The sequence below is a fragment of the Aeromicrobium panaciterrae genome (assembly GCF_031457275.1).
GTDB lineage: Bacteria > Actinomycetota > Actinomycetes > Propionibacteriales > Nocardioidaceae > Aeromicrobium > Aeromicrobium panaciterrae_A.
This window is the reverse complement of the sequence record NZ_JAVDWH010000001.1, coordinates 2653721-2709706: the sequence shown is the minus strand read 5'-3', so window position 1 is coordinate 2709706 and position 55986 is coordinate 2653721. Positions and strand designations below refer to the sequence as shown.

55 protein-coding genes and 1 tRNA gene (1 of these 56 running past the window's edge) are annotated in these 55986 nt (G+C 64.7%); 43 read left to right on the top strand and 13 right to left on the bottom strand.

What is annotated here, in order from left to right; translation table 11 throughout:
• Positions 1–10 precede the first annotated feature (10 nt).
• Positions 11–277: a DUF4229 domain-containing protein gene (locus J2X11_RS13875; protein WP_309972047.1), complete on the top strand. Its 267-nt coding sequence runs from the start codon at positions 11–13 to the stop codon at positions 275–277.
• The gene (gene cds1, locus J2X11_RS13870; RefSeq protein WP_309972044.1) at positions 258–1340 is read left to right on the top strand and encodes an L-cysteine desulfhydrase Cds1; all 1083 of its coding nucleotides are present in this window, start codon (positions 258–260) and stop codon (positions 1338–1340) included. The genes J2X11_RS13875 and cds1 overlap by 20 nt, the downstream gene beginning before the upstream one ends.
• On the opposite strand, the gene J2X11_RS13865 is transcribed toward cds1, so the two are convergent.
• Complete coding sequence (locus J2X11_RS13865) at positions 1337–2218, bottom strand: 1,4-dihydroxy-2-naphthoate polyprenyltransferase (protein WP_309972042.1); 882 nt, start codon at positions 2216–2218, stop codon at positions 1337–1339. The two genes, cds1 and J2X11_RS13865, sit on opposite strands and share 4 nt — an antisense overlap.
• 93 nt (positions 2219–2311) lie before the next feature.
• Here J2X11_RS13865 and J2X11_RS13860 point away from each other — a divergent pair, with 93 nt between their 5' ends.
• Together J2X11_RS13860 and J2X11_RS13855 are read left to right on the top strand one after the other, a co-directional pair.
• On the top strand, positions 2312–2887 hold the full coding sequence (locus J2X11_RS13860; protein ID WP_309972040.1) for a hypothetical protein: 576 nt from the start codon (positions 2312–2314) through the stop codon (positions 2885–2887).
• Positions 2884–3906 (top strand): AMP-binding protein, encoded by a 1023-nt coding sequence (locus J2X11_RS13855; RefSeq protein ID WP_309972038.1) that lies wholly within the window; start codon positions 2884–2886, stop codon positions 3904–3906. The genes J2X11_RS13860 and J2X11_RS13855 overlap by 4 nt, the downstream gene beginning before the upstream one ends.
• On the opposite strand, the gene J2X11_RS13850 is transcribed toward J2X11_RS13855, so the two are convergent.
• A complete protein-coding gene (locus J2X11_RS13850; RefSeq protein ID WP_309972036.1) occupies positions 3903–5507 on the bottom strand; it encodes a hypothetical protein in 1605 nt (534 codons plus the stop codon). The genes J2X11_RS13855 and J2X11_RS13850 overlap by 4 nt on opposite strands.
• Before the next feature lie 57 nt (positions 5508–5564).
• Between J2X11_RS13850 and J2X11_RS13845 the strand changes: the two genes are divergently transcribed.
• The 4 genes from J2X11_RS13845 (at position 5565) to J2X11_RS13830 (ending at position 11228) form a co-directional block, all read left to right on the top strand.
• Positions 5565–6509 carry an o-succinylbenzoate synthase gene (locus tag J2X11_RS13845; protein ID WP_309972034.1) on the top strand — a complete coding sequence of 315 codons (945 nt, stop codon included), beginning with the start codon at positions 5565–5567 and terminating at the stop codon, positions 6507–6509.
• Positions 6506–8068 (top strand): 2-succinyl-5-enolpyruvyl-6-hydroxy-3-cyclohexene-1-carboxylic-acid synthase, encoded by a 1563-nt coding sequence (gene menD / locus J2X11_RS13840; RefSeq protein ID WP_309972032.1) that lies wholly within the window; start codon positions 6506–6508, stop codon positions 8066–8068. Before J2X11_RS13845 ends, menD begins: the two co-directional genes overlap by 4 nt.
• A 71-nt stretch (positions 8069–8139) precedes the next feature.
• On the top strand, positions 8140–9723 hold the full coding sequence (locus J2X11_RS13835) for a GMC family oxidoreductase (RefSeq protein ID WP_309972030.1): 1584 nt from the start codon (positions 8140–8142) through the stop codon (positions 9721–9723).
• Positions 9720–11228, top strand: coding sequence for an aldehyde dehydrogenase family protein (locus J2X11_RS13830; protein ID WP_309972028.1), 1509 nt, complete (start codon positions 9720–9722; stop codon positions 11226–11228). The genes J2X11_RS13835 and J2X11_RS13830 overlap by 4 nt, the downstream gene beginning before the upstream one ends.
• Before the next feature lie 59 nt (positions 11229–11287).
• Here J2X11_RS13830 and J2X11_RS13825 read toward each other — a convergent pair whose 3' ends face one another.
• Positions 11288–11446: a hypothetical protein gene (locus tag J2X11_RS13825; RefSeq protein ID WP_309972026.1), complete on the bottom strand. Its 159-nt coding sequence runs from the start codon at positions 11444–11446 to the stop codon at positions 11288–11290.
• Between the two features lie 65 nt (positions 11447–11511).
• Here J2X11_RS13825 and J2X11_RS13820 point away from each other — a divergent pair, with 65 nt between their 5' ends.
• The 3 genes from J2X11_RS13820 to J2X11_RS13810 are packed head-to-tail and all read left to right on the top strand — an operon-like array spanning position 11512 to position 15659.
• Positions 11512–14400 (top strand): helix-turn-helix transcriptional regulator, encoded by a 2889-nt coding sequence (locus tag J2X11_RS13820; RefSeq protein ID WP_309972025.1) that lies wholly within the window; start codon positions 11512–11514, stop codon positions 14398–14400.
• 41 nt (positions 14401–14441) lie between these two features.
• Entirely contained in the window at positions 14442–15224 is a 783-nt protein-coding gene (locus J2X11_RS13815; RefSeq protein WP_309972023.1) for an SGNH/GDSL hydrolase family protein, read from the top strand.
• Between the two features lie 6 nt (positions 15225–15230).
• Positions 15231–15659, top strand: a complete 429-nt coding sequence (locus J2X11_RS13810) for a hypothetical protein (protein WP_309972021.1) — start codon at positions 15231–15233, stop codon at positions 15657–15659.
• Positions 15660–15696: 37 nt separating this feature from the next.
• Here the strand turns inward: J2X11_RS13810 and J2X11_RS13805 are convergent, their stop codons facing one another.
• Positions 15697–16107, bottom strand: coding sequence for a hypothetical protein (locus J2X11_RS13805; RefSeq protein ID WP_309972019.1), 411 nt, complete (start codon positions 16105–16107; stop codon positions 15697–15699).
• A gap of 87 nt (positions 16108–16194) precedes the next feature.
• On the opposite strand from J2X11_RS13805, the gene J2X11_RS13800 reads away from it, so the two are divergent.
• Entirely contained in the window at positions 16195–16962 is a 768-nt protein-coding gene (locus J2X11_RS13800) for a helix-turn-helix domain-containing protein (RefSeq protein WP_309972016.1), read from the top strand.
• Here J2X11_RS13800 and J2X11_RS13795 read toward each other — a convergent pair.
• The gene (locus J2X11_RS13795; protein ID WP_309972014.1) at positions 16959–18212 is read right to left on the bottom strand and encodes an isochorismate synthase; all 1254 of its coding nucleotides are present in this window, start codon (positions 18210–18212) and stop codon (positions 16959–16961) included. The genes J2X11_RS13800 and J2X11_RS13795 overlap by 4 nt on opposite strands.
• 33 nt (positions 18213–18245) lie before the next feature.
• Between J2X11_RS13795 and J2X11_RS13790 the strand changes: the two genes are divergently transcribed.
• Positions 18246–18941: a demethylmenaquinone methyltransferase gene (locus J2X11_RS13790; RefSeq protein WP_309972013.1), complete on the top strand. Its 696-nt coding sequence runs from the start codon at positions 18246–18248 to the stop codon at positions 18939–18941.
• A 4-nt stretch (positions 18942–18945) separates the two neighbouring features.
• Here the strand turns inward: J2X11_RS13790 and J2X11_RS13785 are convergent, their stop codons facing one another.
• Genes J2X11_RS13785 through J2X11_RS13775 form a run of 3 tightly spaced genes read right to left on the bottom strand, consistent with a single transcriptional unit; the run spans position 18946 to position 21196 of the window.
• Positions 18946–19887, bottom strand: a complete 942-nt coding sequence (locus J2X11_RS13785; RefSeq protein ID WP_309972012.1) for a carbohydrate kinase family protein — start codon at positions 19885–19887, stop codon at positions 18946–18948.
• Complete coding sequence (locus tag J2X11_RS13780) at positions 19887–20564, bottom strand: class II aldolase/adducin family protein (RefSeq protein WP_309972010.1); 678 nt, start codon at positions 20562–20564, stop codon at positions 19887–19889. Before J2X11_RS13780 ends, J2X11_RS13785 begins: the two co-directional genes overlap by 1 nt.
• Entirely contained in the window at positions 20561–21196 is a 636-nt protein-coding gene (locus J2X11_RS13775) for a TetR/AcrR family transcriptional regulator (RefSeq protein ID WP_309972008.1), read from the bottom strand. Before J2X11_RS13775 ends, J2X11_RS13780 begins: the two co-directional genes overlap by 4 nt.
• Before the next feature lie 71 nt (positions 21197–21267).
• On the opposite strand from J2X11_RS13775, the gene J2X11_RS13770 reads away from it, so the two are divergent.
• The 17 genes from J2X11_RS13770 to J2X11_RS13690 all read left to right on the top strand — a co-directional run bounded on the left by J2X11_RS13770 (position 21268) and on the right by J2X11_RS13690 (position 40352).
• Positions 21268–22746, top strand: a complete 1479-nt coding sequence (locus J2X11_RS13770; RefSeq protein ID WP_309972006.1) for a flavin monoamine oxidase family protein — start codon at positions 21268–21270, stop codon at positions 22744–22746.
• The gene (locus J2X11_RS13765; RefSeq protein WP_309972004.1) at positions 22743–23843 is read left to right on the top strand and encodes an SMP-30/gluconolactonase/LRE family protein; all 1101 of its coding nucleotides are present in this window, start codon (positions 22743–22745) and stop codon (positions 23841–23843) included. Before J2X11_RS13770 ends, J2X11_RS13765 begins: the two co-directional genes overlap by 4 nt.
• A gap of 329 nt (positions 23844–24172) precedes the next feature.
• A complete protein-coding gene (locus J2X11_RS13760; protein WP_309972002.1) occupies positions 24173–24532 on the top strand; it encodes an NADH-quinone oxidoreductase subunit A in 360 nt (119 codons plus the stop codon).
• A 21-nt stretch (positions 24533–24553) separates the two neighbouring features.
• Positions 24554–25108 carry a NuoB/complex I 20 kDa subunit family protein gene (locus tag J2X11_RS13755; RefSeq protein WP_309972000.1) on the top strand — a complete coding sequence of 185 codons (555 nt, stop codon included), beginning with the start codon at positions 24554–24556 and terminating at the stop codon, positions 25106–25108.
• Positions 25108–25794, top strand: coding sequence for an NADH-quinone oxidoreductase subunit C (locus tag J2X11_RS13750; RefSeq protein WP_309971997.1), 687 nt, complete (start codon positions 25108–25110; stop codon positions 25792–25794). Before J2X11_RS13755 ends, J2X11_RS13750 begins: the two co-directional genes overlap by 1 nt.
• Positions 25791–27119 (top strand): NADH-quinone oxidoreductase subunit D, encoded by a 1329-nt coding sequence (locus tag J2X11_RS13745; RefSeq protein WP_309971995.1) that lies wholly within the window; start codon positions 25791–25793, stop codon positions 27117–27119. Before J2X11_RS13750 ends, J2X11_RS13745 begins: the two co-directional genes overlap by 4 nt.
• A complete protein-coding gene (nuoE, locus tag J2X11_RS13740; RefSeq protein ID WP_309971993.1) occupies positions 27116–27796 on the top strand; it encodes an NADH-quinone oxidoreductase subunit NuoE in 681 nt (226 codons plus the stop codon). Before J2X11_RS13745 ends, nuoE begins: the two co-directional genes overlap by 4 nt.
• Positions 27793–29106: an NADH-quinone oxidoreductase subunit NuoF gene (gene nuoF / locus J2X11_RS13735; protein WP_309971990.1), complete on the top strand. Its 1314-nt coding sequence runs from the start codon at positions 27793–27795 to the stop codon at positions 29104–29106. The genes nuoE and nuoF overlap by 4 nt, the downstream gene beginning before the upstream one ends.
• On the top strand, positions 29103–31478 hold the full coding sequence (locus J2X11_RS13730) for an NADH-quinone oxidoreductase subunit G (RefSeq protein ID WP_309971988.1): 2376 nt from the start codon (positions 29103–29105) through the stop codon (positions 31476–31478). The genes nuoF and J2X11_RS13730 overlap by 4 nt, the downstream gene beginning before the upstream one ends.
• Positions 31475–32692 (top strand): NADH-quinone oxidoreductase subunit NuoH, encoded by a 1218-nt coding sequence (gene nuoH / locus J2X11_RS13725; RefSeq protein ID WP_309971987.1) that lies wholly within the window; start codon positions 31475–31477, stop codon positions 32690–32692. Before J2X11_RS13730 ends, nuoH begins: the two co-directional genes overlap by 4 nt.
• Complete coding sequence (gene nuoI / locus J2X11_RS13720) at positions 32685–33266, top strand: NADH-quinone oxidoreductase subunit NuoI (protein WP_309971984.1); 582 nt, start codon at positions 32685–32687, stop codon at positions 33264–33266. The genes nuoH and nuoI overlap by 8 nt, the downstream gene beginning before the upstream one ends.
• Before the next feature lie 26 nt (positions 33267–33292).
• Positions 33293–34015: an NADH-quinone oxidoreductase subunit J gene (locus J2X11_RS13715; RefSeq protein ID WP_309972384.1), complete on the top strand. Its 723-nt coding sequence runs from the start codon at positions 33293–33295 to the stop codon at positions 34013–34015.
• A complete protein-coding gene (gene nuoK / locus J2X11_RS13710) occupies positions 34012–34305 on the top strand; it encodes an NADH-quinone oxidoreductase subunit NuoK (RefSeq protein ID WP_309971982.1) in 294 nt (97 codons plus the stop codon). The genes J2X11_RS13715 and nuoK (J2X11_RS13710) overlap by 4 nt, the downstream gene beginning before the upstream one ends.
• A 10-nt stretch (positions 34306–34315) precedes the next feature.
• Complete coding sequence (gene nuoL, locus J2X11_RS13705) at positions 34316–36193, top strand: NADH-quinone oxidoreductase subunit L (RefSeq protein WP_309971980.1); 1878 nt, start codon at positions 34316–34318, stop codon at positions 36191–36193.
• Positions 36190–37737, top strand: a complete 1548-nt coding sequence (locus J2X11_RS13700; RefSeq protein ID WP_309971978.1) for an NADH-quinone oxidoreductase subunit M — start codon at positions 36190–36192, stop codon at positions 37735–37737. The genes nuoL and J2X11_RS13700 overlap by 4 nt, the downstream gene beginning before the upstream one ends.
• Positions 37734–39341 (top strand): NADH-quinone oxidoreductase subunit NuoN, encoded by a 1608-nt coding sequence (gene nuoN / locus J2X11_RS13695; RefSeq protein ID WP_309971976.1) that lies wholly within the window; start codon positions 37734–37736, stop codon positions 39339–39341. Before J2X11_RS13700 ends, nuoN begins: the two co-directional genes overlap by 4 nt.
• 21 nt (positions 39342–39362) lie before the next feature.
• Positions 39363–40352 carry a polyprenyl synthetase family protein gene (locus J2X11_RS13690; RefSeq protein WP_309971974.1) on the top strand — a complete coding sequence of 330 codons (990 nt, stop codon included), beginning with the start codon at positions 39363–39365 and terminating at the stop codon, positions 40350–40352.
• Here J2X11_RS13690 and rarD read toward each other — a convergent pair.
• A complete protein-coding gene (gene rarD / locus J2X11_RS13685; RefSeq protein ID WP_309971972.1) occupies positions 40349–41257 on the bottom strand; it encodes an EamA family transporter RarD in 909 nt (302 codons plus the stop codon). The genes J2X11_RS13690 and rarD overlap by 4 nt on opposite strands.
• A gap of 175 nt (positions 41258–41432) precedes the next feature.
• Here rarD and J2X11_RS13680 point away from each other — a divergent pair, with 175 nt between their 5' ends.
• The 10 genes from J2X11_RS13680 to J2X11_RS13635 are packed head-to-tail and all read left to right on the top strand — an operon-like array spanning position 41433 to position 49729.
• Positions 41433–41801 carry an NADH-quinone oxidoreductase subunit A gene (locus J2X11_RS13680; protein WP_309971970.1) on the top strand — a complete coding sequence of 123 codons (369 nt, stop codon included), beginning with the start codon at positions 41433–41435 and terminating at the stop codon, positions 41799–41801.
• Entirely contained in the window at positions 41789–42352 is a 564-nt protein-coding gene (locus J2X11_RS13675) for an NADH-quinone oxidoreductase subunit B (RefSeq protein ID WP_463675076.1), read from the top strand. The genes J2X11_RS13680 and J2X11_RS13675 overlap by 13 nt, the downstream gene beginning before the upstream one ends.
• The gene (locus J2X11_RS13670; protein ID WP_309971968.1) at positions 42349–42930 is read left to right on the top strand and encodes an NADH-quinone oxidoreductase subunit C; all 582 of its coding nucleotides are present in this window, start codon (positions 42349–42351) and stop codon (positions 42928–42930) included. The genes J2X11_RS13675 and J2X11_RS13670 overlap by 4 nt, the downstream gene beginning before the upstream one ends.
• Entirely contained in the window at positions 42923–43891 is a 969-nt protein-coding gene (locus tag J2X11_RS13665; RefSeq protein WP_309971966.1) for a complex I subunit 1/NuoH family protein, read from the top strand. Before J2X11_RS13670 ends, J2X11_RS13665 begins: the two co-directional genes overlap by 8 nt.
• 47 nt (positions 43892–43938) lie before the next feature.
• Positions 43939–44409 (top strand): 4Fe-4S binding protein, encoded by a 471-nt coding sequence (locus tag J2X11_RS13660; RefSeq protein WP_309971965.1) that lies wholly within the window; start codon positions 43939–43941, stop codon positions 44407–44409.
• Positions 44406–44906 (top strand): NADH-quinone oxidoreductase subunit J family protein, encoded by a 501-nt coding sequence (locus J2X11_RS13655; RefSeq protein WP_309971963.1) that lies wholly within the window; start codon positions 44406–44408, stop codon positions 44904–44906. Before J2X11_RS13660 ends, J2X11_RS13655 begins: the two co-directional genes overlap by 4 nt.
• Positions 44906–45208 carry an NADH-quinone oxidoreductase subunit NuoK gene (gene nuoK / locus J2X11_RS13650; RefSeq protein ID WP_309971961.1) on the top strand — a complete coding sequence of 101 codons (303 nt, stop codon included), beginning with the start codon at positions 44906–44908 and terminating at the stop codon, positions 45206–45208. Before J2X11_RS13655 ends, nuoK (J2X11_RS13650) begins: the two co-directional genes overlap by 1 nt.
• Positions 45205–46884, top strand: a complete 1680-nt coding sequence (locus J2X11_RS13645; protein WP_309971959.1) for an NADH-quinone oxidoreductase subunit 5 family protein — start codon at positions 45205–45207, stop codon at positions 46882–46884. Before nuoK (J2X11_RS13650) ends, J2X11_RS13645 begins: the two co-directional genes overlap by 4 nt.
• Positions 46881–48338 carry a complex I subunit 4 family protein gene (locus tag J2X11_RS13640; protein ID WP_309971957.1) on the top strand — a complete coding sequence of 486 codons (1458 nt, stop codon included), beginning with the start codon at positions 46881–46883 and terminating at the stop codon, positions 48336–48338. Before J2X11_RS13645 ends, J2X11_RS13640 begins: the two co-directional genes overlap by 4 nt.
• On the top strand, positions 48335–49729 hold the full coding sequence (locus J2X11_RS13635) for an NADH-quinone oxidoreductase subunit N (protein WP_309971954.1): 1395 nt from the start codon (positions 48335–48337) through the stop codon (positions 49727–49729). Before J2X11_RS13640 ends, J2X11_RS13635 begins: the two co-directional genes overlap by 4 nt.
• Here J2X11_RS13635 and J2X11_RS13630 read toward each other — a convergent pair.
• Genes J2X11_RS13630 through J2X11_RS13620 form a run of 3 tightly spaced genes read right to left on the bottom strand, consistent with a single transcriptional unit; the run spans position 49726 to position 52356 of the window.
• The gene (locus J2X11_RS13630; protein WP_309971952.1) at positions 49726–50868 is read right to left on the bottom strand and encodes an acyl-CoA dehydrogenase family protein; all 1143 of its coding nucleotides are present in this window, start codon (positions 50866–50868) and stop codon (positions 49726–49728) included. The genes J2X11_RS13635 and J2X11_RS13630 overlap by 4 nt on opposite strands.
• Before the next feature lies 1 nt (position 50869).
• The gene (locus J2X11_RS13625; RefSeq protein WP_309971950.1) at positions 50870–51835 is read right to left on the bottom strand and encodes an NAD(P)H-dependent flavin oxidoreductase; all 966 of its coding nucleotides are present in this window, start codon (positions 51833–51835) and stop codon (positions 50870–50872) included.
• Positions 51836–51864: 29 nt separating this feature from the next.
• Positions 51865–52356, bottom strand: coding sequence for a YajQ family cyclic di-GMP-binding protein (locus J2X11_RS13620; protein WP_309971948.1), 492 nt, complete (start codon positions 52354–52356; stop codon positions 51865–51867).
• Positions 52357–52449: 93 nt separating this feature from the next.
• Between J2X11_RS13620 and J2X11_RS13615 the strand changes: the two genes are divergently transcribed.
• The 3 genes from J2X11_RS13615 (at position 52450) to J2X11_RS13605 (ending at position 55852) form a co-directional block, all read left to right on the top strand.
• A tRNA-Tyr gene (locus J2X11_RS13615) sits at positions 52450–52531 on the top strand.
• A gap of 112 nt (positions 52532–52643) precedes the next feature.
• Entirely contained in the window at positions 52644–53327 is a 684-nt protein-coding gene (locus tag J2X11_RS13610; protein WP_309971946.1) for a response regulator transcription factor, read from the top strand.
• The gene (locus J2X11_RS13605; RefSeq protein WP_309971944.1) at positions 53324–55852 is read left to right on the top strand and encodes a DUF4153 domain-containing protein; all 2529 of its coding nucleotides are present in this window, start codon (positions 53324–53326) and stop codon (positions 55850–55852) included. Before J2X11_RS13610 ends, J2X11_RS13605 begins: the two co-directional genes overlap by 4 nt.
• On the opposite strand, the gene J2X11_RS13600 is transcribed toward J2X11_RS13605, so the two are convergent.
• Positions 55837–55986, bottom strand: partial view of a heme-degrading domain-containing protein gene (locus J2X11_RS13600; RefSeq protein WP_309971942.1) — the end only. 321 nt of this gene lie beyond the right edge of the window; 150 of the gene's 471 nt are visible here — the last part of the coding sequence; its start codon lies off the right edge, out of view — the gene reads right to left on this strand; the stop codon is at positions 55837–55839. The genes J2X11_RS13605 and J2X11_RS13600 overlap by 16 nt on opposite strands.

Below are 55986 nucleotides of genomic sequence, written 5' to 3'. Positions count from 1 at the left end.
GGCTGCGGACATGAAGGCTTTCTTGACCTACACCGCCGCGCGCATCGCCGTGTTCGCCGTGACCTTCGGCATCGTCTGGGGAATCGCGTCGATCTTCTTCGAGTCGGGCAACACCTTCAGCCTGCTCGTGCTGCTTGTTTCGCTCCTCCTGTCGTCGGTCGCCTCGATCTTCCTGTTGGCCGATCTCCGCAACAAGCTCGCCCTCAACGTCCAGCAGCGTGCCGAACGGATGACTGAACGTCTCGAGGAGTCGCGTCGTGCCGAAGACATCGACTGAGGATCGCGCCTGGATCGCCGAGGCGATTCGCCGAGTCGACGCTGACGCCAATCGCAGCGCCGACACACACCTCCATGTCCTGCCGATCCCGGTGCCGGGCATCGAGCTCTACCTCAAGGACGAGTCGGTCCACCCAACCGGCAGCCTCAAGCACCGCCTGGCTCGATCGCTGTTCCTGTACGCACTGTGCAACGGCTGGATCGGCCCCAAGAGCACCGTCATCGAGGCATCCAGCGGTTCGACGGCGGTGAGCGAGGCCTTCTTCGCCCGCCTGATCGACCTGCCATTCGTGGCTGTCATGCCGGCAACGACGAGCCCCGAGAAGATCGCGCTGATCGAGTTCTATGGCGGCCGCTGCCACCTCGTCGACGATCCGGCGATGATCTACGACGAGGCCAAGCGCCTCGAGGCCGAGTGCAACGGCCACTACATGGACCAGTTCACGTATGCCGAGCGGGCAACCGACTGGCGAGGCAACAACAACATCGCCGAGTCGATCTTCGAGCAGATGCAGGCCGAACCGCATCCATGCCCGACCTGGGTCGTCGTCGGAGCGGGTACCGGTGGCACATCAGCCACGATCGGTCGCTTCGTTCGCTATCGCCGCTTCAAGACGCGAGTGGCGGTCGCCGATCCGGAGAACTCGGCGTTCTACGGCGGCTGGGAGTCCGACAGCTCCGATGTCACGACCGACACCCCGTCTCGCATCGAAGGCATCGGTCGTATGCGGATCGAGCCGTCCTTCGTGGGCGGGGTCATCGACGACATGGTGCATGTCCCGGACGCTGCATCAATCGCCGCAATGCGATGGGTCTCCGGAATCCTCGGTCGTCCCGTGGGTGGATCGACCGGCACGAACGTCTGGGCATCGCTGCAGCTGATTGGCCAGATGCGTGAGGCCGGTGAGGAAGGCAGCGTCGTCACGCTGCTGTGCGACGGGGGAGAGCGCTACGCGCACACGTACTTCGACGAGTCCTGGCTCAAAGCCAAGGGACTCGACATCACCCCGTACGCCGACGCACTCGCCGAGTTCGAGAAGACCGGCGTCCTTCCAGCGGTCTAGGCGCCGAGCGCGAGGCCGAGCGCGAGACCGCCGGCGTACACGAGCTCGGCAAGGCCGGTGTCGCGGAGCACGGGGATGAGCGCAATGCCCTGCGCTCCCGAAGAGACCACCTGACGGGCGCGAACGGCGAGCGGTACGAACACGAGTCCGAGCAGAGCCCAGCTCGTGAACGCTGATGCCCAGACGAGGCAGCCGAGTGCGACGAGCAACAGCAGAACGAAGAAGCGGCGGGTGTTCTTGTCGCCGAGCAGAACGGCCAGGGTGCGCTTGCCCGACTCAGTGTCGGTCGGGATGTCGCGCAGGTTGTTGGCGACCAGGATGGCGCAAGCGAGCGCGCCGACACCGACGCCGACTGCGACGGAGAGCCAAGTGATGCGCTCGATCTGTACGTACGCAGTGCCGAGCACTGCGACGAGGCCGAAGAACACGAAGACGCTGACCTCGCCGAGTGCGCGATAGCCGTACGGCGAAGGTCCGCCGGTGTAGGTCCATGCCGCGAGGATCGCGGCAGCGCCGACGAGCAGCATCCACCACGAGCTGGTGGCTGCGAGGGCGAAACCAAGCGCACCGCCGAGGGCGAGGAAGGCGAGCGCGGCGACCTTGACCTGCTTGGCGGGTACGAGCCCGGAGCCCACGAGACGCAGCGGGCCGACGCGATTGTCGTCGGTGCCCTTGATGCCGTCGGAGTAGTCATTGGCGTAGTTGACGCCGATCTGCAGTGCCAGCGATACGCCGAGCGCGAGCAGCGCTTTCCACCACACGACCGAGTCGGCGAAGGCGGCAACGCCGGTACCGGCGACGACTGGAGCGATGGCGGCGGGCAGGGTGCGGGGGCGCGCGCCCGCGATCCAGAGCTGGGTGCGGGTCGGCGTGGTCACGAGCGACAAGTCTGCCACCACTCGATCGATGAACGGGTGTGAGGTTGTCAACTTTGAGTTGACGGCGTGGTGACGTCAACATAGCGTTGACATATGGCCACCTCCGCTCCAGACGGTTCAGCGCACGAGCTCGCTGACCTCCTTGCGCAGGCGATCGCCAAGATCGACCCGACGATCGCCCGTCGACTCGACACGGATCCGCAGGCCCACCTCGATCTCATCGTGTTGACCAGTCGCGCCCATGCCGAGACTCGAGCTCTCAACCTGTCGGCCGTGTCCTCCGCTCGCTCGGCGGGTTGGAGCTGGGAAGCAATCGGCACGGCACTCGGTATGAGCAAGCAGGCCGCCCAGCAGCGCTTCGGCATCAAGTCGGACGACCACGAAGACTCGCCTGAGCAGCGGCGTCTCGTCGGTCTGATTGCAGCCAACGAGATCGAGCAGCTTAACGAATGGGGTGCTCAGGGCTGGCACTCGATTGCGTACGGTCCGGGCTTCCACGACGTTGAGAAGTCGAAGACGCGCTGGGAGCATCGCCGCGCCGTCGTCGGCAGTCGTCGCGCCCGCGATCTCGACAGCAAGGGCTGGGAACGCATCGGCACGATGTGGTTCCCGTGGATCTACTTCAAGCGCCAAGTTGCTGGTCCCCTCGAGCCCCCTGAGTCGCCGTGAGTTTGCGTCCGGTTGCAGGGTCGCCGCGTGAGGTGCTGGCCCTGCTCGAACCCTGGGTTCGCGACGGCGGTGAGCCGATCGTCGTACGTACATCTGGCAGCACTGGAACCGCGAAGGATGTCGTGCTCTCGCATGCCGCTGTGATGGCGTCAGCTCACGCTGCACTCGACCGGCTCGGCGGCCCGGGGCAGTGGCTGTCGGCGATTCCGGCGACGGGAGTTGGGGGCCTGCAGGTGCTCGTCCGCTCGATCATCGCTGGTACTGATCCGGTGTTCGCCGACGAGTACGACGACATCCCATCAGCCATCGCCGGGATGAACGGAGATCGGCGCTATGCCTCGTTGGTGCCGACCCAACTGCATCGCCTCGCGGACAACCTCTCGGTGCTTTCCGGACTTGATGCCGTCGTGATCGGCGGAGCGGCGACTCCGGGATCGCTGCTTGCCCAATCGCGCGATGCTGGCGTGAACGTCGTCCGCGCCTACGGGATGAGTGAGACCTGCGGCGGCTGCGTATATGACGGTGTGCCGCTCGACGGCGTGCAGATTCGCGTCGACGACGAGCATCAGGTGCACCTTGCGGGACCCATGCTCTTCGACCGCTACGGCGATCCCGATGTGCCGACAGACGTCGTCGACGGCTGGTTTGCGACCAACGACCTCGGCGAGATCGACGACCATGGTCGACTGACGATCACCGGCCGCAGCGACGACGTGATCATCAGCGGTGGCGTCAACATCCCACTGCCTGCGGTCACTGAGGCATTGCGAGGGCACGAGGGTGTCGGCGATGCGATCGCCGTCGGCGTACCGGATGACGAGTGGGGCACCCGAGTGGTCGCCTATGTCGTACCAGCTGATGCCGTTTGCCTTGATGGTCTGCGGCTCGATGAGGTGCGCGACGCCATTGAAGCGGCAGGTCTCCCGCGTACGTGGGCCCCACGTGAGGTCGTACTTGTCGACGCTCTGCCGCTGTTGCCGGGCGGCAAGGTTGACCGCCAAGCCCTCCGGCGTCTCTAGGAGCTGTCCCGAACTCGCACCATTCCGGTCAGCGTCGGAACGTACAGCGAGCCGTCGGGCGCAAGGGTGACGGGAGCGCCGTGGTTGTTGAACATCGTCCCCGTGCCTGTACGCACCGAGAACTCCGACTTTCCGGTCGCTGCTGACATCGCCGTGACGTACCAAGCCGCGACGCCCCACCGATTCGGACGCACTGTGTAGGAGTAGACGAGTCCATTGGCCAGCGAGACCTTCGGAACCGTGCTCGGACCGATCTCATCGTTGGTCCAGGCAACCTTGCACTCGCGGCTCCCGGCGGATGGAACCGCGTCGACCCGGGCAAAGCCGCCAGGGAAGTCTCGTCCGAGTGCGGCGCTGAGCGGGTTGTCGTTGCCGTAGTTGTTCTCGACAATCACGCTCGCATCGCCCACAGCGGTCAGTGAGTTGTCTGTGGAGCTTTCCCTCTTGCCGAACACGGGCACTTCGCACACGAGTGATCCGTCCTTGGCGCGGTAGAACTGCACGTTCATCCGCGGCTCGGCGTTGTCAGTGATGGCGACCAGACCGCTGGGAAGCACGGTCGGCGTCGTGCCGCTCCCAGGGCTCAGCTGTCCGGACTTGTCGATGCCGCTGTTGCGGTAGACCGTTCGCCACAGAACCTTTGGCCGTCCGGCGTCGATGGCGAGTTTGTAGAACGCGCCGTCGGTGACGACATACAGGCCGCCCTTGTCGACGGAGATCGAGTTGGAGATGTCTTCCTTCAGATCAAGGACCGTCGGAGGGCCGCTCGTGCCTGCATGGCCGACTCGACCGTGTCGGCTCACGAACCAGGTGCCGTTGCCTTCCCAATCGGGCATGAGCGCGATGACGCAATCGTCCTTGGGAACGGCGCCAGCGAGGTCGATCGTGCGCTCGATCGTCAGCTTCGGATAGCCGCCGGCGCCTGAGGTGCTTACGACGGCGATCGTCCGGACCGTCGTACCGACGAAAGCGGTGTCCTGGTTGTCGAGGTAGAAGTACGCGCCGCCGCAGAGGTCCTCCCATGGCTTCTTGCCGGTGTTGCCGGTGCGTCCGGGTAGTCCGAGGGTGTCGACGGGATCCATCGAGTCCGGGTCGACGATGTGCATGACGGGACCGGACACGGCGCCGCAGAGCGCGATCATCCGTTCGCGTGAGTCGAAGGCGAGCGTGGCGCACTCCTTGATGCCGTACCAGGAGCTGTCGACCTCGGGATCGTTTCCGAGCGGGCCCGGTCCGGGGTAGGCATCGGAAGCCCAGCCGTCGTTGTGCATTGAGCTGGTGCCGTTGGGTGCCAAGCCGGGGTGCTGGGGGATCGCGAGATCGATCGGGTGCGGGGTGGCTGGGCTGCCGACGTATGACGGGGTCACGAGCAGACCGCCGCCCGGCGGGATTGGTAGGCGGCCGTCCGGGATGACCACAATCGCTGCGGCAGTCGATGCGATGACTCCGACGAGCACCAGCAGCTGTTTGCGGTTGGGCCTGAGTTCGTGGCGCACCCTCGGTACGAGCAGCAGCAGGATGGCGGCCAGCAAAGCCCAAGGGCCGAGAGCGAAGTACGCCGCGGCGACCCCGAGCAACAACAGGGTGCGCGTGAACCTCATGCCCCCACCGTAGGGACACGCGGGTGCACCGTGGTTCGTGCCGGTAAGTTGCCTGACGTGCAGTTCCGGACCTACTCGATCGCAATGCCGACGCCCTTTCGCGGCATCACGCGGCGCGAAGGCATGGTGGTCGAAGGTGCTGCGGGCTGGGCTGAGTTCAGCCCGTTCCTCGACTACAACCCTGTCGAGTCCGCGCCGTGGCTCGCCGCCGCAATCGACTCAGCTGAGCGGGGATGGCCGGCATCGCTGCGCGATCACGTCGCGGTGAACTGCACAGTCCCTGCCGTCGACCCAGACGAGGCCGCGCGCATCGTTCGGGCCAGCGGATGCGGCACTGCCAAGATCAAGGTCGCTGAGAAGGGGCAAACTCTCGCCGACGACATCGCCCGGATCGAGGCCGTACGAGATGCGCTCGGCCCTCGAGGAAAGGTGCGAGTTGATGCCAACGGTGGCTGGTCGGTCGACGAAGCCGTGATCGCGATCGCCGCGCTCGAAAGCAGCGCTAACGGTCTCGAGTACGTCGAGCAGCCGTGTGCCAGCGTTGAAGATCTCGCCGCCGTACGCCGCAGAGTCGACGTACTGATCGCCGCCGACGAGTCGATTCGCCGCGCCGCGGACCCGATGCGGGTCGTCGCGCTTGAGGCCGCCGACATCGCGGTCCTCAAGGTTGCGCCTCTGGGCGGCGTACACGCCTGTCTTCAGATCGCCGAGCAGATCGGTCTACCCGTCGTCGTGTCCAGCGCCGTCGAGACGTCGATTGGCTTGGCCGCGGGCCTGGCCCTCGCGGCGGCGCTTCCCGAGCTCCCGTATGCCTGTGGTCTCGCCACCACCTCGTTGCTGGATGGTGATGTCGTCGCGTCACCGCTCGTACCGGTCGATGGGTACCTTCCGGTTGGCCGCCAAGTCTTCGACGAGGTCGCATATGACACCGTTGCAGCAGATGCCGAGACTGATGCCCGTTGGCAACAGCGACTCCAAGACGTGAAGGCGGTGCTGGCATGAGTGCCACGGAGACCGCGCAGTACCTCGTTCACCAGCTCATCGCGCGTGACGTCAAAGACGCCGTCATCGCACCCGGTTCTCGATCGGGTCCGCTGGCTCTGGCTCTCCACGCCGCGGATGCCCAGGGGCTCATCCGACTGCACGTCCGGGTCGATGAGCGCGAAGCAGGATTCCTCGCCCTAGGCCTCGCGAAGTCCTCCCGTCGACCAGTCCCGGTCGTGACAACGTCTGGCACGGCCGTCGCCAACCTGCATCCGGCCATGCTGGAGGCGCTCCACGCTGGCGTTCCGGTCATCGCGGTGACAGCGGATCGGCCTGGTCGGCTCCGTGGCACGGGTGCCAATCAGACGACTGAGCAGCGCAAGATCTTCCCTGGCATCCAGTTCACCTCGGATCCGTGGGAAGCCGTGCGGTTCACCGGCCCGCGGCACCTCAACCTCGAGCTCGACGAACCGCTGATCGAGCCGGTCGCGTGGGATTTCTCCGCCCGTCGACCGACGGAGTCCTCGACCTTCACCGAACCACTGGTCCACGCAAAGCTCGAGGTTGGACCGCAGACCGTTGTGGTCGCTGGCGATGATTCTCAACAGGCGGCACGAGAGCTTGCGGAGCAGGGTGGTTGGCCGCTGTTCGCCGAACCCACTTCTGGTTCACGTACGGGCGACAACGCGCTGGCGGCTTACCGACTGGTGCTCCAGCACTCACCACTCACAGAACAGATCGAGCGGGTCATCAGCTTCGGGCACTCGACGCTGTCTCGCCCCATCACCCAGCTGCTCAGCCGCACCGACATCGAGATCGTCCACGTCGGCACACCCGGCACGTTCCCAGTGCCGGCTGGCGGGAACGTCCGCTTCGTCGACGTGGTCGAAGCCGCAGCCGATGATGATGGTTGGCTGAGCTCGTGGCTGGACGCCGACAAGGTGGCCACTGCTGCGATAGACGCTGTGCTCGACGGGGCCACGCCGTACGACGTTGCGCGCACGATCAACCACGGCGTTCCGCCTGACGGGTTGCTGTTCGTCGGATCGTCCAACCCGGTCCGCGACCTCGACCTGGTCGCCGCGTCCTACCCGGTCGGCGAGCATCGGTTGATTCTCGGCAACCGCGGCCTCGCCGGAATCGACGGCACGCTCTCGTCGGCAATTGGCGCTGCTCTCGGTCGCTCCTCGAGCCGCGCGATTGCGTATGTCGGCGACCTGACCTTCCTCCACGGCAGCAACGGGCTGCTCATGGGACCCGGAGAGCCGCGTCCTGATCTCACGATCGTGGTCGCCTCCGACGATGGCGGCAGCATCTTCTCAACGCTGGAGCAAGGCTCACCGGAGTACGCGGATTCGTTCGAGCGGGTCTATGCCACTCCGACCGGGGCGGACATCAGCGCCCTGTGCGCGGCGTACGGAGTGCCTCACCACACGGTTGGTCCCAAGGATCTGGCGGCTGCGCTAGCGGAGCAGGCGACCGGCATGCGCGTGCTCGAGGTGCCCGTCGACCGCCTCGGTCGGCAGGACCTCACGTCCGCGATCGACGCTGCCGTACGCACTTCTTTACAACCCTGACACCAGTTGTGTCATGGTCGTTCCGGCAGTAGGTTTGTGAGGCGCATCACGCGCACCCGCGAGAGGAACACATGCCTGACGAGACATTCGACTACATCGTCATCGGATCGGGGAGCGCTGGCGGAGTTGTTGCCGCGCGCCTGAGCGAAGACCCGAATGTCTCGGTCCTCCTCCTCGAAGCAGGTCCCGAGGACGACGACGACATGATCCATCTCCCGGCGGGATTCCCGGCGCTGTTCAGGACCAAGTGGGACTGGGGCTACAAGACCACACCACAGAAGCAGCTCGCCGGACGTCGCGCCGACTGGCCGCGTATGAAGGCTCTCGGCGGCTGCTCGTCGATGAACGCGATGATCTACATCCGCGGCAATCACGCCGACTACGACGAATGGCGCGATGCGTACGGCGCCACCGGCTGGGGCTTCGACGATGTCCTTCCCTACTTCAAGAAGGCCGAGGGCAATACCCGCCTCGGCGACCCGTTCCACGGAACCAAGGGCCCGCTGCATGTCGAGGACAGGCGCTACTCGCACGAGCTGAGCAATGCGTTTGTCGAGTCAGCCGTCGCGGCCGGCTTCAAGCGCAATGACGACTTCAACGGCGCCGAGCAGGAAGGTGCTGGGCTCTACCAGGTGACCTGCAAGAAGGGTCGCCGTTGGTCGGTGGCCGACGCCTACATCCACCCCAATCGCAAGCGCCCCAACTTCACGGTCCGCACCGAAGCATTCGTCACCAAGATCGAACTCGAAGGCAATCGGGCAACGGGCGTCACGTTCCGCCATCAGGGCACGACGCAGACCGCCCGTGCGAACGCTGAGATCGTCTTGTCGGCCGGCGCGGTCGCGAGCCCGCAGATGCTGATGCTCTCGGGCATCGGACCTGGCGCGCACCTTCGCGAGCACGGCATCAATGTCGTCGTCGATTCACCCGGCGTCGGCCAGAACCTCCAGGACCATCCCGTCTCGGGCGCGCTCTTCTACACGAAGGACACCAGCGACCTCGCCGAATATCTGTCGCTCGGCAACGTCCTCAAGGCGCAGAAGGCGGGCCGCGGGCCGCTCACGTCCAACGTCGGCGAAGCGGGCGGCTTCTTCAAGTCGCGTGACGACCTGGCCGTTCCGGACATGCAGTTCCATGTCGCGCCGTCCGGGTTCTACGACAACGGTCTCCACGAGCCCGTACGTCGTGGCCTCACGATTGCGTCGACGCTCGTACGGGTCGAGAGCAAGGGCTACATCAAGCTGCGCTCGGCAGACCCGACGTGGCATCCCGAGATTGAAGCCGGCTACTTCGACGATGGCGCAGATCTCGACGCCATGATCGCTGGCTATCGCACCGTCAAGGAGATTGTCAGCCAGGGACCACTCGCCAAGCTGATCGATGAGCCTTGGGTTCCCGCCTCGATGGATCCGACCACGGACGAAATCGTCGCCGCAATCGGCCAGCTGTGCCAGACGCTTTATCACCCTGTCGCCACCTGTGCGATGGGTACGATCGAGGGCAGTGTTGTCGGCCCCGATCTCAAGGTCCACGGTGTCGAAGGCCTTCGGGTCGCCGACGCTTCGGTCATGCCCCGCGTCCCGCGTGGCAACACCAACGCACCAGCCATCATGGTCGGCGAGAAGGCAGCCGACCTCATCAAGGAGTCACGATGACCGCCACACTCGACACGCCCGCCGCCACAGAGTCCAAGCCGACTTTCGAGTCGCTCAACCCCGCGAACGGTGACGTCGTAGGCGTACACCCGATCGCCAGCAAGGCCGAAGTCGACGCCGCTGTCGCTCGTGCGCATGAGGCAGCGGAGTGGTGGGGCGGACTTTCGTTTGCCGATCGCGAGGAGTACCTCCTGACGTGGCGCAGCGTCATCACCCGCCGCATCGCCCAGCTGGCGCAGCTCTCGCACCTCGAGACCGGCAAGCCCCAGGGTGACGCCCAGCTGGAGATCGTCATGGCGATTGACCACATCGCCTGGGCTGCCAAGCACGCCAAGAAGATCCTCGGTCCGCAGAAGGTGAAGTCCGGACTGCTGATGGCAAACCAGGCGTCGACCGTTGAGTACAAGTCGCTCGGCGTCGTTGGTGTGATCGGCCCGTGGAACTACCCGGTCTTCACGCCGGTCGGCTCGATTGGCTACGCACTCGCTGCGGGCAACGCCGTCGTCTTCAAGCCCAGCGAGTACACGCCGGGTGTGGGCCAGTGGCTCGCTGACACGTTCACCGAGGTCGTCGGTGGTCGTCCGGTGTTCCAGGTTGTGACCGGCCTCGGCGAGACAGGCAATGCGCTCTGTACCTCCGCGGTCAACAAGCTGGCCTTCACGGGCTCAGGTGCGACCGGCAAGAAGGTCATGGCCGCATGCGCTCAGAACCTCACCCCGGTCATCATCGAAGCCGGCGGCAAGGACTCGATGATCATCGACCAGGACGCTGACATCACGAAGGCTGCCGAGGCGGCGCTGTGGGGCGGTATGTCCAACGCGGGCCAGACCTGCATCGGCACCGAGCGCGTCTACGTCCACGAGAAGGTCTTCGACAAGTTCGTCGCCGAGATCTCTGAGCAGGCCAAGGTCCTCAAGGCTGAGCCCGGCGGACTGATCGGTCCGATCACGATGCCCTCTCAGATCGGCATCATCAAGAGCCACATTGACGACGCGATCGCCAAGGGTGCGACCGTCGTGACGGGCGGTTCCGATGCTGTCGGTGAGCGCTTCGTACAGCCGACCATCCTGACCAATGTCCCCGAGAACTCCACGGAGATCACCGAGGAGACGTTCGGCCCGACTCTGGCGATCAACCCGGTCAAGAGCATGGAGGAGGCAATTGAGCTCACCAACGCGACCAGGTACGGTCTCGCCGGTGCGGTCTTCGCCAAGAAGAACGGCGTCGACATTGCTCGTCGCGTGCGCTCGGGCATGACTTCGGTCAACTCGGTTGTCGCCTTCGCTGGCGTGCCTGCGCTGCCGTTCGGCGGCGTCGGTGACTCCGGGTTCGGTCGTATCCACGGACCCGACGGCCTGAAGGAATTCACGTACGCGAAGGCGATCACTCGGCAGCGCATGAAGCCGCTGATGATGCTGACGTCGTTCGCGCGTGACGCCAAGACCGACAAGAACGTCGCCACGATGATCACGATGATGCACGGCGGCAAGAAGACGCTCAAGTAAGCCTTCTAAGGCATCCCCTCACATCGAAATACGGATTTCGTCCGATGTGAGGGGCTACCTCAGACGACGAGGATCAAGTCATGATCCTCAATCCAGAAGCATTCGTACGAGCTGACTACCAGCGTCGGCTCGAGGTCGGGCGTCCAGTTGCGGAGTTTCCGCGGTGCGCCCACGAGCGTCGCCCGTCGCCGGTGCGCCGCCTTGTAGCTGCGGTGCATGACGGATGGCTTACCTCGCGCGCCCGGCTTACTTAGTGTCCGCCCCCGGATGCATGATGGGGTGCATGGCCGCCGACCGGAGTCCCGTGACACCGCTCGTCGGGCGGGCCGCCGAGTTGCAGCAACTGCTCGCTGCCGCTGGCATTGCCGACACCCGCAGCAGAGATGCCGTTCTTCTCGGTGGAGACGCCGGAATCGGCAAGACACGTCTGCTTCGCGAGCTCGTCGACCGAGCCGACGACGCAGGTCATCGTGTGCTCGTCGGACATTGCCTCGACCTCGGTGACAGCCACCTGCCATTCCAGCCGTTCGTCGAGGCGTTCAGCGCGCTTGATGACACCGAGCGTGATGAGCTGGCTAGCCGCTACCCGGCGCTGGCGCCACTGCTTCCGTGGAAGAGCGCTGACGAGTCAGATGAAGTCGATCGGACCGAGCTGTTCTCATCGGTCGTCGCTGGGCTCGACCACCTCGCGACCGACGTTCCGATCCTGCTCGTCGTCGAGGACGTCCACTGGGCTGACGGATCGACCCGCCATCTGATTCGTTACGTGCTTGCCCACACATTCAGTCAGTCGGTGCACGTCGTCGTCAGCTACCGCGCTGACGACCTTCACCGCCGCCACCCGTTGCGCCAGGCGGTTGCCGAGTGGGTGCGCCTGCCGGGCGTACGCCGCATCGAGCTCAGCCCGCTGCCAGATGCCGACGTACGCACTCTGATCAAGGACCGCGGGGCAGGTGACCTCGATGCCGAAGGCGTACGCGCCGTCGTACGCCGAGCTTCTGGCAATGCGTTCTACGCCGAAGAGCTTCTCGACGCCGGCCTCGCCGACATCCAGTCAGCGCTTCCTGAGACGCTCGCCGATCTCTTGCTGGTCAGGCTCGACCGGCTGGATGATGACGCCAGACTCGTCGTACGCGCCGCGTCGTGCTCAGGCGGCCGTGTCACCGATCAAGTCCTCGCTGCGGTCGTGGGTCTCCCGCCCGCTCAACTCGACGATGCGCTCCGCTCTGCAATCGACCACAAGGTGCTGTCCCAGGTGGCCGGTGACTCCTACGGGTTCAGGCACGCGCTCCTCGCCGAAGCCGTTCACGACGATCTGCTCCCGAGCGAGCGCCGACGCATCAACTTCGCCTACATCGCTGCGCTCACGGCCGACGGAGCCCACGGGCCCGCCGCCGAGATCGCCATGCATGCAGCGGCCGCTGGTGACCTGACCCGCGCCTTCACAGCCAATGTCGAAGCAGCCGAGGACGCCGTACGCGTTGCCGGCTATGACGAGAGCGCCCACCACTACGAGAACGCCCTCGAGATCGTCGACGCAGCGCCCGAAGGCACCGACCTCGTTGGGCTTGCCGTTGCGGCCGCTGATGCCGTCCTCACGGCTGGTCACCTCTATCGCTCGCTCGCACTGCTGCGCGATCACCTCGGCCAACTTCGTTCCGACGCACCCACAGAGGACCGCGTGCGACTTCTCCTGGCAATCGGCAACACCGCGTTCTACGCCGGTCTCGATCCTGAGGCGCAGGCCGTCAGTGCCGAAGCTCTCGAACTCGTCGGCGGCGAACGTACGGTGCTGCGCGCGGAGGCGGAGGCGCTCGGTGCGCGGATAGCCTCCGACCTGCGCAATGACGACGAAGCGATGGAGCGAGGCGAGTTTGCCGCGGCACTGGGCGAGGAGCTCGGAGCTGCACACGTCATTGCTGATGTCACGGCCACGCTGGCGCGACTACTGGCGCGTACAGGAGGAGCAAACCTGGACAAGTCGCGGCAGCGCTACAACGATCTGGTCGCTACCTCTCGTACGGACGGCAATATCGTCGGCGAACTGCGCGGCCTCCACAATCTCGCGTTCGTGCTCTACAACGCCGGAGAGCTCGACGACGCCGAGCAGGCATTTCGCTCCGCGATGATGCGCGCCGAAAAGACGGGCCGCGCCTGGGCCCCTTACGGATTCGACGGCCGCGCATTCGCTGCGATCATCTGTTATGTCCGAGGTCGTTGGGACGACGCCATCGAGCTGTGGAACGTCGGCCCGGACGCGCCGCCCCTGGCGGCAGCGATCCTCAGCGGGGGCGCGCTCCAGGTGGCAGCTGGGCGGGGGGAGATCGTTGGACTCGCGAAGGAAGAGAGTCTGCGGTCAGCGTGGGAGAAGGACATCGCGATGACGGTGCACAGTGCAGCTGCCCTCATCGACCTGCACGGCGATTCGGGTGATCTCACCTCCGCTCTCAAGGTTCACGACGATGCCGTCGACACCCTCGACCGGGTCTGGGACGGGCGGCTGTTCCTCTCACGCCTGCGGTTCACGGGACTGATCGTCGGCCAGTTCGCCTCTGCGGTGCCACGTCTCGCCAAGTCCGAGCATGCGGCGCTCGTACGACGCGCTGCGGAGCTCGAGAAGGACGTCGCCGACACGGTCGGCGCATATCCGACGTTTGGCCCCGAAGGCCTCGCCTGGCAAGCCCGTGTCGCCGCCGAGGGTGCACGACTCCGTTGGCTCACCGGCATCGACGCCCCACTCGAAGCTGACCTGCTCAAGTTGTGGCGCGAGGCCGTCGAAGGGTTTGTCGCCGTCGGTCAGCCCTTCGAGCAGGCGAGATCGGCCGTGCGCTTGGCTGCTGTCCTGCGGGCCTGCGGTCAGGACGAAGAAGCCCGCGCCGTACGCGCAACGGCTCGCGAGATCGCGACCCGGCTGGGCGCCAAGCCGCTCCTGACCGAGATCGATGAGTCTGGCGGGCGTGCATCGCGGTCTGACGATGAGCTGACCCCGCGCGAGCGTGAGGTGCTGGTCCACGTCAGTGCTGGCCGCAGCAACGGTGAGATCGCGGCACTGCTGTTCATCAGCACCAAGACCGTTTCGGTGCACGTCTCCAACATCCTTGCCAAGCTCAATGCCAGCGGCCGTACGGAAGCGGCGGCAATCGCCCGTCGTCGCGGTCTGCTCGACAGTTAGCGAAATCGTCGCTTGCACACTGGCTCGGTAGAATGAATCTCGTGCAATTCCATCGCTATGTCGCCCTGGGGGACTCCTTCACCGAAGGTGTTGGCGACCACGACGAGACGCTGCCCAACGGCGTCCGTGGCTGGGCCGATCGCATGGCCGAGGTACTCGCCGAACGCGACAAGGACTTCACGTACGGCAACCTCGCAATTCGCGGCCGCAAGCTGCTGCCGATCCTCGACGAGCAGATCGAGCCCGCGCTGGCGCTGAATCCCGACCTCATCAGCATCTACGCCGGCGCCAACGACGTGCTGCGGCCTCGCATCGACCTCGACATGTTGGTCGACGAGTACGACAAGGCGCTCGGTCGTCTCGCTGAAGCGGGCGCTCACCTCGTGGTGTTCACGGCGTACGACCCGGGCCGCGTTCCCGTGTTCGCGGCATTGCGCGGTCGATTCGCGATCTACAACGAGCTGGTGCGCCATGTTGCTGACAAGCACGGCGCAACCCTGGTCGACTTCTGGCGGATGCGCGCCTACCGCGATTCACGCCTGTGGGACACCGATCGAATGCACATGTCGAGCGCAGGCCACCAGGTCATGGCGATCGAGGTGCTCAACGCCCTCGGCATTGAGCACGATCTCGTTCCGCTCGAGTTGGGGGAGCGGGAGAAGCTCTCGCTCGTGCAACAGAGCACCGGCCACGCACACTGGCTTCGCGCCAGCGCCGGTCCGTGGGTGAAGCGCCGTCTCACCGGCCAGTCCTCCGGCGACAATCTTGAACCCCGTTGGCCCGAGCTCGTCCGCCTCGACGCGTCACCGATCCTGGGCAGCTAGAACGTCATGGTCCGTCTGCCCAAGGTCGGGCCCAAGCTCGCACCGGCACCAACCGACCTCGATGACGACGCGATGGAGCGGTTGAACGAGTTCATCCGGATGACCGGTGGCGAAAAAGTCGTCAACACCCGGCGTCTGCTGTGGCTGGCAGTCATCTACTCCGGCAACCTGCAGCTCAAGGACGATCACAATCCGAAGGCGACCGGAGAGACAATCCTCCTCACGCCTCACACGGTCGTGATGACGCCACAGCAGTTCGTGGGCGTGGCCAAGGTCAACTACTACCTGACCGAGCTCAGTGCCGGGAAGCCGATCAAGCCTGCTCGGGTCGCCGAGGTGGGTGAAGGTGACGGCTGGTGGCATCTCGACGGCTTGCACCGGCTGCTTGCAGCGCGCATTGTCGGCCAGCCGCTCGAGGCGAAGGTCTGGCGCTGAACGAGCTCGGACCGATGTAGGCCCGAGCTCGTCGACCTCAGCGACGTCGTACGGCGCTGAGCTGCATCGCTGCGAAGGCGCCGACGATTCCGGCCTGCAGGATGGTCCAGATGTTGCCCGTCGTGGTCAGGTCCAGCCAGCCGAAGGCAACCGTTGCGAGTGATCCGATCATCCATGCGACGTTGACCTCGATCGCAAACGTCGCCCATCCGCGAGGGATTGGTCGACGGGTGGCGATCGTCGCGAGGATCGCGGAGCACCCCACGAGAAATGCGCCGATGAGAAGAAGGTGGGTCGACGAAAGGCCGAGCCACGAGTCGAGGAACCCGAAGCCAGCGACGTACGCCAGTCCGTTGGTGCCAGTGACAGCGGCATCGAGCAGGAGCACAGACTTCAGCGAGAGCCGGCTCGTGGTGGCAGTGGTGTTGGGGGCGGTTGTCGTATTCATGGTGTGGAGTCTCCGGCGACAGAGGTAGGACTCGCAATTACCTCCCAGGTCATGGCCGCCTGCTTGTAGATCGGCGAGAGTGGAGCCATGGAGACCACCATTTCGCCGGTAGGCCCGCTGCTGCGCACCTGGCGAGAGCGACGCCATTTCAGTCAGCTCGATCTCTCGATCGAGGCGGGAGTCTCGTCGCGGCACCTGAGCTTTGTCGAGACCGGGCGGGCAAAACCCAGCCGTTCGATGGTGCTGCAGCTCGCGGCAACACTCGACGTGCCGAAGCGCGAGCAGAACCAGCTGCTGGTTGCGGCAGGCTTCGCTCCCGCCTACGCCGAGCGTCCGTTGGAAGATCCCGAGATGGGCGTCTTCAGGGCTGGTCTTGATCGGCTCCTCGCGGCATACGAACCCTTTCCGTGCCTGGTCGTCGATCGAGGATGGAACATGGTGATGGCCAATGCCGGGGTCACGCCGCTACTCGAGGGTGTTGCACCGCATCTTCTCGACGCTCCCAACGCGTTGAGACTCAGCCTCCATCCCGAGGGCCTCGCTCCGCGGATCCTCAATCTTGCTGAGTGGCGTGCACACGTTCTGGGTCGGCTGGCTCGTGAGGTGGCGACCAGCGGATCGGACGGACTGCGTGCGCTGTACGACGAGCTTCTCGACTATCCCGGAGGGTTGGATCCCACCGTCGACGACAGAGGTGTCGCCGTGACTGTCGTGATCGATTCGCCGGCCGGGCAACTGTCATTTCTCAGCACCGTGACGACGTTCGGAACCGCGCTGGACCTCACCGCCGCGGAGCTCAGCATCGAGGCGTTTCTTCCGGCTGACGATCAGACCGCGAAGGCGCTCCAATGCTAGGGCGTGAGCGCGTCGCGTACGGGGATCAGCTTGGCGTTGGACTCGGCCAGCTCGTCGGCGGGCACGGAGTCGGCGACGATTCCGCAACCCGCGAACAGTCGTACCTGGGTGCCATCAGCTTCTATCTGGGCTGATCGCAGTCCGATGCCCCACTCACCGTCGCCGGAGGCGCCGATCCAGCCGACCGGCCCGGCGTAGCGGCCGCGATCAAGCTGCTCGATCTCGCTGATCAGGGCCACGGCGGCAGGGGTCGGTGTGCCGCCAACCGCAGCAGAAGGGTGCAGCGAGGCGGCGAGGGTCAGTGCGCTGGCTTCGTCCTTGATCACACCGGTGACGTCGGTCGCCAGGTGCATCACGTTGGGCAGGTGCAAGACGAAGGGTGCTTCGGGGACGTTCATGCTCGTGCAGTGCGGAGCGAGTGCCTCGGCGACTGAACGTACGGCGTATTCGTGCTCTTCGAGATCCTTGCTGGACCGGGCGAGTGATGCGGCCAGAGCGAGGTCGCGTTCATCGTCGCCGGAGCGGCGGATGGTGCCTGCAAGCACGCGCGACGTGATCAGGCCACGCTCGAGTCGGACCAGCATCTCGGGGGTCGAGCCGAAGAATCCGTCGACGTGGAACGTCCAGCAGCTTGGGTAGTCGTTGGCGAGCTTCGTCAGAGGAGCCCGTACGTCGAGTGGCTCGGCGAGAGTCGCAACGAGATCGCGAGCCAGCACGACCTTGTCGAGCTCGCCGGCTTCGATTCGGCTGACGGCCTGCGCAACGAGACTCTGCCAGTGCACGCTGTCGATCGGTCCGTCGGCGAAGGTCGTGCCATCGGCGGGCGCAGCTGCGGGGGTCGCAGTGAGCTTCGGTGGCGCGGTGATGCCCAGGCCGATGACGGTGATCCAGGTGATGCCATCGCGACGGCCGACCACGACCTCCGGGACGACCAGCACGCTGCCGTCGGCATCGTCGCTGAAGGTGAATGAGCCGAACGTGACCAGTCCGCTGCCGGGAACGTCAACGTCATCACGGACGACGGCGTGCGCGGCGAGCTCACGCCACCACTCCGATGCCTCGGCGAATCGGTCAGGACCGGATGTGCGGAACTCTGCGGCGCGGCCCCAGCCGACGAGTCCGTCGCCGCCGTGTACCCACGCGAGAGCGTCGTCGGGCGGAAGGAGCGCAAGCAACTCACCTAGGTCATCGATGCGCTCGGACCGGACCACCAGGGGTTCGGCCGCAGCGTCGAGGGCAGGGTTGCTCACAACCAATGAGCCTACCCGTGGCAAGGTTGGGGCGTGAGTCGAGCCGGTCTGGACAAAGAGCCCCACGACGTCGCCAAGATGTTTGATGGCGTCGCCGAGAAGTACGACCTCACCAATGACGTGCTGTCGATGGGTCAGGACCGCCGCTGGCGGAAGAAGGTCGTCGAGCTCGTTGCGCCACGTACTGGAGAGCTGATCCTCGATCTCGCTGCAGGCACCGGCACCTCGAGCCAGCCGTTCGCCGATGCAGGCGCGACGGTCGTACCCTGCGACTTCTCGATTGGCATGCTCGAAGTCGGCAAGAAGGCACGACCGGGTCTGCCGTTTGCGGCTGGCGACGGCATGAAGCTGCCGTTCGGCGATGGCGTGTTCGACGCAGTGACGATCTCGTTCGGTCTGCGCAACATCCACGATCCGGTCGAAGGCCTGCGCGAGATGCTCCGCGTCACGAAGCCCGGTGGGCGCATCGTGGTCTGCGAGTTCAGCACCCCGACCTGGGCGCCGTTCGACGCGATCTACACCAACTACTTGATGCGCGCGCTGCCGGCGGTTGCCCGCAAGGTGTCGTCCAACCCTGAGTCGTACGTCTATCTCGCTGAGTCGATTCGCGAGTGGCCAGACCAGAAGGGTCTCGCGCTGCGCATGGCAGGAGCGGGATGGGGCAAGGTCGAATGGCACAACTTGTCAGCAGGCATCGTCGCCCTGCACCACTCGATCAAGCCCAGCTGAACGTTTAACGGGTAGGCGTGTTCGCCGCGAACTCCTGGACACTCGCCAAGTCGTAGTCGCCTGCATCAGTGCCGATTCCCGATACGAGTTGTGCTGCAGTGGCGCAGCCGAGCTCCGCGGACCCCCGCAGATCGAGGCCCAGACCGCGGCCGCGAAGGAAGCCAGCTGAGAACGCGTCCCCGCAGCCTGTGGTGTCGACGACTTCAACGTCGTATGCCGGCACGGTGAACGCCTCGTCGGCAGTGACGACCAATGCACCCTTGGCGCCCTGAGTCACGGCGACGCACTTGGCACCTCGGGCCACCAGCTCGCGTGCTCCGGCTTCGAGATCGGTCGCTCCGGTGAAGCCGAGCACCTGCTCGTCGTTGGGCAAGAGGTAGTCGGCGTGAGGCAGACAGTCTTCGATCCAGGCCAGCATGTCGGGGTCGCCGGGAGCCAGGATGTCGACTGAGGTCGAGTAACCGGCTGCTTGGGCGGCGGCGAGCAGTTCGCCCGCGGCAGGGCCACCCAGGAACTCGGGACCACCGAGATGGACATGGGTCAGCCCCGGAACTGAGGAAAGGTCGATGTCATCGAGCGTGAGTACGCCGTTGGCGCCGACGCAGTGCCAGGCCGGCCGGTCGCCGTTCGGACGCACCGGAATCACGCTCGCCGATGTCTGTACGTCAGGTTTGCGCACCAGCCGGGTCGTGTCGACGCCGTGCTCCGCAAGAAGTGATGTGAGCGTTGCGGCGATGGGGTCTTCGCCGATCGCGCCAATGCTGTGGACCTCGGCGCCGAGGCGTGAGAGGACGATGCCAGTGCCACCGGCAGTGCCAGCGGGGGACATGCGGATCGTGTCGACCAGCGCTCCGTCGGAGCTGTCCGGGATGGACTCGACCCGAAGCACGTGGGTGTCGAGCACATGCACGCCGACTGCCGCAATCACGGCGGGTTCGTGGTTCATCAGTTCTCCTTGTTGTCGGTCGTGACTGGCTGCACAGTTCCGTAGCTGCGGTTGATGGCCGCCTCGATGACGGCCGTTTGGGCGGCCTCGTCCAGGAACCGCGGACTCCCGAGTGTTGAGCTGTCGATCAGCAGTCGGCAGATCCATTCCAATAGCAGCGAATTCTCAACAGCCTGCTCGATCGTGGCGCCGGTCGTGACGGCACCGTGGTTGGCCATCAGCACCGCTGATCGTCCTGAGAGCGCGCTGTTGACGCTGTCGGCGAGGGCAGAGGATCCGAAGGTTGCGTACGGAGCGACTGCGATCTCACCGCCGAGCAGAAGTTGTTGGTAGTGGATCACTGGCAGCGAGTCGCGTACGCAGCTCACCGCGGTGGCGGCCGGCGCATGTGTGTGAACGACAGCGCCGACACCCGAGGCGGCAATCACGGCGAGATGCAGTTCGAGCTCGGACGTGGGTTGGAATTCACCGTCGACCAAGCTTCCCTGCGGGTCGACGATGCTCACCTGATCCGCGCGGCAGTCGGCCAGCACCACACCGGTCGCGGTCACAGCCACGTTGCCGGTTTCCGCATGGACGATGCTGACATTGCCTGCGGTGCCGATCAGCAGGCCTTCGGCGGCGAGTCTGCGGCAGGCGGCTGCCACCGCGTCCCGCACGGGTTGGTAGTCGGTCACTTCGAAAAGCCGCGGAGGTAGGCGCTGACCATGACGATGCCCTGCTCGATCAGGTAGGTGTCGCCGGCAAGATCGTGTTCGTAGGCGAGCTGGAAGCATCGATCGCCGATCTCGACGGCGAACTCTGCTGCCGCTGCCGGAAGGTCGGTGCGAGCGAGTCCTGCCTCAATCGCGAACGCGCGGAGCTCTTGAGCGGTCCGCTGATTGTGCTGGCGACCGAACTCATTGATGGCGGCATTGGTCCGGCCGCGGAGCCAGATCTCGACGAAGTCTGGTCGCCGGGCGTAGACCTTCACGTACGCGCGCATGGTGGTTTCGACCAGTGCGGCGATCGAGAGATCCTCGACGGTGGCCAGGTCTTGTGCGACCTGCTCGTCCATCTCGTGGGTGTCGCGCTCGACCAATGCCAACAGGATCGCGTCTCGGTCAGAGAAGTATTGGTACAGCGAGGCAATGGGTACGCCAGCAGCTACCGCGATGTCTCGGGTGCTCAGCGCGTCGACGCCGTGCTGAACCACGATGGCGGACGCGCTTTCCAAGATCCGTTCGACCCGTTCACGGGAACGAGTCTGGGTCGGAGTGCGACGAAGGCCACTCGCTCCGGTGGTGGGTAAAGCCGTGACAGCAGGCACATACGCACTGTAGCATCCAAACCTAAACCTGACACATGTTCATCTTTTGACTATCCACGCAGGAGAACTAGATGACCCTCGACCGTCGAACCCTTCTCAAGGGCTCCCTGGCAACCGGGCTCGGTGCTCTCGGTGCCAGCCTCCTCGAAGGGCCGGTCACCGCGGCGACTCTGCAGGGGTCGTTGCCCAAGAAGGTCGACGTTGTCGTGGTCGGCGGAGGCCTGTCAGGTTTGGTGGCCGCGCAGAAGGTCGCGAAGTCCGGACGGTCTGTTCTCGTCGTTGAAGCCCGCAAGCGCGTGGGCGGGCGGTTGCTCAATCACAAGCTTGACGCCGGTGGCGTGATCGAAGCCGGTGGCGCGTTCGTCGGTCCCACGCAGGACCACATTCTTGCTCTCGCCAAGGAGCTGAAGGTCGCGACCTTCCCGGAGTACATCGAGGGCAAGAACGTCTACATCTCCAAGGGCAAGCGTTCGCTGTACACCGGAACCGTTCCGCCGGACCCGGGAATCCTGATCGATGCGGCCCTGCTGCTCAGCACGCTCAACGGATACGCCGCAGAGATGCCCGTGGACGCGCCGTGGTCGCACCCCAAGGCTGCCCTGTGGGATTCGATGACCCTGAGCCAGTTCATCCACAAGAACACGCTCAACTCAGCGGCGGTCGAGAACCTCATCAAGTCCTGGACTCAACCGGGGTTCGGTTCCGACCCGTCACAGCTGTCGCTGCTGTTCGTCATCCATTACATCGCTTGCTCCGGCAACGAGCGCACCACCGGAACATTCGAGCTGAATTCCGACACCAAGGGTGGAGCTCAGGAGAGCCGGTTCGTTGGTGGCTCTCAGCTGATCCCGCTGCGCCTGGCGCAGAAGCTCGGCGACCGAGTTGCCTTGGGAGCCGCGGTCACGCGGATCGACCAGCGCGACGGCGCGGCGTTCGTACGTACGACGCGCGGAACCGTACGAGCCCGACGCGTGATTGTGGCGATGCCGCCGCCGATGGTGCTCAACATTGACTGGTATCCGCAGTTGCCGTCGCGCCGCCACACCCTGCTCAAGAAGTGGGAGATGGGCGAACTGATGAAGTGCGATGCGGTCTACTCGACGCCGTTCTGGCGCAAGGACGGACTCAGCGGGTCCGGCCTTGCTGATGCCGGTGCGACACGAGCCGTGTTCGACAACTCCCCACCGGACGGGAAGGTCGGCGTACTGCTCGCCTTCGTTGGCGGGTCGGTTCACAAGCAATACGCAGGTCTCTCTCTGGCTGCACGCCGCAAGGCGGTGCTCGAAGGGTTCGCCCAGATGTTCGGCCCGCAGGCGCTGAAGCCGATTGAATACACCGAACAGGACTGGACCAAGGAGCGCTGGACTGGTGGCGGGCCGGTCCCGATCATGGGCCCCGGAACGATGACCACATTCGGCCCGGCAATCCATACGCGGTTCAAGCGCGTGCACTGGGCTGGCACAGAGACGTCGACCTATTGGAACGGCTACATGGACGGCGCTGTCCGCGCCGGCAAGCGAGCCGCGACTGAAGTGCTGGAGGCGCTGTGAAGCGCCTGATCGCAGGCCTGTCAGCGGTCGTGCTCGGTCTCACGCTGATCTCGGCGATCCCCGGAGTTGCCGCTTCTGCCACGCGGGACAAGTGGGACACCCGGGTGTTCTCCAACGTGCCCTATCCGGGCACTCCGGCCTACGTCTTCGTTCACACGAATGGCCGCGTGTACGCCGGCACGTATGACGCTGGCATCACGAAGGCGTCCCGAGTTTTCGAGTGGACCAAGGGCGGCACCTTGCTGCGGTCGTGGACCGTGCCCGGCCAGGATCTGGAGCATTCTCCCGGCATCCAGGTTGCCAACCAGGATGCTCGAGGCCGCCTGGTGCTCCTGGAAAAGTCGACGTCTGCCGTACTGACCCTTGACCTGAAGACGGGTCGCTTCAAGCGCCAGGCAACGCTGCCCGACCTGCCACTGTGCTCGACCAAGGTCACCCCGTGCTCGCCCAACTCGAGCGACGCCAAGGCGATTCCGAACTATGCAGCGTGGGGTCCCGATGGAGCGCTCTACATCACCGACTACGGACAAGCTGTGATCTGGCGTATCCCGGCCAAGGGCGGCACGCCAAAGGTCTGGTTCAGCTCGAATGCGTTGGACAGCGTCCTCGAGTTCGGAACAACGGGACTGGTCTATCAAGCCAGCAGCAAGTCGTTCCTGATCGCCCAGCAAACCGTGGGGAACCTGCTGGCGAATGCCCCGTCGGGCCGCCTGTACGGGCTTCCGGTCAGCAAGAGTGGCAAGCCGGGCAAGCTCACGACCATGTGGACGTCGCGCCCCACCGAACTCCCGGACGGTTTCGGGATCGGGCTTTCGGGGAAGATCTACATTGCGGGCGTCGGACCAATGAACCAACTCGTGGTCCTGTCACAGACTGGCAAGGAACTTGAGCGATTCCCGAAGTTCCCATTGCTCGGTGACAACGGTTCGTCTGTGCCGTTCGACGGGCCATCCAACGCGACGTTCCTGGGAACGCGGGTGCTGGTTGCCAACCAATCACCGATCAGCGGCGATCGTGCACACCACGTCATCCTCGATGTTGAAGTCGGCGAGCGTGGCGTACCGAACTACCTGCCCAAGGGATCAATCCTGCGCTGATCAGACAGGTTGTTCTTCGGCCTCTTCAACGACGGCAACGTGAGCCGGCGTGTGCGGCTCACGTTCTGCCTCGACCTCTTCGTCTCGCGGCTCGCCCCGATGGCTATGCGGCTCGGTCATGGTTGGACCCCCGTCCCTCGGTCAAGAAACTACCCGCACCGCGTGAAACGCGCGAGGTCAAAGGGATGGGGAATTCGTCGTGTCAAAACTTAGTGTGACCTAAGTTACATACGGCATCTGCCGGGCGTATGGTGAGACCGCGATCACGTTGTGAAGCAATTCACAAGCGCACGATCCATCGATCATGTCGGTTTGGCCCGGGAGGTGTCGTGACGGTTTATACGCCGATCCTCGTGCTGGGCGCGTTGGCTGCCGGATTCGCAGTCTTCAGCATTCTCATCGCACCGATCACCGGGCCCAAGCGCTACAACCGCGCCAAGCTTGACCGCTACGAATCCGGTATTCAGCCGAGCCCGCTGCCTGAGGGCGGCGGCAAGATTTCGGTCCGCTACTTCATCATCGCGATGCTGTTCATCGTCTTCGACATCGAGATCATTTTCCTCTATCCGTTCGCGGTCGCCTTTGACTCGCTCGGCTGGTTCGGACTGATCGAGATGTTCATCTTCATGGTCACGGTGTTCATCGCGTACGCGTATGTCTGGCGCCGCGGAGGTCTCGAATGGGACTGAACGGTCTGATGGGAGCACCACGTGGGAATTGAAGAAAAGCTGCCAAGCGGTGTGCTTCTCTCGACTGTCGAGGGCCTCGCCGGCTACATGCGCAAGGCCTCGTTCTGGCCCGCGACGTTCGGGCTCGCCTGTTGCGCGATCGAGATGATGACGTTCGGCGCTCCGCGCTTCGACTCCGCCCGCTTTGGCATGGAGGTCTTCCGCCCCTCGCCTCGCCAGGCCGACCTGATGATCGTCGCCGGCCGCGTCAGCAACAAGATGGCTCCGGTCCTCCGCCAGATCTACGACCAGATGGCCGAGCCCAAGTACGTCCTCGCGATGGGCGTCTGCGCGAGCTCGGGCGGCATGTTCAACAACTACGCGATCGTTCAGGGCGTCGACCACGTCGTGCCCGTCGACATGTACCTCCCGGGCTGCCCGCCGCGTCCCGAGATGCTGATTGACGCGATCCTCAAGCTTCACGACCAGATTCAGCACCAGAAGCTCGGCTCCAACCGCCTCAACGAGATCAAGGCCGATGAGAAGGTTGCCCTCCTCGCCACGCCCACGTCGGCGATGAAGGGCCTGATGCGCTGATGGCCGAAAAGAAGGACGAGGTCGTCCCCTCAGACGCACGTGAACTCGAGGTCATCAACGTCCGTGAGGGCGCCTTCGGTGCGCACGGCACTGGCGACACCAGCGGCTTCGGTGGACTCACGCAGCCGGTCATCATGCCCGGCGCAGCGCAGAAGCCCTATGGCGGTTGGTACGACGAGGTCGCCGATCAGCTCGCGACACTGACCCTTCCCGACGCGATCGAGAAGGTCGTCGTCCACAACGGCGAGATCACCTTCTTCATTCGGCGGCACGCGCTGCTCGAGTCGGTGACGCACCTGCGCAACGACCCCGAACTGCGCTTTGAGTTCTGCTCCTCGATCTCAGGCGTTCACTTCCCGCATGAGACCGACCGTGAGCTGCACGTCGTCATCCACCTGCTGTCGATGACGCACAACCGCCGCATTCGCGTCGAGGTTGTGGCGCCCGACTCCGATCCCCATGTCCCGAGCGTTGTCAGCATCTACCCGACGGCTGACTGGCACGAGCGCGAGACGTACGACTTCTTCGGCATCATCTTCGACGGGCACCCGGCGCTGACCCGCATCATGATGCCGGACGACTGGCCCGGCCACCCGCAGCGGAAGGACTATCCGTTGGGCGGCATTCCGGTCGAGTTCAAGGGCGGAACCATCCCGGCGCCCGACCAGCGCAGGAGCTACTCATGACTGCCACGACAGATCCGTACGCGGGCACGACCGAGTCCAGCGACGGTCCGGTCTTCACCGTCACCGGCCAGGACTGGGACACGATCGACGGCTCAGCCGTCGAAGGCGACCACCTCGTCATCAACATGGGCCCGCAGCACCCGTCGACGCACGGCGTGCTCCGCCTGGTGCTCGAGATCGACGGCGAGACCGTACGCGATGCCCGCGCCGGCATTGGCTACCTTCACACCGGCATCGAGAAGAACATGGAGTTCCGCACCTGGACCCAGGGCGTGACGTTCTGCACCCGGATGGACTACGTCGCACCGTTCTCCAACGAAGCCGCGTACGTCATGGCCGTCGAGAAGCTCCTCGGCATCGAAGCGCCCGAGAAGGCGCAGGCCATCCGCGTTCTCCTGCTTGAGCTCAACCGCATCTCGTCCCACCTCGTATGCCTCGCCACTGGCGGCATGGAGATCGGCGCGCTGACGGTCATGACGATCGGCTTCCGTGACCGCGAAGAGATCCTCAACCTGTTCGAGATGATCACCGGCCTGCGTATGAACCACGCGTACTTCCGTCCCGGTGGTGTTGCTCTCGACCTGCCTGACGGTGCGATCGAGAAGATCCGCGCGACGGTCCGCCTGCTCAAGAAGCGCCTGCCGGAGTACGCAGCACTCTGCAACGCCAACCCGATCTTCAAGGGCCGTCTCAAGGGTGTCGGACACCTCGAGCTCGCCGGCTGCCTTGCGCTCGGGCTCACCGGTCCGGTGCTCCGTTCAACGGGCTACGACTGGGACCTCCGCAAGAAGCAGCCCTACTGGGGCTACGACACGTACGACTTCGAAGTCGTCACCCGCGACGAGCCCGACGCGTACGGACGTTTCCGGGTGCGTCTCGACGAGATGTGGGAGTCGCTCAAGATCGTCGAGCAGGCAACGGAGCGCATCGCTGCCATGGATGGCGAGCCGGTCATGGTCGCCGACAAGAAGATCGCCTGGCCCTCGCAGCTCAGCGTTGGTGCCGATGGACAGGGCAACTCCGCCGAGCACATCAAGCACATCATGGGCGAGTCGATGGAAGCGCTCATCCACCACTTCAAGATCGTCACTGAAGGCTTCCGGGTTCCGGTCGGTCAGGCGTACGCCAGCATCGAGTCGCCTCGCGGCGAGATCAGCTGCCACCTCGTGTCCGACGGCGGCACGCGTCCCTACCGGGCGCACTTCCGCGATCCGTCGTTCGTCAATCTGCAAGGCACCTCGGTCATGAGTGAGGGCGGCATGATCTCCGACGTCATCGTCGCGATCGCGAGTATCGACCCAGTCATGGGAGGCGTGGACCGATGAGTCTCAAGAAGGCGAGCATCGCCGAGCTCAACGAGCTTGCTTCGCGTTATCCGCAGGCCCGCAGCGCGCTGCTGCCGATGCTGCATCTGATCCAGTCCGTCGAAGGCCACGTCACCAATGAGGGCATCGAGCTGTGCGCCGAGATCCTCGGCATCACCGCAGCCGAGGTGTCCGGCGTCGCGACGTTCTACACGATGTACAAGCGTCGCCCCATGGGTGAGCACCACGTGGGTGTCTGCACCAACACGCTCTGTGCCGTGATGGGCGGCGACGCGATCTTCGAGCGACTCAAGGGCCACCTTGACGTCGGCAATGACGAGACGACTGAGGACGGCAAGGTCACCCTCGAGCACATCGAGTGCAACGCCGCCTGCGACTTCGCACCCGTCATGACGGTCAACTGGGAGTTCTTCGACAACCAGACTCCGGAGTCGGCTGTCGAGCTGGTCGACAAGCTGCGGGCAGGCGAGAAGGTTCAGGCCACCCGCGGTGCCACGATCACGTCCTGGCGCGAGGCCGAGCGCGTACTCGCCGGCTACGAAGACGGGCTCGTCGACGAGGGACCGGCCGCTGCCGGACCGTCGCTGGTCGGCCTCAACATCGCCAACGAACGTGGCTGGGCGGCTCCGAGCGTCAAGGGCGCGAAGGCTGCGGACGACGAGGAGGGCACGAAGTGACTGACATGCTCACGCCCGTTCTCACCGCCGACTGGGGCAACGACCGCGCCTGGACCCGCGAGGCATACGAGCAAACCGGCGGCTACGACGCGCTCCGCAAGGCGCTGACGATGAAGCCCGACGACCTGATCACGCTGGTCAAGGACTCCGGCCTTCGCGGCCGTGGAGGCGCTGGCTTCCCGACCGGTATGAAGTGGAGCTTCATCCCGCAGGACAACCCCAAGCCCAAGTACCTCGTCGTCAACGCCGACGAGTCTGAGCCGGGCACCTGCAAGGACATCCCGCTGATGATGGCCTCGCCGCACGTGCTGATCGAGGGCGTCATCATTGCCGCCCACGCGATTCGCGCTGAGAAGGCGTTCATCTACGTTCGCGGTGAGGTGCTGCACGTCGTACGCCGATTGCGCGCGGCTGCCCGAGAGGCATACGAAGCCGGCTACCTCGGCGAGAACATCCTCGGCTCTGGCCTCAACATCGACCTTGTGATTCATGCTGGCGCTGGCGCCTACATCTGCGGCGAGGAGACGGCGCTGCTCGACTCGCTCGAGGGACGCCGCGGTCAACCGCGTCTGCGTCCTCCGTTCCCCGCCGTCGAGGGCCTCTACGCGAGCCCGACCGTGATCAACAACGTTGAGTCGATCGCCTCGGTCCCCGCGATTGTTCGCGGTGGCATCGAGTGGTTCGGCTCGATGGGCACCGAGAAGTCCAAGGGCTTCACGATCTACTCGCTCTCGGGCCATGTGAAGAGCCCCGGCCAGTACGAAGCGCCGCTCGGCATCACCCTGCGTCAACTCCTCGAGCTCGGTGGCGGCATGCGTGAAGGCAGCGAGCTGAAGTTCTGGACTCCCGGAGGATCGTCGACGCCGATCCTCACGGCAGAGCACCTCGACGTACCCCTCGACTACGAAGGTGTTGGCGAGGCCGGATCGATGCTCGGCACCAAGGCACTGCAGATCTTCGACCAGACGACCTCGGTCGTACGGTGCGTACTGCGGTGGACTGAGTTCTACAAGCACGAGTCGTGCGGCAAGTGCACCCCGTGTCGTGAAGGCACCTGGTGGCTCGTCCAGACCCTGCAGCGTCTCGACGCAGGCGAGGGTCGTCACGGCGACATCGAGCTGCTGCTCGACCTGTGCGACAACATCCTCGGCCGCTCGTTCTGCGCCCTCGGTGATGGAGCGACGAGCCCCATCACCTCGGCGATCAAGTACTTCCGCAAGGAGTTCGAAGCCGGAATGCACACGCCCTCGAGCTGGACCTTCCCGCCGGCCGCGTCGACCCTCTTCCCGCAGGAGGTGGCGGCCAAATGACGATTGAAGCCTCGCGCGATACCGAGCTCATCACGCTGACGATCGACGACGTCGAGGTCAGCGTTCCCAAGGGCACGCTCGTGATCCGCGCCGCCGAGCTGGTCGGCACTGAGATCCCGCGCTTCTGCGATCACCCGCTCCTCGAGCCGGTCGGCGCGTGCCGTCAGTGCCTCGTTGACATCACCGACGCTGGCAACGGGCGCGGATTTCCCAAACCGCAAGCTTCCTGCACGATCGAGGTCGCGGCCGGCATGGTCGTCAAGACCCAGGTCACGTCCGAGATCGCCGAAAAGGCGCAGCGCGGCAACATGGAGTTCCTGCTCATCAACCACCCGCTCGACTGCCCGGTCTGCGACAAGGGTGGCGAGTGCCCGCTGCAGAACCAGGCCATGAGCCACGGTCAGAGCGAGTCGCGGTTCACTGAGACCAAGCGGACGTTCCCGAAGCCGATGAACGTGTCCGAGCAGGTGCTGCTCGACCGTGAGCGCTGCGTACTGTGCGCGCGATGCACGCGCTTCTCCGAGCAGATCGCCGGTGACCCGTTCATCGAGCTGCTCGAGCGCGGCCCGCAGCAGCAGGTCGGCATCTACGACGAAGAGCCGTTCCACTCGTACTTCTCTGGCAACACGATCCAGATCTGCCCGGTTGGTGCCCTGACCAGCGCCGATTACCGCTTCCGCTCCCGTCCGTTCGACCTCGTGTCGACGCCCTCGATCGCTGAGCATGACGCCTGTGGCTCGGCGATTCGTGTCGACCACCGCCGCGGCAAGGTCATGCGTCGTCTGGCCGGTGACGATCCCGAGGTCAACGAAGAGTGGATCACCGACAAGGACCGCTTTGCCTTCACGTCGGCAGCACAGGGCGATCGCATCGCGACCCCGCTCGTACGCAATGACAAGGGCAAGCTCGAGCCCGCCTCCTGGCCCGCTGCGCTGGCCATCGCCGCTCGCGGTCTCGACAAGGCAGACGGCAAAGTCGGCGTCCTGCCCGGCGGTCGCCTGACTGCTGAAGATGCGTTCGCCTACAGCAAGTTCGCTCGTACGGTCCTCAAGACCAATGACATCGACTTCCGCGCTCGTGCCCACTCAGCCGAAGAGGCCGAGTTCCTGGCCTCGCATGTCGTTGCGACCTCGCTGGATGTCACGTTTGCGTCGCTCGAGACGGCGTCGACGGTCGTGCTCGTGGGCTTCGAGCCCGAAGACGAAGCCGGCGCGGTGTTCCTGCGCCTCCGCAAGGCATCGCGCAAGGGCGTCAAGGTTGTTGCAATCGCGAGCCACACGACGCGCGGTCTGACCAAGATGGCTGGCGAGCTGATTCGTACGGCGCCCGGCCAAGAAGCCGCTGCCCTCGCGGAGCTTGAGCTCGGCAAGAACGCCGTAATCCTCGTCGGCGAACGCCTCGCTTCGGTGCAGGGTGGCTTCAGTGCTGCCGCGGCCCTCGCGTCCAAGTCGAAGGCCCGCATTGCCTGGATCCCGCGTCGTGCGGGGGAGCGTGGCGCTCTCGAGACGGGCTGCCTGCCGACGCTGTTGCCCGGCGGTCGCCCGCTCGACGATGCCGAGGCCAGGGCCGATCTGGCCGCTGCCTGGGGCGCCAAGACGATCGCCGCCAAGAAGGGCCGCGACACGTCAGCGATTCTCGAAGCCGTCACTGGTGGGTCCCTGAAGGCACTGGTCATTGGCGGAGTCGAGATCGACGACCTGCCTGATCCCGCGGCCGCGCGTGCAGCCCTCAAAGCCGCAAGCTTCATCGTCAGTCTCGAAGTCCGCGAGAGCGACGTGACCAAGGTTGCCGATGTCGTGTTGCCGATTGCTCCCGTCGTGGAGAAGCCCGGCATGTTCGTCAACTGGGAGGGCCGCGTACGTACGTTCGATGCGGTCATCAAGGACCAGCACTCGCTCTCTGATGTGCGTGTCCTCGCCGGCATCGCCGAGGAGATGGGCTCGCCGCTTGGCTTCCGTACGATCGCCGATGCCCGGGCAGCCATGACGGAGCTCGGACCGTGGGACGGTGCCCGCGCCGAAACGCCGAAGCGTGCCGCGGGCGCGAAGTCGGGCCCGAAGCGCAAGGTCGTGCTGGATACGTGGCGCCAGCTGATCGACGACGGGCGTGGCCAGGACGGACAGGACCTCTACAAAGCGACAGCACGCCCGGCGGTCCTTCGCGCTAGCGCAGCGACGCTGGGTGCGTTCGACGCAGATCCTGGCAAGAAGGCCACCATCTCGACTGATGCGGGCAAGGCGACGTTCATCGCCGAGGTCGCAGATTTGCCTGACGGCGTTGTGTGGGTGCCCGCCAACAGCGGTGTCAGTCTGCGCGCTGAGCTCGGTGCCGGCTTCGGCGATCACGTTGACCTGAGGGGCGGTGCCAAATGAGCGAGTTGTTCGGTCACGAACCCTTCTGGGTGATCGCTCTCAAGGCGCTCATCGTCTTCGTGTTCCTGATGCTCTACACGCTGTTCAACATCTGGTTCGAGCGCCGCGTGGTGGCTCGGATGCAGCACCGCATCGGCCCCAACGTGAATGGTCCGTTTGGTTTGCTGCAGAGCTTGGCCGACGGCGTGAAGCTGGCGTTCAAGGAAGACCTGGTCGTCAAGGCGGCCGACAAGGTCGTCTACATCGCGGCGCCGATCATCGCCACGATCCCGGCGTTCATGGCTTGGTCCGTCATCCCGTTCGGACCTGAGGTCAAGATCCCGTTTACCGACACGGTGACGCCCCTTCAGCTGACCGACTTCCCGGTCGCCGTGCTCTACATCCTTGCTGTCACCTCGATCGGCATCTACGGCATCGTGCTCGCAGGCTGGGCGTCCGGCTCGATCTACGCGCTGCTCGGCGGTATGCGCTCGAGCGCGCAGATGATCTCGTACGAGGTCGCGATGGGTCTGGCGTTCGTACCGGTCTTCATCTTTGCCGGATCGATGTCGACCTCGGAGATCGTCGCCGCTCAGGCCGACACTTGGTACTTTCTGCCTCTGTTCCCGTCTTTCGTCATCTACGTGATCGCGATGGTCGGCGAGACCAACCGCGCACCGTTCGACCTCCCCGAGGCTGAGGGCGAGCTCGTCGGCGGATTCCACACTGAGTACTCGTCGCTGAAGTTCGCGCTGTTCTTCCTCGCCGAGTACGTCAACATGGTCACCGTCTCGGCGCTGGCTACGACACTGTTCCTCGGCGGTTGGCGCGCACCGTTCGGACTTCCGCAGATCTGGGAAGGCGCCAACTCCGGCTACTGGCCCGTGCTGTGGTTCTTCCTCAAGACTCTCGGCTTCATCTTCTTCTTCGTATGGCTGCGCGGCACGCTGCCCCGTATGCGCTACGACCAGTTCATGGACTTTGGCTGGAAGGTCCTCATCCCCGTGTCGCTCGCGTGGATCGTCGCTGTCGGCGTGATTCACAAGCTCGACCGCGAGGGAATGCTCGACCGGCAGACGTTGATCTGGATCTCCGTCGGTTTGGGCGTGCTGCTCCTGCTGTCGTCGTTCTGGCCCACCAAGAAGCAACCTGAGCCCGAACCTGAACCCGAGTTCGACGCCTTTGCCGGCGGCTACCCCGTTCCCCCGATGCCGAAGAAGGACCGAAATGTCTGACGACAAGAAGGGCATCTTCGAAGAGGCGCGCGAGGTCCTGTGGGACCCGATCGCCGGCTTCGGCGTGACGTTCCGGACGATGTTCCGTAAGCCGGTGACCGAGCAGTACCCGTTCGAGAAGATCCCGACCGCTCCGCGCTTCCACGGCCGCCACCAGCTCAACCGCTGGCCCGACGGCCTCGAGAAGTGCATTGGCTGCGAACTGTGCGCCTGGGCCTGCCCGGCCGACGCGATCTACGTCGAAGGCGCGTCGAACGAAGAAGGCGGCCGCTACAGCCCCGGCGAACGCTATGGCCGCGTCTACCAAATCAACTACCTGCGCTGCATTCTCTGCGGACTCTGCATCGAGGCATGCCCGACGCGTGCGCTGACGATGACCAATGAGTACGAACTCGCCGACAACAACCGCGCGGACCTGATCTACGAGAAGAACGACCTGCTGGCGCCGTTGCTGCCGGGCATGGTCGAGGCTCCGCACGAGATGTTGATCAGCGACGACCACCACGACTACTACCGCGGCAAGTCGCTGCCGATCTTCCCCGTTGAGTCGAGTGCCGGAGGGGATGCCGAGTGACCACGTTCTGGCTTCTCGCTCCAATCATGGTGATCGCCGCCCTTGGGCTGGTCTTCGCCAAGAAGGCCGTACACGCGGCGCTGTGTCTGGCGATCGTCATGATCAGCCTCGCCGTTCTGTACGCAGCACAGGGCGCACCGTTCCTGTTCGTCGTGCAGATCATCGTCTACACCGGCGCAATCATGATGCTTTTCCTGTTCGTCCTCATGCTGGTCGGCGTTGAGTCGTCCGATGCGGTCAAGGAGACGATCAAAGGCCAGCGCTTCTTCGCGGCCGCGCTCGGCCTGATCTTCGGCATCACCGCAGTCCTCGCGATCGGCCAGACGATCACCGGCACCGTGGTCGGCCTCAAGGGCGCCAATGAGAACGGCAATCCGTACGGTCTCGCCGAGCTGCTGTTCGGCAAGTACGTTCTCGCGTTCGAGTTCACCAGCGCGCTGCTGATCACCGCAGCGCTCGGCGCGATGGTTCTTGCGCACAGCGAGCGCCTCACCCCACGTCAGACACAGGCCGACATCGCCGCTCGCCGCATGCGTGAGTACGCCGAGACTGGCCGCCACCCAGGACCGCTTCCCGTCCCCGGTGTGTTCGCTCGCCACAACGCGGTCGACACCCCGGCGCTGCTGCCCGACGGCACTCCGCTCGAGTCCTCGATCTCCTCGAGCCTGGTTGCTCGCGGCCAGGTTTTCGAGAGCAACACCGACAACGTCGAAGAAGTCCTCGAGCAGCTTGAGGAGGGCGACAAGTGAACGAGTACATCACTCTCTCGCTGATCCTCTTCACGATCGGCTCGGTCGGCGTCCTCGTCCGGCGCAATGCGATCGTCGTCTTCATGTGCATCGAGCTGATGCTCAACGCGACCAACCTCGCGTTTGTCAGCTTCTCCCGCCAGCACGGCAACCTCGACGGGCAGGTGGCCGCATTCTTCGTGATGGTCGTTGCCGCAGCCGAGGTTGTCGTTGGTCTGGCGATCATCGTGTCCATCTATCGCACGCGTCGTTCGGCTTCGGTCGACGAGGCGAGCCTGTTGAAGTCATAAGGGGCTAGCGATGTTTGACCTTCAGTGGCTCCTGATCGCCATCCCGCTCGCCGGGGCAGCGATCCTTTTGACCTGGGGCAAGGAAGCCGACGGCTTCGGCCACCTCATCGGCACGGTGGCCTCGGCCGCGTCCTTCGTCCTCGGCGTGATCCTGTTCGCGCAGCTTCTCGGCAAGCCCGAGGATGATCGCTCGCATACGACCACGCTGTTCACCTGGATCGATGCAGGGCGCTTCCACGTCGACATGTCGTTCACGTTCGACCAGCTGTCCGGGCTGTTCGTCCTGCTGATCACAGGTGTCGGCACGCTGATCCACATCTATTCGATCGGCTACATGGAGCACGACGAACGGCGCCGCCGGTTCTTCGCGTTCCTCAACCTGTTCATCGCCGCGATGCTCACGCTGGTCCTCGCCGCTGACTACCTCGTGATGTTCCTCGGCTGGGAAGGCGTCGGCCTGGCGTCGTACCTGCTGATCGGCTTCTGGCAGCACAAGGACTCGGCAGCCGCCGCCGCAAAGAAGGCTTTCGTCGTCAACCGCGTCGGCGACCTCGGTATGGCGCTCGCGATCATGCTGATGTTCGCGCAGTTCGGCACCTCCGCGATCGAGGCGGTCAACGAATCCATCCCCGGTGCCACGCAGAATGTTGCGACGGCGATGGGTCTGCTTCTCCTGCTGGGCGCGTGCGGCAAGTCGGCACAGGTGCCGCTGCAGAGCTGGCTCCTCGACGCCATGGAGGGCCCGACCCCGGTGTCAGCCCTGATCCACGCGGCGACCATGGTCACCGCCGGCGTCTACCTCATCGTTCGGTCCGCTGCGATCTTCGATGCCTCCGAAGCAGCTCGTACCGCGGTCATCGTCGTCGGACTCGTCACGCTTCTCGCCGGCGCTTGGATCGGTTGCACCAAGGACGACATCAAGAAGGCGCTCGCCGGTTCGACCATGAGCCAGATCGGCTACATGATGCTCGCGGCCGGTCTCGGCCCCGCTGGATACGCGTTCGCGATCTTCCACCTCATCACGCACGGCTTCTTCAAGGCCAACCTGTTCCTCGGCGCCGGCTCGGTGATGCACGGCATGAACGATGACGTCGACATGCGGCACTACGGAGCCGTACGCAAGGCGATGCCGTTCACATTCGCGACGTTCGCCATTGGTTACCTCGCGATCATCGGATTCCCCGGCTTCTCCGGCTTCTTCTCCAAGGACAAGATCATTGAGGCAGCCTTCGGCCACAACGTCTGGGTCGGCCTCGGCACCCTGCTGGGCGCCGGCGTGACCGCGTTCTACATGACGCGACTCATGATGATGACGTTCTTCGGCGAGAAGCGCTGGCAGGAAGATGTCCATCCGCACGAGTCACCCAAGGTCATGACTGTCCCGCTGATCGCCCTGGCCGCGCTGTCGGTGCTCGGTGGAGCTCTCGCGATTGGCGGCTGGATAGGGGACTGGCTCGCACCGGTGGTTGGCGAAGCCCATCACGAAGAGCTGCCGATCCCCGCGATCGCCATCACGCTGCTCGTCGGTGCGGTCGTCGCCGTCGGTGTCGCCTTGGGCTACTTCCTCTACGGCACCCGGCCGATCGCCGGTGAGACTCCCGCCGACGCGTCGGTGTCCGCCTGGACCAAGGCAGGTCGCCACGAGCTCTACGGCAACGAGATCAACGACGCGGTCGCCGTACGTCCGACTCGCCACCTGACCCGATTCCTTGTGTGGTTTGACCGCATGGGCGTAGACGGACTCGTCACCGGCATCGCTGACCGACTCGGCGATACCTCACAGTTCCTGCGTCAGCCGCAGACCGGATACGTCCGCTCCTACGCGCTGATGATGTTCGGCGGCGCTGCCCTCGTTCTCCTTGCTCTCCTGGCGGTGACCCTCGCATGATCCTGTCCGTACTCGCCGCCGTCCCCATCGTGGGAGCAATTGCTCTGGCGCTGCTGCCCAAGTCGACGTCGGGCGCCCAGCTCAACGCCAAGGTCATCGCGCTGGGCGTCTCGCTGATCACGCTCGTGGTGTCGCTGATCGCCCTCGCGCGCTACGACCTCGATGCGGGTGGCTACCAGTTGACCGAAAAGCACGAGTGGATCACGGCGTTCGGAGCCTGGTACTCCGTCGGCGTCAGCGGTATCGGTCTCACGCTGATCCTGCTGACGACCGTGCTCACGCCGATCGTGATCCTTGCCGCCTGGGACGATCGACTGCCTCAAGCCAGCAACACCAACGCGTACTTCGCGTGGATGCTTGCGGTTGAGGGCCTCGCGCTCGGTGCCTTCATGGCGACGGACGCCTTCCTGTTCTACGTGTTCTTCGAGGCGACGCTGATCCCGCTGTACTTCTTGATCGGCTCATTCGGCGGACCCAACCGCTCGTACGCCGCGGTGAAGTTCCTGATCTACAACCTGGTCGGCGGCTTGCTCATGCTCGCCTCGATCGTCGGCCTGTACGTCGTCAGCTCGCGTGACGGCGGCGCGACATACCTGCTCACCGATCTCTCCAACATCGAGATGAGCACCACGACCGAGCGCTTGCTGTTCCTTGGCTTCATGGCGGCATTCGCGATCAAGGCGCCGCTCTGGCCGCTGCACACGTGGCTACCCGATGCCGCTGGTCAGGCAACGCCGGGTACCTCGGTGCTGATGGTCAGCGTTGTCGACAAGATCGGCACGTTCGGCATGATCACCTGGTGCCTCTACCTGTTCCCCGAGGCGGCCGACTGGGCCAGCCCGGTGATCATCACTCTCGCGGTCATCAGCATCTTGTACGGAGCTCTGCTCGCGGTCGGCCAGGACGACATCCGACGCCTGATTGCGTTCACCTCTGTGTCGCACTTCGGCTTCATCATCCTGGGCATCTTCGCGTTCACCACGACCTCGATGGCGGGCTCGACGCTCTACATGTTCAACCACGGTCTCTCCACGGCGGCGCTGTTCCTGGTCACCGGCATGATGATCGCGCGTCGAGGGTCGGCCAAGATCTCCGACTTCGGTGGCGTACAGAAGATCGCTCCGATCATGTCGGGCATCCTGCTCATCGCCGGTCTGTCGAGCCTCTCGCTGCCAGGCCTCGCACCGTTCATCTCCGAGTTCATGGTGCTGGCCGGAACGTTCACTCGCTCGATCCCCGCGGCCGCCTTCGCGACGCTCGGCATCGTGCTCGCGGCGCTCTACATCCTGATCATGTACCAACGCACCATGACCGGCCCGCTGCGTGAGGACAACCAAGGTGTCCATGACCTCATTCCGCGCGAAATCGCGGCCCTCGCCCCTGCGATCGTGCTGATCATCGGCCTCGGATTCTTCCCGCAGCCTGTGCTCAACGTGATCAACCCGGCGATCGATGAGGTGGCGAGCCACATCGGCAAGGGCGACCCCGAACCGAAGTCACCCGTCTCGATTGCACCCACGACGCCGGAAGGGGGCCACGAATGATCTCGGCAGAACTGCCCCCGCTCGACGCACCGCACATTGAGTACTCGCTGCTTGCGCCGCTGTTCATCATCGCCGGCGTTGCTGTGCTCGGTGTCGTCGTCGAGGCCGTGTGGCCACGTGCCTCGCGCTTCACGGCGCAGGCGATCCTTGCGGTCGTCGGTGTCATTGCGGCACTCGTCGACACCGTGTGGGTCTACCAAAATCTCGACAAGATCGATGACCCCAAGCTCGCCCGAGGTTTGATCGGCGCCGAAGGTGCGCTCTCGATCGACGGTCCCGGCGTCTACACGTGGGGCATCCTGCTGGTGTTTGCCCTGATGAGCATGTTGCTGTTCGCCGAGCGTCGACTCGAGGGCGGGCTCAGCGCGTTCACGGGCCGTGCGGCCGATGCACCCGGCTCAGCTGGCGAGGCTGAAGCGATCTCCAAGCGCATCGAGCACTCCGAGGTCTTCCCGCTGGCACTGTTCTCGTTGGTCGGCATGATGCTGTTCGCGTCGTCCAACGATCTGCTGACGATGTTTGTCGCGCTCGAGGTGCTGTCGCTCCCGCTCTACCTGCTGTGTGGCATCGCTCGACGTCGCCGGCTGCTGAGCCAGGAAGCTGCACTCAAGTACTTCCTTCTTGGTGCCTTCTCGTCGGTGTTCTTCTTGTACGGCATCGCGCTGACGTACGGCTTCGCTGGCAGCTTCCGGCTCTCTGACATTGACGTTGCGGTGTCGACTCGAACGGGCGGCACCAACATGCTGCTCGCCGCGATCGCCCTGATGGTTGTCGGTCTGCTGTTCAAGATCGGCGCCGTGCCGTTCCACACCTGGACGCCCGATGTCTATCAAGGTGCGCCGACCCCGGTCACGGCGTTCATGGCGGCGGGCACCAAGGCTGCGGCATTCCTCGCGATGCTGCGCGTGCTGTTCGTGGCATTCGGCGGATCGTCGTGGGATTGGCGACCGACGATCATCGGCATCGCGGTCATCACGATGTTCCTCGGCGCGGTCGTCTCGATCTCGCAGACCGACGTCAAGCGCATGCTCGCCTACTCCTCAATCGCCCACGCAGGCTTCCTGCTCGTCGGCCTCGTCGGTGTCTATGGCGGAGTGGCTGGCGAAGAACGCATCACCTCGGTGTCGAGCATCCTGTTCTACCTCGCGGTCTACGGAGTCGCGTCGATCGGTGCGTTCGCTGTCGTGACACTCGTACGCGATTCCGGCGGCGAGACCACGCACCTCTCGCGATGGGCTGGACTCGGCAAGACTTCGCCCCTGTTGGCTGGCGCGTTCGCGCTGTTCATGCTGTCGTTCGCCGGCATCCCGCTGACTGGTGGCTTCATTGGAAAGTGGAGCGTCTTCACCGCAGCGTGGTCAGGTGGCGTGTGGCCGCTGGTCGTGATCGGTGTGCTGGTGAGCGCCCTGGCTGCGTACTTCTACGTCCGCGTGATCGTGCTGATGTTCTTCACCGATCCGGTGGGGGATGGGCCGACGGTGGCTGTCCCGAGCGCGCTGACTACCGTAGTGATCGCCTTCGCCGTCGTGGCGACGGTCGGTCTGGGTATCCTTCCCGGACCGCTGCTCGATCTTGCGCAGCACGCTGGCGCCTTCGTGCGCTGACGGTTTCTGAGGAGTTCTCGCGTGTCCAGTCTGGGTGTTCCGTTCACCGATGACGCCCTCGAAGCGCGCGTCCAGACCGGTATCGAAGAGATCGAGCGCCAGCTGGCTATCGCGGTCGACAGCCCCGAGGCTTTCGTCGCCGAAGCGGCGGCTCACCTGCTCAACGCTGGTGGCAAGCGCTTCCGGCCGCTCCTGGTGATGCTGGCCGCCGAGTTCGGCGACCAGGCTCACGGCGATGTACCGCGCGCTGCCGTCGTCGTCGAGCTCACCCACCTCGCGACGCTCTATCACGATGACGTGATGGACGAGGCCTCCATGCGCCGCGGTGCACCGAGCGCCAACTCGCGCTGGGGCAACTCGGTCGCAATCCTCGTCGGTGACTATCTCTTCGCCCAGGCTTCCGATCTGGTGTCAGATCTCGGCCCGGAGAGCGTGCGTATCCAGGCCCGTACGTTCTCGCGCCTGGTCCAGGGTCAGATTCGCGAGACTCTCGGCCCTGGCGAGGGTGACGACCAGCTCGAGCACTACCTGTCCGTCGTGGCCGACAAGACCGGATCGCTCATCGCCACGGCTGCTCGCCTAGGCGCCAAGATGGCCGGCGCGCCGCTCGAGGTCGAGGAGACGCTAACCGAGTTCGGCGAGCGCATCGGTGCCGCCTTCCAGCTCAGCGACGACATCATCGACATCGCCAGCGAGACCGATGACTCGGGCAAGACTCCCGGCACGGACCTGCGTGAAGGTGTACCGACTCTTCCGACTCTGCTTGCACTGCGCTCGACCGATCCCGAGAGCGAACGGCTCCGGTCTTTGCTGGGCAAGCCGCTGACCGACGATGCCGAGCTCGCCGAGGCAATCACGCTCCTGCGCTCGCACCCGGCGATGGATGAAGCGCGCGCGTACGTACGAGCTGAGACCGACGCAGCACAGGCCTTGCTGGCCAAGCTGCCCGAGAGCTCAGCGCGCGAAGCGCTGCAGCTGCTCTGCACCACCGTCGCCACGCGCCTCGGCTAGCACTCGATCGGCGCAGGCTCCAGCTTCGAGGCGCGCCTTCGGTTCCGCAAATTGTCGGCGGTGAACAGCACCAGGGCGAGCCAGACGAGGATGAAGCCGACCCAGCGGGCGCTGCTCATGTCCTCGTCAAAGATCCACAGTCCGAAGATGAACTGAAGGATCGGGCCGAGGTACTGAAGAAGGCCGATGGTCGTCAGCGTCAGGCGTGTAGCGGCCGCGCCGAACAGCAGAAGTGGGATAGCTGTGACGACGCCTGTTCCGATGAGAAGCAGGACGTTGCCGACTCCTGCATGGCCGAACGTCAGGTCGCTGCGTAGCTCAAGCGTGATCAGGAATGTCAGAGCGACCGGCGCCAGGATCAGCGTTTCCATGCCGAGACCTTCGAAGGTGTTGAGGTTGGCCTTCTTCTTGAGAAACCCGTACGTCGCGAACGAGAACGCGAGCAGCAACGCGATCCACGGCGGGCGTCCGTAGTCGACCGCAAGCACGACCACCGCGATCCCGCCGATCGCCACGGCCGCCCACTGCACCGGTCGCAGGGTCTCCTTGAGGATGAAGACGCCAAGCAGCACTGTCACCAGCGGGTTGATGAAGTAGCCGAGCGACGTCTCGAGCACGTGGCCGTTGGTGACGCCGTAGATGAAGCCACCCCAGTTGAACGAGATGACGACCGAGGCGCAGATCAGGATGATCATCATGCGTCGATCGCTCGCGATGCTACGGAACGTCCTCCAGCGACGGGTCGCGGCGATGAGTATGAGGACGAACAACAGCGACCAGATGACCCGGTGGGCAAGGATCTCGAGCGACCCGGCGGGGTCGAGCAGAGGCCAGTAGAGCGGGAAGAATCCCCAGCAGAGATAGGCCGCAGCGCCAAGGATTACGCCGCTGCGGGAGTCGTTCACCTGACGAGCGTACGCCCGCGGTGGCGCCTCGATGTGGCGCCCTTTCAACGTTGTCTGAATGTCTGTCAGATCTGGCAGAACATCCTCGTGTGGGTCGGGGTGCTCCTGGTTGGTCCTGCACCGAAATGCGCGGCGTTTGCGGTCAGGGAGGGGGCTTCTTCCCTAGACTCACCCCATGGGCGCCTACCTCGATGACTACCGCGCGGTCGGCGTCATCATCCTGGTCGGGTTCGTACTTGCCGCAGGCATGCTGGGCGCCAACCGATTGTTCCGCCCCAGCGTTCCTGCCCGCGAGAAGACGGTCACGTACGAGTCGGGCGTTGACCCGATCGGCGAGGGCTGGGCGCAGTCCAACGTTCGGTACTTCGTCTACGCGTTCCTGTACGTGATTTTTGCCGTCGATGCAGTGTTCCTGTTCCCGTGGGCCGTGGTGCTTGAAGACATCGGCAAGGCTGCGGCGATCGAGATGGGCATCTTCATCGGCATCATCGTGGTCGGACTTGTCTACGCCTGGCGCAAGGGAGTCCTGTCGTGGACGTCGTAGGGGGAGAGATCATCGACCTACCGATGCCGACCGTTGGCCTTGGTACTGCGGTTGCACCCAAGCCTGCGCGCTACATCCTCAACTGGGGCCGCAAGTATTCTCTCTGGGTCTTCAACTTCGGACTCGCGTGCTGCGCGATTGAGTTCATCGCGACGTCGATGTCGCGGCACGACTTCATCCGCCTCGGCGTCATCCCGTTCGCCATGGGTCCACGCCAGGCCGATCTGATGGTCGTGTCCGGAACCGTCACGGACAAGATGGCGCCAGCCATCAAGCGCCTGTATGACCAGATGCCCGAGCCCAAATACGTCATCAGCTTCGGATCGTGCGCCAACTCCGGCGGGCCCTACTGGGACTCGTACAGCGTCACCAAGGGCGTCGACCAGATCATCCCCGTCGATGTCTACATCCCCGGCTGCCCGCCGCGGCCGGAAGCGCTGCTCAACGGCATCGTGACTCTTCAGCAGCAGATCGCTGGCGAGAACCTCGCAGATCGCTACAAGCGCTCAACCACCTCGCTGCTCAGCCCCAAGATCGAGCCGCCTGCATGAGCCTTGAGGACAACACCTTCGGCCCGCCGCATCGCGTGGTCGAAGTCGCCGAGTGGCACGATGCCGTCGCGGCCCTGAAGAGCGAGGGCTACACGTACTTCGACTGGCTCTCGGCTGTCGATGAGCATCCCGAGGGATTCCGGCTCGTCCTGCACCTCGCTCGGCTCGAAGCACTCGATCACTTGCTGCTGGTGACGTACGTCGATCGCGAGTCTCCGGCCGTTGCGTCGATCGCCGATCTGTTCGCGGGTGCGGCCTGGCACGAGCGCGAGACCCACGAGATGTTCGGCATTGAGTTCCCTTCGACAGGCTCAGGACAAGCGGCGGAATTGAAACCGCTGCTGCTTCCTGATGGCTTTGAAGGCCACCCGCTGCGCAAGGAGTTCGTACTCGCATCCCGCGTGGCAAAGCCGTGGCCTGGCGCCAAGGAGCCGGGGGAGAGCGACGCTGACTCGACCCACTCACCGGGCCGTCGCCGTATCAAGCCGCCGGGCGTACCCGATCCGACCGAATGGGGTCCGGAGCGCGTAGAGCCCACTGACGAGGTTGTCGAAACCCCTGAGGTCACCGATGAGTGACTTCCTCGAGGTCGTGCTGCGCTGCGTCCTTGTGCTGGGTGCCTTCATGACGCTGCCCCTGATCGTGGGGCAGATGGAGCACAAGGCGATGGCGCACATGCAGAGCCGCGTGGGGCCGATGAAGGCTGGCGCGTTCCACGGCTGGGCGCAGCTCATCGCAGACGGCGTGAAGTTCGTACAGAAGGAGAGCATCGTCCCGGCCGCGGCCGACGGACCGGTGTTCCGCCTCGCACCCGCAGTCGCGCTCGTCCCGTACCTCGTGGCGATGGTCGCGATCCCGCTCGGACCGTTCTTCGGCGAGACCAACCTGATCGGCGTTGACCTCGACCTCGGACTGTTCTTCGTCCTCGCTGCCATGAGCGTCGGCGTACTCGGCTCGTTGATGGGTGGCCTTGGCAGCGGCAACAAGTACTCGTACATCGGCGGTATGCGCGTCGCAGCTCAGCTGATGTCGTACGAGCTGCCGATGGTGCTTGCCGCGGCCAGCGTCGCGATGGCTGCCGGCACCCTCTCGCTGACCGGTATCGCCGCGCAATGGGAATGGTGGTGGCTGATCGTGCAGCTGCCCGGACTGATCGTGTTCTTCACGGCCGGTCTTGCTGAGCTGCAGCGTCCGCCGTTCGATGCGCCTCTCGCGGATGCCGAGCTGGTGATGGGTCCGATCACGGAATACGGCGGTATGCGCTTCGCCATGTTCTTGCTCGCGGAGTACGCCGGCATCGTCGTCCTCGCCGCGCTCACGACGGTGCTCTACCTCGGCGGCTGGGCCGGTCCCTGGTCTGACGACTTCGGCTGGCTGTGGTCGCTGCTCAAGATCTTCGCGGTCTCGTTCCTTGTGATCTGGGCCCGTGTTGCATACCCGCGACTGCGCGAGGACCAGGTCAACGCGCTCGCGTGGAAGGTCCTCGTACCCCTCGCTTTGCTCCAACTCACGCTGACGACGTTTGTGGTGATCCTCTGATGTTCGGTTCAGGTCTGCTCACCGGCTTGCGCGTCACGATGCGCAATATGCTGAAGCGCAGCGTGACGGCGCACTATCCCGACGTCGAGCCGGATCTGCCTCCGCGCAGCCGCGGTGTGATCGCGCTGCAGGAAGAGAACTGCACGTCGTGCATGCTCTGCGCTCGTGAGTGCCCGTCCTGGTGCATCGAGATCGACTCGCACAAGGAGACGATCCCGGCGACCACCGAAGGCGGCAAGGATCGCAGCATCAACGTGCTCGATCGCTTCGACATCGACTACTCGATCTGCATGTACTGCAGCATCTGCATCGAGGTGTGCCCGTTCGACGCGCTCCACTGGTCGCCGGAGTTCGCGTACGCCGAGGGCGACATCACTGATCTGACCCACGACATGAACCGGCTGCGCGAGTGGATGTGGACCGTCCCCGCTCCACCTGCCCTCGACGAGGGTGCCGAGAAGTCCAAGGAGCTCGCCGCGTACGAGGCGAAGCTGAACCCGCCGGAGGTCGCTGAATGACGGCGACCGAGGTCCTGTTCCTCCTGTTCGCGGCGCTGGCCGTCGGCTCGGCGTTGCTCGCGATGACCAGCAAGCAGCTTGTGCATTCGGCGTTGTGGCTCGTGGTCACGCTCGGTGCGATCGCGGGGTGCTTCGTACTGATGACCGCCGAGTTCGTCGCTTGGGTGCAGGTGCTCGTGTACGTCGGCTCGATCGTGGTGCTCGTGATCTTCGCGCTCATGATGACCCGGCAGCCCACTGCCGGGCCGTCCGCCGAGGTCACCGGCAACCGGTGGACCGCGGCTGTGCTCGGAGTCGTCGCCGCCGGAGGACTCGGCGCCACGGTCGTCGCAGGCTTTGAGGGTGAACGTATCGAGGGCGATCACATCGGTACGGCCGCCTCACTCGGCGAAGCGCTCTTCAACGACTGGGTGTTGGCGTTCGAGGTGCTCAGCCTTGTCCTGCTGGCAGCCCTGATCGGCGCCATCGTCATCTCGCGGGCGGGATCCGAACGCTGATGCCGCTTCTCTATCCGTTGGTTCTCGCCGCCGTACTGTTCGGCATCGGCGTCTATGGCGTGCTTGCTCGGCGCAACGCCGTGCTGATGCTGCTCGGCGTTGAGCTGATGCTCAACGCGGTCAACCTCAACCTCGTCGCCTTCGATGCCTGGCTCGGCGACGAGATCCACACGGGCCAATCGCTCACCTTGTTCACGATTGCGATCGCGGCCGCTGAGATCGGTCTCGGGTTGGCGATCATCCTCGCGTTGTTCCGCGCCGTGCGCACGATCGACGTCGACCAGGTCGGAGCCCAGTCATGAATCGGTGGGCGTACGTCCTGCTGACGGCGGCACTGACTGCCGTCGTGGCGCTGTGGGCGATTCCGTACGTCGGCGACTCTACTGCCGATACTCATGTCTGGGTCGAGGGCAACTCCTTGCTCGGGGTCTCGCTGGCAGTGCACATCGACTCCCTCGCCGCCCAGGTACTCCTGCTGGCTGTCGGCATCGGCCTTTTGGTGCAGATCTACTCGACCGCCTACCTCCAGCACCACCCCCGCTACCGCTCATACGCGCTGGTGATCATCCTGTTCCTGCTCGGCATGATCGCCGTCGTCGTGGCCGATGACTTCTTCGTCCTGCTGATCGGCTGGGAGGTCATGGGCCTCTGCTCCTACCTGCTCATCGGCCACGAGTGGGAAACGCCTGAGGCGCGCGCCGGTGCCGCGAAGGCGTTCTTGATGACGCGGGTCGCCGACCTAGGTCTGCTCGTGGGCATCATCGTGATCGGCCAGACGTACGGGACCTACCGGATCAGCGAAGTGCTGGCGCAGGATCCCAAGAACGTCACCGCGATCGGTCTGCTGCTTCTCGTCGCGGTCGTCGGCAAGTCCGCACAGTTCCCGCTGCATACGTGGCTGCCCGATGCGATGCCCGGCCCCACTCCGATCACGGCTTTGATCCACGCGGCGACGATGGTCGCAGCTGGCGTCTACCTGGTCGCGCGGCTGCTTCCGATCTTCGAGGCATCCCAGCTCGTCATGACTGCTCTGGCGATCATCGCCGCGATCACGATGCTGCTGGCCGCGCTCTGCGCACTGGCGCAGACGGACCTCAAGCGTGCTCTTGCCTGGTCGACCGTCAGCCAACTCGCGTTCATGTTCGCGGCCCTCTCGATGGGCGACCGCGATGCCGGCACCGATCACCTGCTGTCGCACGGCGCCTTCAAGGCGCTGCTGTTCCTCGGCTGTGGCTGTCTGATGCATGCGGTCGGCTCGAGCGCCCTGTCGGCGATGGGCGGGCTCCGCAAGGCGATGCCGGTGACCTTCCTGAGCATGACGATCGGCTTTGCCGCACTCGCCGGTTTCATCCCGACCGTCGGCTTCTTCACCAAGGACAGCGTCCTGGCCGCTCTGGAGCACGGTGCCAAGGGTGACGCAGCGGTACCCGCCTCTGTCGGATCGATCGTCTTCTACGTTGCGCTGGCCACAACGTTCGTCACTGCTGTGTACGCCGCGCGTCTCTGGCTCACGGCGTTCTTCGGCCCGGCCAAGGAAGGCCATGAAGCTCCTCGAGCGATGCTCGGTCCGGTCGTCGTGCTCGCCATCGCCACGTTTGCGCTCTCGATCGGTCAGCCGTTCCACCTCGGGTTCGGACTCATCTCGACCGGCGTCGCAGTCCTGGCGACCGCCGTCGTTGTGTATGCCTGGAGTGACCGCGGTGGTGAGCTCGATATCGATGCGCCTCTGCTCACCCGTGAGTTCGACCTCGACGCCCCGTTTACCCGCTGGATCCCAGCCGCGACTCGCGAAGCAGCACGACTTGTGGTCGTCGTCGACCGAGATGGCGTTGACGCCTATCCCGACGGCGGTGCCGCGGGAGCGCAGCTCACCTCGCGGGCGCTCGAGCTCGTCCAGTCTCGGAATGTGCAGCGCTACGCGACTGTCATGACAGTTGGCGTCATCGCGCTCGTCGCGGCAGGGGTGATCTGGACATGATCACCACGGCACTCGCCATACCTCTCGGTCTCGGCCTTCTTCTCCTCGTGCTCCGCAACGCTGTCTCTGGCCGAGTCGCTGCTGTGCTCGGCAGCGCTGCGATGATCGCATCGTCGGTGCTCTACGCGCTCGTCTGGGAGGGCCGCTCGGTCAGGGTTTCCGGCGAGGTCGACACCGCGTGGATCGAGCCACTCGGGGCCCGGCTGCACCTTGGCGTCACGTTCATCTCCTGGCCCTTCCTGCTCATGACCGCGGTGCTGGGTCTGCTCTGCTGCGTGTGGCTCATTGCCGAGGACACCTCGCCCGCGCTGGTCGGACTCGTACTGATCATCAGCGGCTCAGCACTCGGTGTGTTCAGCTCGCTCGACCTGCTGCTGTTCTTCGTGTTCTTCGAGCTCGCGCTTATCCCGATGTGGTTCGTGATCGCGTGGTGGGGCGATCCGCACGACCAAGAGGGTCGACGCCGGGCCGCGACGCGCTTCCTGTTGTTCACTGTGACCGGTTCAGCGCTTCTGCTGGTCGGCATCGTCTGGATCGCCGGCTCGTTCGGGTCGTTGCAGATCCTCGACATCGACGGTGCGGCACTCGGTGCGGCGATCCTGATCGTCCTTGGCTTTGCAGTCAAGACACCGCTGGTCCCGTTGCACACCTGGCTGCCCGATGCCCACAGCAAGGCACCGACCGTCGGCTCGGTGCTGCTCGCAGGCGTGTTCCTCAAGCTCGGCACGTACGGATTGATCATGCTTGGCGCGCAGATGCTGCCCGAGGAGTTCGCGAAGATCGCTCCATACGTGGCGACTGCCGGAGTCGTCGGGATCATTTGGTCGGCGCTTGCCTGTTACGCGCAGGACGATCTCAAACGACTGATCGCCTACTCGAGTATCGGCCATATGGGGTTCGTCTCCCTGGCGATCTCGACGATGAGCGAGGTCGGAATCGCGGCTGCCGTGTTCGGCTCGGTGGCCCACGGACTCATCACCGGCCTGCTGTTCTTCGCCTCAGGATCGATCAAGGACCGCCTCGGCACGGCGTCGATGGCCGCGATTGGTCGCGGCCTCTACGCGCGTACCCCTTGGCTCGCTGTCGCCTTCGTGTTCGGTGCAGTCGCGAGTCTCGGACTGCCAGGTCTCGCCGGTTTCTGGGGTGAGCTGTTGTCGCTGCGCGCCGCATACGAGGTGGGCGACGTGCTGAGCAAGCCAGGCGCCTGGACCCTGCTCGGCTTCGCCGTGCTCGGCATCGCGCTCACCACGGCGTACTTCGTCCGCGCGATCCGTCTCATCGCCCAAGGCGAAGCAGTTCCGCATGAAGGCGATCGCGACCTCAACCGTCGTGAGGCTCTCGTCATGGGTGTACTCGCTCTCGGCATCGTCGCTCTCGGCGTTGCTCCCGGTCCGCTCGTTGGCTTGTATGACTTCCCGATCTACTCGGGCAGCTACGAGGCGGTGACGCCATGAACATTCCCGTCGACTGGGCCATCGCCGGGCCTGCCACGATCGTTGCCGCCGGCGCTGTGATTGCGCTGCTTGTCGACGCATTCTTCCCACGTCGTACCTGGCTCGGTTCCGGGCTGCCGTCGACGGCCGCGCTCATCGCCGCTGGGCTTGAGATGTTCCGTCTCGACCACGACATCCCTCCGGCCACGTTTGCACTGTCGCTGATCCTGCTGGTCGGCACGCTTTTCGTCGTGGTGGCGTCGAACGTCATGAATTTCGAGAACTCCATGCCACCGGGGGAGTACCACTTCCTGATGCTGAGCTCCGCTGCCGGAGCTCTGCTGATGGTCTCGGCGCGTGATGTCGTCACGTTGCTCGTCGCGCTTGAACTGCTGTCGTTGCCGTCAATCGCTCTGGTCGGACTTCGACAGGGCGATCGACGTGCGATCCGCTCGGCGTGGACGTTCTTCCTCGCGTCCGTGGTCTCGACCGCGATCACCCTGATGGGCATCTCGTTGCTCTACGGAATCGCCGGCACGCTCGACTACGAAGGCATCGGCGAAGCGCTGCGTGAGTCGGACATGCCGGACTCCGTGGTTGCTGTAGCCATCCTGCTGACTGTGATCGGTCTGCTGTTCAAGCTTGGTGCGGTGCCGTTCCACATGTGGATTCCGGACGCGTACCTCGGAGCACCGATCCTGGTCGCTGGCTTCCTGTCGTCGGTCTCCAAAGCCGCCTCGCTCGGTGCCCTGCTGACGTTCTTGGCGATTGCGCTGGGCTATTCGTATGACACCTGGGGCACGCTCCTCGCCGTCGTCGCGGCAGTGACCATGACAATCGGCAACCTCGGCGCGCTCCGCCGGACCAACGCGATTGGGATGCTGGCCTGGTCGTCAGTCGCCCAGGCCGGCTTCCTGCTCGCCCCGGCAGCTGTGGGGGTTGGCACGGACGCCGCGATTCAGTACCTCGCCGTCTACGTTCTGACGAATCTGGTTGCCTTCGCCGCACTGGCAGTGGTGTTGCGGCTCCGCGGCAGCACGGACTACGACGAGCTGAGGGGACTGGCGCGCACGGATCCACCGACCGGAATCCCTCTCGCACTGGCCGCGCTCACTCTCGCCGGATTCCCTCCGGCGATCATCGGCCTTGTCGCGAAGTACGTCGTGATCCAGCCCGTCATCGAAGCCGGCGAGACCTGGCTTGCCGTCGTGATGGCGATCAACGTGATGCTCGGCCTTGCGTACTACCTGCGATTCGTCGCGGTGCTGTTCGACAAGCCGGAGGGTGAGACCTACGTGAGTCCGTCGCCGCCGTTCTCGGTACGGGTCGCCAAGAGCGTCGTCATCCTCGGCGCGCTCGGCATCGTGGCCTTGAGCGTCTGGCCTGACCTTCTGCTCAGCAACCTGCCCTAGCGGGCGAGGTCGCGGCTGATCACGAGGCGTTGGATCTGGTTGGTGCCTTCAAAGATCTGCATGACCTTGGCCTCGCGCATGTAGCGCTCGACCGGGAAGTCGCGGGTGTAGCCGGCACCGCCGAGCACCTGTACGGCGTCAGTGGTGACCTTCATGGCGTTGTCGGTGCAGACCAGCTTGGCGATCGACGCTTGACGGCTGTACTTCTGGCCGGCGTCCTTGAGTCGTGCCGCGGCGAGATACGTCGCGCGTGCTGACTCGACCGCAGCCGCCATGTCGGCGAGTACGAAGCCGAGGCCCTGGTGGTCGATGATCGCCTTGCCGAACGTCTCGCGCTCCTTGGCGTACGTCACGGCGGCGTCGAGCGCGCCCTGCGCCAGTCCGGTCGCGACGGCAGCGATGCCGAGCCGTCCTGCATCGAGACCGGCCAGCGCAATCGGCAAGCCCTGGCCTTCGTCGCCGAGGCGACGTTCGACCGGGATGCGTACGTTCTCGAACAACATCGTCGCTGTCGTTGAGCCCATCAGGCCCATCTTCTGCTCAGGGGTGTCGGCCGTCAGACCTTCAGTGCCGGCGGGCACCAGGAAGCAGGAGATACCCCGACCGCCATCATCCGACGTGCGGGCCATCACCTTGTAGAAGTCTGCGTGCCCGCCATGCGTGGTCCAGGCCTTCGCGCCGTTGATGACGTACGAGTCGCCGTCGCGAACGGCCTTCGTACGCATCGCGGCCGGATCGGAGCCGGCATGCGCCTCCGACAGGCAGTACGCGCCGAGCTGGTCGCCTGACAACATCGTCGGCAGCCAGTCCTGCTTCTGCGTTTCAGTGCCCGCAGTGAACAGACCGAAGCACGACAGCGCGTGCACCGAGGTGCCGACGCCGACTGATGCCCACGCCGAGCCGATCTCCTCGAGCACCTGCAGGTAGACCTCGTACGGCTGCCCGCCCCCGCCGAATTCCTCCGGATAGGGGAGTGACAGCAGACCCGCCCGACCCAACGTGCGGAACACCTCGCGCGGGAACGCTGCCGTTGCCTCAGCCTCGGCAGCCTTGGGGGCAAGCTCCTTCGCGACGATCTCGCGGGTCAGGGCGATGAGGTGCTCTGACTCCTCCGTCGGCATCAAGCGAGTTGCGGGCAATTCAGCTCGCCAGCTTCGACAGTCGTCCGATGAGCTCGTCTGCCTCGGTCACGATCCGGGTCACCAGATCGCCGGCCGACGGGATGTCGTCGATGAGTCCCTGGCACAGGCCGACCGACCAGACGCCAGCCTCGGGATCGCCGAGCTCGTACACGGTCTTGCCGCGCTTGCCCGAGACGAGGTCCTGGATCTGGTCGAACTGGCCGCCGTCGTTGAGGATCTCAACGACCTCACGGCTGACACCGTTACGTGCGACGCGGGCGGTGTTGCCGAGCGTACGGAAGATCAGCTCAGTGTCCTGCTCGCTGGCATCGACGATCGCCTGCTTGATGTCGTGGTGGATCGGCGATTCCTCGGTGCACATGAAGCGGGTGCCCATGTTGATGCCGTCTGCGCCCAGCGCCAGAGCGGCGACGAGTCCACGGGCATCCGCGAAGCCGCCGGAGGCGATCATCGGGATCGTGATGTGCTTGGCTGCGGCCGGGATCAACACGAGTCCGGGGATGTCGTCCTCGCCCGGGTGACCGGCGCACTCGAAGCCGTCGATGCTGATGCCGTCGACGCCCAGGCTTTGCGCCTTGATGGCGTGCTTCACGCTGGTGCATTTGTGGAGCACCTTGATGCCGGCGTCGTGGAACTGCGCCATGTGCGGTCCGGGGTTGGATCCCGCTGTCTCGACGATCTTGATGCCCTCGTCGACGATCACCTTGCGGTACTCGTCGTACGGCGGCGGGGTGATGCTGGGCAGGATCGTCAGGTTGACGCCGAACGGCTTGTCGGTCATCTCACGCGTACGCGCGATCTCCTTGGCCAGGTCGGCAGGAGTCGGCTGCGTGAGCGCCGTGATCATGCCGAGACCGCCGGCTTCGGAGACGGCAGCGACCAGCTCGGCGACGCCGACCCACTGCATTCCGCCCTGGACGATCGGGTGCTCGACGCCGAAGGCCTCGGTGAACTTGGTCTTCATGTGATCGCTTTCCTAAGGGGGTGAGGGGATCAGCGGTAGTTGGTGAACTGCACGGCGAAGTCGAGGTCGGCGCCCTTGACCAGCGCGATGATCTCCTGGAGGTCGTCACGCTTCTTGCTCGAGACGCGGAGCTCGTCGCCCTGGATCTGCACCTTGGCACCCTTGGGGCCCTCGTCGCGGATCAGCTTGGAGACCTTCTTGGCCTGCTCCTGGTCGATGCCATCGGTGAATCGGGCGGAGATCTTGACGTCCTTGCCGGACTGGCGGGGCTCGTCGCTCTCCAGCGACTTCAGGGAGATGCCGCGCTTGATGAGCTTGTCCTTGAACACATCGAGCACTGCGAGAGCGCGCTCGTCGGCATTGGCTTCGATCTCAATGCCCAACTCGCCGCTCCACTTGATCAAGGCGCCGGTGTTCTTGAAGTCGTAACGCTGGGCGATCTCCTTGACGGCCTGGTTCAGCGCATTGTCGGCTTCCTGACGGTCCAGCTTGCTGACGATGTCGAAGGATGAGTCGGCCATCTCTGCTCCTGCACGTTTGGGGTGGATCTGATTTCTCACACCTTACGAGGCTGAGATAGTCTTGCTTGTCGTTGCCCCCGGGCAACAACCCCTGGCAGGTTGCCCGAGTGGCCAAAGGGATCTGACTGTAAATCAGACGGCAACGCCTACGCAGGTTCGAACCCTGCACCTGCCACACCTACGAGCCCGGTTCTCCTTGAGAGCCGGGCTCGAGTGTTGTGCGATCTGCACAGAACCTTCACACGTCGTCCCCGATTTCCGACTGGTCGGACTCCTACGCTGAGGACATGAGCCTCACGCGTCGGATCCTGCTGGTCGAGGATGAGCCGATCATCAATGCGGCAGTCACCGATCGGCTCGTCGCGGAGGGCTACGACGTCGTTCGTGCATTCGACGGTCCAGGCGCGGTCGAGGCTTTCAACGAGAGCAACCCTGACCTCGTTCTGCTCGACGTGATGCTCCCTGGATTCGACGGCCACGAGGTGTGCCGTCGTATCCAGGCTGTACGACCCGTGCCCGTTCTGATGCTCACGGCCCGCGACGACGAAGCCGACATCCTGGTCGGCCTCGCGGTCGGCGCCGATGACTACCTCACCAAGCCGTTCCGTATGCGCGAGCTCGTCGCCCGGGTGGCAGCCCTGCTCCGTCGCGTCGATCGCGCTGCCGAGCTCGCTGGGCGTGGGTCCACCGACCTTGGAGATGTTCGCGTTGACGCGGCCGCCCGACGGGTGTGGGTCAGCGAGGACGAGGTCCACCTGACCCCGACCGAGTTCGACCTCCTGCTCTGTCTTGCCATGAACCCGGGCGTAGTCCTCACTCGCGAGCGATTGCTCGACGAGGTGTGGGGATGGGCGGACGCATCAGGCACTCGTACGGTCGACAGCCACATCAAGGCGCTGCGGGCCAAGATCGGCACTGATCGCGTACGTACGGTGCACGGCGTCGGCTACGCGTTCGAGGTCAGCGCATGAGTGTGCGTCCGCTCGACGTGGTCCGGTCGGTGAAGGTCAAGCTCGGCCTTCTCGTCGCTGCCAGCGTCATCGTCGCCATCACAGTCGCCAGCATCGGCTCCGCCGGTGGTGTTCCTGTGCTCTTGAGTGTCCCGATCACGATCGTTCTTGCGCTGGCTGTCACGCAGCTCTTGGCGGTGGGCATGACCTCGCCGTTGCGCGAGATGACTCATGCAGCCAGCCGCATGTCGACTGGCGACCATTCCGTACGTGTCACGGCTTCGTCGCGAGATGAGGTCGGCGAGCTTGCTCGGGCGTTCAACCGGATGGCCGAGGATCTCGCTGAGGTTGACCGACACCGACGCGAGCTGGTGGCGAATGTCAGCCACGAGCTGCGTACGCCGTTGGCCGCGTTGTCCGCCGTGCTCGAAAACCTGGCCGATGGTGTGACTGAGCCAGACCCCGAGACTTTGCGCGCTGCGCTGGCCCAGGGCGAGCGAATGACCGCACTGGTCACCGACTTGCTTGACCTCTCGCGAGTCGATGCCGGCAAGACGCCGCTCGCGTATGAAGACGTCGAGGTTGCAGCGTTGCTTGAAGCTGCGGCAGCCGAGAGTCGAGTCGCCGGCCGCGAAGTCACCTACGAAGTCGAAGTCGTTCCGGCCGACCTCGTCGTGCGCGGTGACACGGCTCGACTTCGCCAGCTCGTAGCGAACCTTCTCGACAACGCATCGAGGCACAGCCCGCCTGCCGGGACCGTGACGATCAGCGCCGGAGTCGGCGATGGCCACTGGCATCTCGATGTCACCGACGAAGGTCCCGGCGTCGCGCCGGCGGACCGTGAGCGTGCTTTTGAAAGATTCGGAACTCTCACCGACATCGACGGTGGCGGCGGAACCGGCCTCGGGCTCGCCATCGCGCGCTGGGTCACCGACCTGCATGGCGGAACGATCCGTTTCACCGAACCCGACACGAGAGGCGCCCACGTACGGGCCGACCTCCCGTTGTCGCCAACACCGGCTGCACCCAAGGAGACACCCATGACTCAGACCACGACCGCAACGGCGACTGCGCCGCCACCTCCGCCGACTCTGACGGACGGGACGTTCGGTGACCTCTGGCCCGAGCGAGCTCTTCCGGCCAACATCCCAGTTCTGCTCGGCGCCGTCGGCGTCGGCGTTCTCGCTGGCACGGTGCTGCCATTCCATGATCTGGGTCTGGCGATGTTCCTGGTCCTGCTGGCGGCCGGGGGAGTCCTCTTTGCTGCGAGCCGCAAGCGCCGCGATCGGTTCACGATGGCTTGCGCCCTGCTCTGCGTCGCGCTCTCGTCAATCACGATCATCCGGGATGCAGAGTGGATCGCTGTGCTCTGCATGGTGGCCGGCGCAGGTTTGTGCGCGGTCGGGCTGGTGGGAGGCAACAGTTTCCGCGCATTCGTCATCAGTGTCTTTGCCTGGCCTTTGTCTGGTCTGCGCGGGCTGCCCTGGCTCGGCCGGACACTCCGGGCGCTCTCAGGTCGCGGTAACAAGCTCGCCCTGGTCCGGACCGTCGTCATCTCGATCATCGCGATCACCGTGTTCGCCCTGCTCTTCTCCTCAGCGGACGCGCTGTTCGCCGAATGGGTTGGTGCGCTGGTGCCAGACATCGGTTCAGAAGACTTCGGCCTCCGGGTATTTATCGCCATCGCGATTGGTGGGGTCGTGCTCGCGGGCTCGTACCTGGCCCTCAACCCGCCGGAGGCCGATCGCGCTGACTCCGTCGCCCGACCCGTCGCCAACCGGTTTGAGTGGCTCGCACCGGTGCTGGTCGTGGACGCCGTGTTCGTGTTGTTCCTCGTCGCGCAGGCCGCGGTGATCTTCGGCGGCGACGACTACCTCGAGCGCACGACCGGGCTCACGTACGCGGACTATGTCCACCAGGGGTTCGGCCAGCTGACCGTCGCCACAGCGCTGACACTTCTCGTGGTCTGGGCGGCATCGCGGAAAGCGCCGAGAGAGACGGCAGAAGACCGTATGTGGATTCGCATCTCACTCGGGCTGCTCTGCGCGCTGACTCTGGTGGTTGTCGCGTCGGCGCTCTACCGGATGGACGTCTATCAGGACGCGTACGGCTTCACGGCACTACGCGTACTCGTCGATGTGTTCGAGGGTTGGCTCGGAGTCCTGGTCATCGCAACGATGGTCGGCGGCCTCGCGCTGAAGGCGTCCTGGTTGCCCAGGTTCGGCCTGTTCAGCGGTATCGGCATGCTTCTCGCACTCGCGCTCATCAATCCCGAGGGATGGGTCGCGAAGCAGAACATCGAACGGTTCGAAGCGACAGGCAAGATCGACTGGACTTACTTGCAAACGCTCTCTGACGACGCGTTGCCGACACTGGCGACGCTTCCTGACGACCAGGTGCTGTGTGCCCTGACGTCTGACTACGGCAAGAGCGACAACGATTGGCTGGAGTGGAACGTCGGTCGAGCCCGTGCCAACTCAGTGTTCGACAAGCAAGTAGCCGACTGGTCGTTCAAGAACGACTGCCCCGGTCAGACTGTCGATTGACCGAGGATCGAATCGAGGGTCTCGACGACGAGTTTGTGGTCGTCGAGCTGGGGGAGTCCCGAGACGGCGATCGTGCCGACGCACCCAGTGCCCTTGATCAGAACCGGGAAGGCGCCGCCGTGCGCCGCGTAGGT

Coding starts and splice junctions, on each gene's coding strand:
- J2X11_RS13660 (WP_309971965.1), top strand. CDS start 43,939: ATGCTGAAGCGCAGCGTGACGGCGCACTATCCCGACGTCGAGCCGGAT.
- J2X11_RS13850 (WP_309972036.1), bottom strand. CDS start 5,507: ATGAGGTTCACGCGCACCCTGTTGTTGCTCGGGGTCGCCGCGGCGTAC.
- nuoI (WP_309971984.1), top strand. CDS start 32,685: ATGTCTGACGACAAGAAGGGCATCTTCGAAGAGGCGCGCGAGGTCCTG.
- J2X11_RS13875 (WP_309972047.1), top strand. CDS start 11: ATGAAGGCTTTCTTGACCTACACCGCCGCGCGCATCGCCGTGTTCGCC.
- J2X11_RS13730 (WP_309971988.1), top strand. CDS start 29,103: ATGACGATTGAAGCCTCGCGCGATACCGAGCTCATCACGCTGACGATC.
- nuoN (WP_309971976.1), top strand. CDS start 37,734: ATGATCTCGGCAGAACTGCCCCCGCTCGACGCACCGCACATTGAGTAC.
- J2X11_RS13605 (WP_309971944.1), top strand. CDS start 53,324: ATGAGTGTGCGTCCGCTCGACGTGGTCCGGTCGGTGAAGGTCAAGCTC.
- J2X11_RS13645 (WP_309971959.1), top strand. CDS start 45,205: ATGAATCGGTGGGCGTACGTCCTGCTGACGGCGGCACTGACTGCCGTC.
- J2X11_RS13640 (WP_309971957.1), top strand. CDS start 46,881: ATGATCACCACGGCACTCGCCATACCTCTCGGTCTCGGCCTTCTTCTC.
- J2X11_RS13680 (WP_309971970.1), top strand. CDS start 41,433: ATGGGCGCCTACCTCGATGACTACCGCGCGGTCGGCGTCATCATCCTG.
- J2X11_RS13785 (WP_309972012.1), bottom strand. CDS start 19,887: ATGAACCACGAACCCGCCGTGATTGCGGCAGTCGGCGTGCATGTGCTC.
- J2X11_RS13670 (WP_309971968.1), top strand. CDS start 42,349: ATGAGCCTTGAGGACAACACCTTCGGCCCGCCGCATCGCGTGGTCGAA.
- J2X11_RS13830 (WP_309972028.1), top strand. CDS start 9,720: ATGACCGCCACACTCGACACGCCCGCCGCCACAGAGTCCAAGCCGACT.
- nuoH (WP_309971987.1), top strand. CDS start 31,475: ATGAGCGAGTTGTTCGGTCACGAACCCTTCTGGGTGATCGCTCTCAAG.
- J2X11_RS13700 (WP_309971978.1), top strand. CDS start 36,190: ATGATCCTGTCCGTACTCGCCGCCGTCCCCATCGTGGGAGCAATTGCT.
- menD (WP_309972032.1), top strand. CDS start 6,506: ATGAGTGCCACGGAGACCGCGCAGTACCTCGTTCACCAGCTCATCGCG.
- J2X11_RS13610 (WP_309971946.1), top strand. CDS start 52,644: ATGAGCCTCACGCGTCGGATCCTGCTGGTCGAGGATGAGCCGATCATC.
- J2X11_RS13635 (WP_309971954.1), top strand. CDS start 48,335: ATGAACATTCCCGTCGACTGGGCCATCGCCGGGCCTGCCACGATCGTT.
- J2X11_RS13835 (WP_309972030.1), top strand. CDS start 8,140: ATGCCTGACGAGACATTCGACTACATCGTCATCGGATCGGGGAGCGCT.
- J2X11_RS13770 (WP_309972006.1), top strand. CDS start 21,268: ATGACCCTCGACCGTCGAACCCTTCTCAAGGGCTCCCTGGCAACCGGG.
- J2X11_RS13860 (WP_309972040.1), top strand. CDS start 2,312: ATGGCCACCTCCGCTCCAGACGGTTCAGCGCACGAGCTCGCTGACCTC.
- nuoK (WP_309971961.1), top strand. CDS start 44,906: ATGCCGCTTCTCTATCCGTTGGTTCTCGCCGCCGTACTGTTCGGCATC.
- J2X11_RS13820 (WP_309972025.1), top strand. CDS start 11,512: ATGGCCGCCGACCGGAGTCCCGTGACACCGCTCGTCGGGCGGGCCGCC.
- J2X11_RS13805 (WP_309972019.1), bottom strand. CDS start 16,107: ATGAATACGACAACCGCCCCCAACACCACTGCCACCACGAGCCGGCTC.
- J2X11_RS13625 (WP_309971950.1), bottom strand. CDS start 51,835: ATGAAGACCAAGTTCACCGAGGCCTTCGGCGTCGAGCACCCGATCGTC.
- nuoL (WP_309971980.1), top strand. CDS start 34,316: ATGTTTGACCTTCAGTGGCTCCTGATCGCCATCCCGCTCGCCGGGGCA.
- J2X11_RS13825 (WP_309972026.1), bottom strand. CDS start 11,446: ATGCACCGCAGCTACAAGGCGGCGCACCGGCGACGGGCGACGCTCGTG.
- nuoE (WP_309971993.1), top strand. CDS start 27,116: ATGAGTCTCAAGAAGGCGAGCATCGCCGAGCTCAACGAGCTTGCTTCG.
- J2X11_RS13745 (WP_309971995.1), top strand. CDS start 25,791: ATGACTGCCACGACAGATCCGTACGCGGGCACGACCGAGTCCAGCGAC.
- J2X11_RS13800 (WP_309972016.1), top strand. CDS start 16,195: ATGGAGACCACCATTTCGCCGGTAGGCCCGCTGCTGCGCACCTGGCGA.
- J2X11_RS13750 (WP_309971997.1), top strand. CDS start 25,108: ATGGCCGAAAAGAAGGACGAGGTCGTCCCCTCAGACGCACGTGAACTC.
- J2X11_RS13620 (WP_309971948.1), bottom strand. CDS start 52,356: ATGGCCGACTCATCCTTCGACATCGTCAGCAAGCTGGACCGTCAGGAA.
- J2X11_RS13810 (WP_309972021.1), top strand. CDS start 15,231: ATGGTCCGTCTGCCCAAGGTCGGGCCCAAGCTCGCACCGGCACCAACC.
- J2X11_RS13715 (WP_309972384.1), top strand. CDS start 33,293: ATGGTGATCGCCGCCCTTGGGCTGGTCTTCGCCAAGAAGGCCGTACAC.
- J2X11_RS13655 (WP_309971963.1), top strand. CDS start 44,406: ATGACGGCGACCGAGGTCCTGTTCCTCCTGTTCGCGGCGCTGGCCGTC.
- J2X11_RS13665 (WP_309971966.1), top strand. CDS start 42,923: ATGAGTGACTTCCTCGAGGTCGTGCTGCGCTGCGTCCTTGTGCTGGGT.